We start from the raw sequence: 40,820 nt of genomic DNA on the forward strand, positions 1-40,820 counted from the left end.
CTGTGCAGAGCTACTACGTCAGTCCCGTCGTCGCCGACGATGCCTCGTACTACCGCCCGCCGGACGAGTTCTTCTGGAAGTGGCTGCCGAGGGTGGCGCGCCGCGACCCGAAGACCGGCGAAACCCTTTCCGTGGAGCGCAACGGGCAACTCGACACGGCGTTGCTGATCGGCGACCTGCGCAAACGCCTGAATGCCGCCCCTAACGCCACCGCCGTTGCGTACTTCTCCGAGCACGGCCGAGCACGGCATGTCATGCAAGCCGGTGGAAGCCGTTATCCGATGCGAGTACGCGATGCCGGCCTCGTTCGTATGCCGCCACACCGTCAACAACAAACCGCAGCCACCCGACTATGCGAGACGCTATCCGGGCCAAGTTCTCGTCGTGATCACCTGTCCAACGATAGCGTCGTAAAATCTGCGTCCGCCGGTTCGCAATCGCCGTCGATCTGCCCGTTCAAGGCGTAGTCAGCGCGAAACGGCCAGGCCGCACACCGCGGCCGCGCCGCCGTACTTCACCTGGCCAAGCGCGCCACTTTTGTCGCAGCGTCAGACTTCGAGCCATTCCTTGCGGACGGCGGCGTCGGCGCCGAGCTCGGCGGGCGTGCCTTCGAAGACGATGCGGCCATGGCCCATGACGTACAGCCGCTTTGATATCTTCAGCGCGATCGTCAGTTTCTGCTCGACCAGCAGGATGGAAATGCCGCGGCGGGCGATCTCGTCGAGCAGGCGGGCGACCTGCTCGACCAGCTTGGGCGCCAGGCCTTCGGTCGGCTCGTCGATGATGACCAGGTCGGGGTCGCCCATCAACGTGCGGCACATGGTGAGCATCTGCTGCTCGCCGCCCGACAGGACGCCGGCCTGGTTGTCCTGGCGCTCGCCGAGGTTGGGGAACAGGCGGAACATGTCGTCGAAGGTCCAGCGCCCGAACTTGCCGGCGCGCTTCAAACCGAGCTCGAGATTCTGCTTCACCGTCAGGCCGGCGAAGATCTGGCGATCCTCCGGAACGTAGCCCAGCCCGGCATGGGCGATCTGGTCGGACCGCAACCCGGCGATTGGCCGCCCCTTGAAGCGCACGTCACCCTCCGGCCGGACCAGACCCATGATTGCCTTGCAGGTGGTCGAGCGCCCGACGCCGTTGCGCCCCAGCAGGCTCACGATCTCGCCCTCACCGATCGCGAGGTCGACACCCTGCAGGATGTGGCTCTTGCCGTAGTAGGCGTGCAATCCGCTGACTTCGAGCATCACGCGGCCTCGGTGCCGAGATAGGCTTCCTGGACGGCCTTGTCGCCGCGGATCCTGGCCGGTACGTCGCTGGCGATGACCTCGCCATAGACCAGCACCGTGATGACGTCGGCCAAGCCGAACACGACGCTCATGTCGTGCTCGACGATCAGCAGGGTCTTGCCTTCCGTCACGGCGCGGATCAGCGCCACGGCATATTCGGTCTCGCTGTGGCTCATGCCGGCGGTCGGCTCGTCGAGCAGGATGATCTCGGCGCCGCCGGCCACCGTAATGCCGACCTCGAGCGCACGCTGCTCGGCATAGGACAACAGGCCGGCCGGCACGTTGCGGCGGTCCTCAAGGTTCAGCCGCTCGATCAGCCGGTCGGCCTCCTCGTTGAGCGCGCGCTGGCCGCCCAACAGGTGCCAGAAGGAGTAGCGGTAGCCGCGCGCCCACAGTAGCCCGCAGCGGATATTCTCGAAGACCGTGAGGCGCGGGAAGATCGAGGTGATCTGGAAGCTGCGCGACAGCCCCAGCCGGTTGATCTCGTGCGGCGCCAGCCCGTCGATCGACCGGCCGTTCAGCTCGATCGTGCCGGAGGTCAGGGAAAACCGCCCGCTGATCAGGTTGAACAGCGTGGTCTTGCCGGCGCCGTTGGGCCCGATCATGGCATGGCGCTGGCCATGTGGAATGTCGAGATCGACGCCGCGGATGATCTCGGTGCGGCCGAAGCTCTTGGTCACGCCGCGCAGGGAAATGGCGTTGCTCACAGCATCACCCCCTTGGCCTTTGCGTCCGCCATCAGGGCGTCCCAGCGGGCGCGGAACCCGCGCGCCTCGAGGCGCAGCCACAGGCCACCGCCGATCAGGGCGGCCGCGCCGAGCAGCCAGGGGAAGGCGGTTGCGGGATCGACGGCCTGGGGTCCGATCTTGAAGGCCTTGCCCTGGGCGGCGCCGATCGTGGTGAACGACGCCAGCTCGACCAGCAGGACGAATCCGAAGACGCTGAACGCCCCGGGCAGCAGGATGCGGACATAAGGCACGATGAGCTCGCGCAGCCGCCCGGCGCGCGCGATCGGCGCGTGCTGGGCGATGATGCCGACCAGGCCGCCCGGCGCATACATCACCATGACGATGAACAGCACGCCGACATAGAGCAGCCAGGCGTTGCTCAGCAGGCTGACGCCACTCTGCAGCAGGACGACGACGATGGTGCCCAGGAATGGCCCGAAGAAGCCGCCGGCGCCGCCGATATAGGCCGCCAGCAGCGCGGTAGCCGACTTGGCTGCGGCCACCGTGTCGAAGGTCACGATCTCGTAGACGATGGCGTACAGGCCGCCGCCGATGCCGGCGAAGAAGCCGCTGAGCGCGAACTGGCAGAAGCGGACCATCCGCGGGTCGTAGCCGACGAACTGGGCGCGCTCGAAATTGTCACGCGTGGCGTTGGCCATGCGCCCGAGCGGCGTCTGGGTCTGCAGTCGCATCAGCAGCACGGCGATCGCGGTCCAGGCGACGACCAGGCAATAGACCTGCCACGACGAGCTGTAGGACACGCCGAACAGGCTGATGCCGATCACGCGGTCAGTGCTGATGCCGCCCTCGCCGCCGAAGAAGCCCATGAACATCAGGGCGCAGGCTGCCACCAGCTCGCCCAGCCCCATGGTGATCATGGCGAAGGCGGTGGCGCGCTGCTTGGTGGCGACATAGCCGAACAGCACGCCGAAGAGCAGCCCGCCCAGGCCACCCACCAGCGGCACCAGCTCGACAGGCAGCCACATCGCGCCGGCCTTGACGGCGTTCATGGTGTGCGCCGCGCAGTAGCCGCCCAGCCCGAACAGGATGGCATGACCGAACGACAGGAGGCCCGCCTGCCCCATCTGCATGTTGAAGGAGAGCGCGAAGATCGCCATCAGGCCGATCTCGCTCAGCATGGTGAGGGCGAAGCCGGAATGGCGGTGGGTCGACCAGTCGAAGAACAGCCACGGCAGCAGCAGCGCCGCGACGATCGCCACCAGCCACGGCCAGGCGCGTCGTGCCAGGCCGGCGGACCCTGGCGCGGCGGAGAGCGTACGGCCTTGGGGCGCGCGTTGGGTGGCGTCGGCGCTCATGTGTCGCGTGTCCCCATCAGGCCGCGCGGCCTGAAGACCAGGATGAGGACCAGCAGCACGTAGGGCAGCAGGGCGCCGATGCGCGGCAACGGCACCGTCAGAACCTCATGGAAGGGCGTGGCGCTGGTCACGGTGAAGCCGAACCATTTCAGGAGGTCGGCCACCGAATAGTCGAGCACCACGGCGAAGGTCTGGATCAGCCCCATCAGCAGCGAGGCGATGAAGCAGCCGGTGAGCGAGCCCAGGCCACCGAACACCACGACCACGAACACGATGGGTCCCATGGTGAAGGCCATCGCGGGCTCGGTGACATGGTAGTTGCCGCCGATCACGCCGGCCAGGCCGGCCAGCGCGGTGCCGGCAGCGAAGACGGTGGTGAAGACCCGCGGCACGTTGTGGCCGAGCGCGCCGACCATCTCGGGATGATGCAGCGCCGCCTGGATGACCAGGCCGATGCGCGTACGCGTCAGTCCGAGCCAGATCGCGCCAAACATCAGGGCGGAGATCAGCAGCATGAAGGCGCGGTAGGCCGGGAATTGCGTGCCGTAGACCGTGAACAGCGGGAAGTCGAGGCCGGCCGGGATGCGGTAGGGCACGGGGATCAGGCCCCACGTCATCTGCACCACCTTCTCGATGATAAGGGCGAGGCCGAAGGTGAACAGCAGCTCGGCGATGTGGCCGTTGCGATGGACGCGGCGCAGGCCGTACATCTCGATGGCCGCGCCGATCGTCCCGCACAGCAGCGGCGCCAGCACCAGCGCCGGCCAGAAGCCGATGTACTGGCTGATGGTGAAGGCGAAATAGGCGCCCAGCATGTAGGCGCTGGCATGGGCGAAGTTGAGCACGCCCATCATGCTGAGGATCAGCGTGAGCCCGCTCGCCAGCATGAACAGCAGCATGCCGTAGACCAGGCCGTTCAGCAGCGAGACGAGAAAGACTTCCATGGGTGCGCCCGATCGAGATGCCGGTCCGCCGACGGCCCGTCCGAAATCGGCGGGGCCGGCGGCGGGTGCGGCAGGCCTACTTGGCGGGCCGCGTCATCTTGCAGCTGGTCGGCTGCTCGAGGTCCTTGGCGAGGATGGTGGCCTCGGTCGCCCAGCCCAGCCCGGTCTTTTCCGAATCGTACTTCACGCCCTTCTTGAAGGTGCCGACGAAATACTCGCTGATCAGCTGGTGATCGTCCTTGCGCATCACCGTCTCGTAGCCGAGGAAGTCCTTGTGCTTGAGGCCTTCGAGGGCGAGCGCGATCTTCAACGGATCGGCCGAACCCGCCTTGTTGGTGGCCTCCTGCAGATACTCGAAGATGGTGCGGAAGCCCGCGGCATAGAAGTCGAACGGATACTTGTCGCGGAACGCCTTGGTCCACTCCTCGGCTTCCTTGTTGCCGATCTCCGGCGCGACGTTCTCGTTGAACGACATCACCGAGCGGACCTTGCCGTCGCCGCCCGGTCCGATCGCCACGGCGCCGCCGGCGATGTGGGCGTACAACGTATAGTAGCGCAGGTCGATGCCGGAATCGATGCCGGCCTTGATCAACAGGTTCATGTCCGGACCCCAGTTGCCGGTGATCAGCACCTGTGCGCCGGACGCCTTGATCTTGGTGATGTAGGGCGCGAAGTCCTTGATCTTGCCGAGCGGGATCAGCTCGTCGCCCACCACCTGCACGTCCGGCCTGAGCTTGGCGAGGAAGGCCTTGACGTCGCGCTGCACCGACTGGCCGAACAGGTAGTCCTGGTTCAGCAGGTAGACCTTGGTGACTTCCTTGGGCAGGGCGCGCGCCATGACCTCGGCCTTCATCGCGACATGGGCGTCGAAGCGGAAGTGCCAGAAGCTGCACTTCTCGTTGGTCAGCTCGGTCGCCACCGCGCCGCAGTTGACGTAGATGATGCGGCTCTCGGGGTTGCGGCTGTTGTGCTTGTCGACCGCCTCGATCAGGGCGGCGGCGATGTTCGAGCCACTGCACTGCATGATGAAAGGAATGTTCTGGTCAGTCGCACTCTTGAGCGCGATCAGCGCATCCGACGGCTGCGACTTGTTGTCGAACGGCACCAACTCGAATTTCTTGCCGAGGGCGCCGCCCTTCGAGTTGATGTAGTCGAGGATGTACTGCATCTGCTTCAGGTTGGCGTCGCCCACTTGTGCAAACGGACCCGACAGCGGGTCCGTATAGGCGATCTTGATGGTGCCCTGCGCCGTTGCCGGGCCCGCCAACGCAACGCACGCCAACAACGCAACGCCCGCAGCACGCGCCAGGATTCGCATTGCCATCTTTTCCTCCACCTCTTGCGCCGTCGCGGGCGCGTTCCGGCGGCCACCAGCCGACGGACACTTTCTTGATTTGTGGAAAAGGCTAGCATCGGATCCCTACCGCGCCTAGCCGGCAATGGGATCGCTCGGACTAGCGGGCGACGTCTACCACGACGCGGCCGCGCACCTCGCCTTTGAGGATCCTGGGCGCAAGCGCCATCAGATCGGAAAGGCCGGCTTCGTTCACCATGCTGTCGAGCTTGTCGAGCGGCAGGTCAGTGCCGAGCCGGCGCCACGCCTCCTCGCGCGGCGCCTTGGGCAGCATCACCGAATCGATGCCGTAGACGGAAACGCCGCGCAGGATGAAGGGCAGGATCGAGCCGGGAAATGCCGGCCCACCGGCCAGACCGCACACCGCGGCCGCGCCGCCGTACTTCACCTGGGCCAGCGCCCGCGCGAACATCACGCCGGACACCGTGTCGAGCACACCGGCGAAGCGCTCCGACAGGAGCGGCCGGTCGGGCGCCTCGGTCAGCTCCTTGCGGTCGATGATGGTCGCGGCGCCCAGCGCCTTCAGATAATCGCCCTCCTGCGGCCGGCCGGTGGCGGCGACCACGGTGAAGCCGAGCTTGGCCAGGATCGCGACCGCGACCGAGCCGACCCCGCCCGCCGCACCGGTGACCAGGATCTCGCCCGCCGCCGGCTTGATGCCGTGCTTCTCCAGCGCCATGACGCAGAGCATCGAGGTGTAGCCCGCCGTGCCGATTGCCATGGCGCGCCGGGTCGAGATCGAGGCCGGCAGCTTGACCAGCCAGTCGGCCTTGACCCGGGCTTTGGTGGCGTAGCCGCCCCAATGCAATTCGCCGACCCGCCAGCCGTTCAGCACGACCTTGTCACCCGGCCTGAAGGCTGGTGTATCGGATGTTTCAACAGTCCCGCTGAAGTCGATGCCGCCGACATGGGGCCAAGTCTTCACCAGGCCGCCGCCCGTGGTCAGGACCAGCCCGTCCTTGTAGTTCAGCGTCGAATAGTCGACCGCGACCGTGACGTCACCAGCCGGCAGCCTGTCCACAGGCAGGGTTTCGATGGCGCCGCTCACCTTGCGGTCGGCACCTTGGCTCAGGACGAGCGCGCGCAATGACATGAAAACTCCCAGCGACTGAATCCGGTGGCCCTTCTAGCAAGCCTGCAGGGTTCTCGCGACTGAGTGCAAGCTGTCAACTGCGGCAAGAGGCGGACCAACCTTCCTCATGCACGGTTGCATAGCAGACCCGTAACTCCCTTGAAGACTATCAACAAAAAACTGCCGCACTTTGACAATCAAATTGCAAACGCACGGGGACGGCAGTGGGCATCCCTAACGTAGTAGGCTCTATGTTCCGCGTTTCCAGCCTGCCCATCTTGTCGACGGTCCCCCGCTCGGGGACCTGGTTCCTTCGTTATGCAATCTCCTTCCTTTGCCATCTCGACCGCGGCGGGCGGATCGACGATCGCCTGACCCAGCGGACCTTTGGCGATCCATCGGGCCCGCCCTTCGATTTCGAGAGTTTCCGCGGCGGCCCGCTCTTCAATGTCCACGGCACCCTGCCGGACGACCGTTTGTTCATCGGCCACACGGTATGCCCCGGCTTCACCCCGGCTGATGTAAACTGGTGGGCCAGAACGCCCTTCCATGTGCCGGGCTACGACTACTTCCACGAGGGCATGAACTACCACTACACGCCGATCGACCTCGCGACCCACCGCTATACACCGGTCCACGTGCGCGCCCTCGAGCGTTCCGCCAGTCGCGGTCGCAGCCGGCCGATCGTCCTCGTCTACCGCAATCCGCTCGACCAAGCGGTATCGTACTTCCGCTACAGCCAAAACCACAAGGATGCGACGTACAACTCGGTCAACGGCCGGCCGCTGGCCGCCGTGACGCTGCGCCAGTACCTGCTCGACAGCGCGCTGCCGTCGTACGCCAAGCAGTTCATCTCGTTCCAGGCCCTGGCCGAGCGCTATCCGACGCAGGTGCGGTTGGTGCCCTACGAACGGCTGATGGCCCGGCCGGTCGATGTCCTGGCCCTCATCCTCGACCACCTCTCGGGAGCGCCGCGCATGTGGCCCGCGCTGGCCGATGCGGTGTGGCTGGCGCGGAGCGAGCATATGAAGGCGATCGAAAGGGAGCTCGGCCGCTCGCTCGACGGCACGCGCATCGCTCGCGGCAGCCACATCAGCCAGGTCAGCCCGGGCCGCCCCGACGTTCGCCTCGACGACAGGACCCGCACCGAGGCGATCGCGTTCCTGGACCGGCTGGGGCTCGACATCGGCCTGTTCGAATGGCCGCTCGCCAAGCAAGCCGCCACCGCCGCCTAGCCGACAGTCCTCCTCGTGCACACTGGAAGAGCAGCCCACTTGCCAGTCTCCAATCCCCACCTGCAGGCGCTTGAAGCCGAGGCCATCCATGCCTTGCGCGAGGCGGCCGCGATGTTCGCCAAGCCGGTCATCCTCTATTCGATCGGCAAGGACTCCTCGGTCCTGCTTCATCTCGCGATCAAGGCCTTCCACCCGGCCAAGCCGCCGTTCGCGCTGCTGCATGTCGACACGACCTGGAAGTTCCGCGAGATGATCGCCTTCCGCGATCGGCGCATGACGGAGCTCGGCCTGCCGTTGCTGGTCCACGTCAATCGCGAGGGGATGGCGCGTGGCATCGGCCCGTTCAGCCATGGCGCGGCGGTCCACACCGACATCATGAAGACCGCCGCGCTGAAGCAGGCGCTCGATCTCCATGGCTTCGATGCCGCGATCGGCGGGGCGCGCCGCGACGAGGAGCCGTCGCGCGCCAAGGAGCGGATCTTCTCGCTGCGCAGCGCCAGCCATCGCTGGGATCCCCGCGGCCAACGGCCCGAGCTCTGGCACCTCTACAACGGCCGTCTCAATCCGGGCGAGAGCATCCGCGTCTTTCCCTTGTCGAACTGGACCGAGCTCGACATCTGGACCTATATCGCGCGCGAGAGCATTCCCGTCGTGCCGCTCTATTTCGCGGCCGGCCGCATGGTCGTCCGACGCAACGGCATGCTGATCCTGCGCGACGACGAGCGGCTCACGCTCCAGCCCAAGGAGACGCCCGAGCTGCGCTGGGTGCGCTTCCGCACGCTCGGCTGCTATCCGCTGACCGGCGCCGTCGAATCGCGCGCCGCCACCGTCCCCGCCATCATCGAGGAGCTTGCCCGCTCACGTACCTCCGAGCGCCAGGGGCGCGCCATCGACCACGGCGAGTCCTCGATGGAGCGCAAGAAAGTCGAGGGCTACTTCTGATGGACGGCGGCACCGATCGAGGCCTGCTGCGCTTCATCGCCTGCGGCAGCGTGGACGACGGCAAGAGCACGTTGATCGGCCGGCTGCTGGTCGACGCCGATGTCGTGCCCGACGATCGTCGCGCGGCCGCCGCCGATCTCGCGGGCCTGATCGACGGCCTCCAGGCGGAACGCGAGCAGGGCATCACCATCGACGTCGGCTACCGCTACTTCTCGACGCCGCGGCGCCGCTTCATCGTCGCCGACACGCCGGGCCACGAGCAATACACGCGCAACATGGCGACGGGCGCCTCGACCGCCGATCTCGCGGTCATCCTGGTCGACGCGACGAAGGGCCTGCTACCGCAGACCCTTCGGCACAGCGCCATTGTCGCGCTGATGGGCATCCGCCGCATCGTGCTCGCGGTCAACAAGATGGACCTGGTCGGTTATCGCGAAGACTGCTTTGCCGCGATCGTCGAGGGCTACGCGGCGATGGCGGGCCAGCTCGGCCTCCGCGACGTGACGGCCATCCCGGTCTGTGCGCTGCGCGGCGACAATGTCATAAGGCCGAGCGCGGCGATGCCGTGGTATCGCGGACCGACGCTGCTCGACCATCTCGAGATCGTCCCGGCCGCGCCGGTCGAGGATCAACCATTCCGGCTCGCCGTGCAGTGGATCAACCGCACCGACGGCTTCCGCGGCTATGCCGGCACGGTGCTGGGCGGCAGCGTGCGTCCGGGCGACGAGGTCGTCGTCCTGCCGTCGGGCGTGCGGGCGCGCGTGGCCCGCATCGTCACCTACGAGGGCGACCTCGAGCGCGCGCTGGCGGGCCAGGCCGTCACGCTAACGCTCGAGCCGGAGGTCGATGTCGGCCGCGGCGACGTCATCGCGGCCGCCGGCGCGCCGCCGCATCTCAGCGACCAGTTCGCGGCGCACATCGTGTGGCTCGGCGATGCGCCGATGCTGCCGGGGCGGCCCTATCTGCTGCGGCTCGGCACGGCGACGACGGCGGCGACGGTGAGCGAGCTGAAGCACCGGCTCGACATCGCCAGCGGATCGCAACGCCCGGCCAAGCAGCTCGCGCCGAACGACATCGGCCTCGCCAACCTCTCCCTCGACCGGGCGCTGCCCTTCGACACCTACGACGACAACCGCGAGACCGGCGGCTTCATCCTGATCGACCGGCTGACCAACGCCACCGTCGGCGCCGGCATGATCCGCTTCCCGTTGCGGCGCGCCGCCAACATTGCCTGGCAGGACTTCACCGTCGACAAGAAGGCGCGCACGGCGATCAAGGGCCATCGTCCGGCGATCCTGTGGTTCACCGGCCTCTCCGGCTCGGGCAAATCGACGATCGCCGACGGCGTCGAACGCCGGCTGACGGCGCTCGGCCGCCACACCTACCTGCTGGACGGCGACAATGTCCGCCACGGCCTCAACCGCGACCTGGGCTTCACCGATGCCGACCGGGTCGAGAACGTGCGGCGCGTGATCGAGACTGCCCGCCTGATGGCCGATGCCGGCCTGATCGTGCTGGTGTCGTTCATCTCGCCGTTCCGCGCCGAGCGGCGACTGGCGCGCGAGCGGCTGGCCGACGATGCGTTCCTCGAGATCTTCGTCGACACGCCGATCGCCGAGTGCGAGCGCCGCGATCCCAAGGGCCTCTATCACAAGGCGCGCGTCGGCGAGCTCCGGAACTTCACGGGCATCGACTCGGCCTACGAGGCGCCCGAGGCACCCGACCTCCATCTGCACACCCTCGAGATGACGATCGACGAGGAAGTCGATCGCATCGTCGAAGCGCTGCAGCGGCGCGGCGTATTCGACTGAGCTGCAGCTGCTAGAGCTGGGGCTGCGCCTCGCGCGCCCTGGCTTCGCGCCGCTTGGCGCGTTCGGCCGACACCTGCATGGCTTGCGCCACGTCCCGCAGCTCGGTCAGCTTGCTGGTCGGCAACGGCACAGGATAGCCGCTGGCAAATGCAGCCGAGGCCACGCCGAGCTGTTGCACGGCGCGCGAGATGCGGCCCGCGACCAACGAGCCCAGCAGCAGGCTCACCAGGGCGAGAGCGAGGCCGACGGCCGCCATGGTGAGTGCCGTACGATGCATCGGCGCGTCGACGACGGATGAGGCGACGGCGACCGCGGCGGTCCAGCCGGAGAACGTCGACCGCACGAAGGCATTCTTCACCTCGACCCCGTCACGCGATACGACGTCGAACAGGCCGGCTGACTGGTTGCCGCGCGCGACCTCGATCATGGGCTTCTGTGCAGGGGTGCCGACATAGAGGTCCGGCCGGTCCCGGCGCGCCAGGATGATGCCCTCGCGGTCGACGATGGCCGCCCGCCAGCCGTCGCCCAGGCCGGCCTCGGCCAGGAGGGGCTGCAGGCGTTGCGGCGGCAAGCCACCGCTCAGCACCAGCGTGACCTGGCCATCGACCAGCACGGGCACCGACACAAAGAACAGGCCGGGCTTGTGCTCGGCGGCGTCGACCAGGAGATCCGACACGAAGGGCTTGCGAGTGGCGACCACCTCGGCGACCCCGAGCTCACGGGGCCCAGTCAGGCCGGCGGCGACGCCAGGCGGCGCGACGAAGAGCTGGCGGCCGGTATGATCGTGCACGACGAGCGCGGCGAACCCGTTCGCCTGGGCGGCAGCGATGGCGCTCTCGGCGATACGGGGATCGGACGGATGCAGCGCGATCGAAGTGGCAAGCCCGTTGAGGAAGCCCGTGGTCGCCTGGATTTCGCGGTCCATCAGGTGCTTGAGGTTGTTGGCGGCGTCGAGCCGCTGCGCCTCGATCGTGCGCCGGCCGGCCGTGCCGTAGTCCCAGGCAAGGATGGCGACCAGCACCATCATCGGCACGATGACGGCTGCGATCAGCAGCAGCAGGTAGGAGCGGATCGTGAACAGTCCGGCAGCGAACTTACGGGCTGGTAACGGCCCTGTGTTTAGAAGATTCATTGACGACTTCCGGGGGCGGCGGCGGGGAGCGTCACGCCACTATGCTGCTCGACGGACGATGCGGCAAGGTTGCGACGGTGCGCGGGTGCTTGCCAAGCGGGCGCCGACGACCCAAGTCTTGGGGCAATGAGTATCCGTCAGTTCAGCCTCAGCCCGCATCGCAGCGTGATCGCCATCGGCGGTCCGGACCGTGTCGAGTTCCTGCAGGGCCTGATCTCCAACGACACGACCAAGGTGGCGCCCGGCCGTGCCATCTGGGCGGCGTTGCTGACGCCGCAGGGCCGCTTCCTCAACGACATGTTCGTGGTCGACGGCGGCGGCGACACACTCCTGCTCGAGACCGAGCGCGAGCGTGCCCCGGCTCTCGCCAAGAAGCTTTCGCTCTACAAGCTGCGCTCCAAGGTCACGGTCGAGGATCGCAGCGCGGCGCTCGAGGTCGCTGTCGCCTACGGCCCCGACGCGGTGACGACATTGCCAATCGACGGCGCCATCGCCTTCGTCGATCCGCGGCTTGCCGAGCTCGGCATGCGCGTGATCGCACCTGCGGGAACGGCAGCGACGCTGCTGCAGGCGCGCGGCTTCTCGGCGGCGCCGCTGCAGTCCTATGACGAGCTGCGTCTCAGCCTGGGCGTGCCCGACGGCAGCCGCGACCTCGTGGTCGAGAAGGCGCTGCTGCTGGAGAACGGCTTCGACGAGCTGAACGGCGTCGACTGGCAAAAGGGCTGCTACATGGGCCAGGAGCTGACGGCCCGCACCAAGTACCGCGCCTTGATCAAGAAGCGGCTGTTCCCCGTCAGGATCAAGGGCGCGTTGCCGGCCTCCGGCGCTGCCGTCCTCAAGGATGGCGAGGAGGTCGGCGAGCTGCGTTCCGGAGTCGGACAGCGCGCGTTGGCGATGTTGCAGACCGATGCGGCGCGAAGCGGTGCCAAGCTCGTCGCTGGCGGCGCCGAAGTCATTCCCGAAATCCCCGCCTGGATGCGATTGCCGTAACTTTCCGGCAACGAACGACTGGTTGTAGCCAGGCTCCTTTGCACACTATGATGCGTGCGGGGCGGCGATTGCCGGGGGAGTTTTCTCGTGAAGCGCGCAGCTTATTTTGCGACCGCAATGGCGTTAACGGCAATCCTTGCCGGTCCAGCCTGGGCCCGGATTGGCGTGACCTCCGTTACCGACGGCACGACCTCGGCGGTGCAGGGCACGGACTTGCAGGCCGGCCAGCACATCACGACCGGTCCGGACGGCCGCGCCCACCTGTTGTTCATCGATGGCTCGGCTGTGACGGTCGGCCCCAACAGTGCGCTTCGGATCGACAGCTACAGCTACGACCCTGCGAGCAAGACCGGCGCGATGACGCTCGAGGTCCAGAAGGGAATCATCCGCTTCGTCGGCGGCGCCATCAGCAAGAAGGCCGATGTCCAGATCCGGACACCGTCGAGCATCGTCGGCATTCGCGGCGGCATCGCAGCTGTATCGGTGAGCGAAAGCGGCGCGACCAGCGCAGATTTCCTCCATGGCAGCGCCATGCGCGTGACCGCCGGCGGGCTCACCCAGACGGCGACACGCAGCGGCTCGCAGGTCAACGTTCCGACCGGCCGCCAGCCGGCTTTGCCGACTGTCCTGGCGTCGGGTCAGCTTGCCAATGTGCGGGCACTGGATCGCGCGCCCGCCAATGCCCCACTGACGAACCGCGCCACCGGAGCGGCGGTCGACACAGCGATCGGGAAGGCAGGGTTGGGCTCGCTTGGTCCTACCCTGCCACGGCAACCGTCGGCGGCAGTTGGCAATATGGCGCTTTCGACCCCGGCCCAGCAGGCTCGGCACGACGCCCAATCGAGCCAGATCCGGCTGATCAGGCAGCAATCTGTGACCAGCCCCGTCGCTGCACCGCAAGTCCTGGCAAGCGCACCAGCAATTCGCCAGAGCCCGCCGCCGGCAGCTCCTGTTCCTGCGGGCCCAGTAGCGGGGCCGCCGCGACCTCCGACGCCGCCCGTCCGCGGAGGGACGACGGTCTCGGGTGCAACGTTCTCGATGTCGAGCGGAACGCTCACCCTCAGCGGCACCAACACCTATTCGGGCAGCGGGACCATTAGCGGCACCGGGACGCTTACGAAGTCCGGCACTGACACTGTGACCTTCGTCGGCAAGTAGCGATACGAAACTGCCGAAACAGCTGCCTCTGGTCGGCACGCTTCATCAGGCTTAAGGTCTGCGGCTTCCAGCGTCCTTGGAGGCCGGCCCGTGAAACTCATCAATCCCAATCCGTTCACCACCCGTCCCGAAATCGTCGGCACGTTCGGCGTGGTCGCGTCCACGCACTGGATCGCCACGGCGGTCGGCATGGGCGTCCTCGAGCGCGGCGGCAATGCCTTCGATGCCGCGGTCGCCACGGCCTTCACCCTGCAGGTGGTCGAGCCGCATCTCAATGGCCCGGGCGGCGACGTGCCGCTGATCTTCCACGCGGTGAAGAAGGGCAAGACCGAGGTGATGTGCGGCCAGGGCGTGATGCCGGCCAAGGCCGACATCGCCCACTTCAAGGGCCTGGGGCTCGACCTCATTCCCGGCACCGGGCTGCTGCCCGCTGCCGTGCCCGGCACCTTCGACGCCTACATGCTGATGCTGCGCGACTACGGCACGATGTCGTTGAGCGAGGTGCTGGCGCCGGCTGTCGGCTACTACATGGGCGGCTACCCGATGCTGGAGCGCGCCGCGGCCACCATCGCGACGGTGCAGGAGAACTTCCGCAACAACTGGCCGTCCTCGGCCGCGGTCTACCTGCCGGGCAACAAGGTGCCGAAGCCCGCCACGCTGTTCCGCAACCAGGCTGCCGGCAACACCTATCTCCGCATCATCAAGGAAGCCGAAGCCGGCGGCGGCAATCGCGAAGCCGTGATCGAGCGCGCCCGCAAGGTATGGAGCCAGGGCTTCGTCGCCGAGGCGATCGACCGCTTCTACACCCACGAAGAACTGATGGACGTCTCGGGCCAGCGCAACAAGGGGCTGTTGCGCGGCGACGACATGGCGAAGTGGCAGGCCACCGTCGAGGAGCCGACGACCTATGACTACGGCCGCTACACGGTGTGCAAGGCAGGCCCGTGGGCGCAGAGCCCGGTCACCCTGCAGAAGCTGGCGCTGCTGAAAGGCTTCAACCTCGACGGCGCGGATCCGACCTCGGCCGACTTCATCCACACCGTGGTCGAGGCGAGCAAGCTCGCCTTCGCCGACCGCGAGGCCTTCTACGGCGATCCGAAGTTCGTCGACGTGCCGATGCAGACCCTGCTGTCCGACGCCTACAACGCCGACCGGCGCAAGCTGATCGATGCGGCGAAGGCCTCGCACGACCAGCGGCCGGGCAAGGTCGAGGGCTATGGCGGCGTCATCCGGCTACGCAAGGCGGACGGCATGCGCGCCGCAGTGGCGGCGAGCGGCGCCGGCGAACCGACGGTCGGCCGCATGGGCCAGATGAGCGGCGACACCGTGCATTTCGACATCGTCGACAAGGAGGGCAACATGGTCTCGGCGACGCCCTCCGGCGGCTGGCTGCACGGCTCGCCGGTCGTGCCCGAGCTCGGCTTCCCGGTCGGCACGCGCGGCCAGATCATGTGGCTCGAGGAAGGCCAGCCCTCCTCGCTGGCGCCCGGCAAGCGGCCGCGCACGACGCTCACTCCTACGCTCGCCCATCGCGACGGCGAGCCGTACATGGTGTGGGGCTCGCCCGGCGGCGACCAGCAGGAACAGTGGATCACCCAGATGTTCCTGCGCCATGTCCATTGCGGCATGAACCTGCAGGAGGCGATCGACGCGCCGGCCTGGCACAGCGAGCACTTCCCCTCCTCCTTCTGGCCGCGCACCGCCCGGCCGGGCGTGCTGGTGCTGGAAGGTCGCATCCCCGCCGAAACGGTCCAGGAATTGCGTAATCGCGGCCATGAGGTCGAGATGAACGACGACTGGTCCGAAGGCCGCCTGACCGCCGCCAGCCGCGAGGATCCCTGGCGCAAGGCCGCCGCCAACCCACGCGGCATGCAGGGCTACGCGGCGGGGCGGTGAGGGAGATGGGTCATTGCTGGGAGCGCGGGCCTCTGGCCCTCATCATGATCATGAGCGGGCCGGAGGCCCGCGCTGCCGTATGACCTGGTCGATCATCTTTCACGAAAAAAGCAGCGGCCGTATCGCCATCGCCGTCGCCACCAAGTTCTTTGCGGTCGGCGCGCGAGTGCCCCATATCGAGCCGAAGAGGGGCGCGATCTGCACCCAGGCGCTGATGAACCCGCTCTACGGCCCGCACGGGCTGCGCCTGATCCGTGAAGGCGTCGGCGCTGCCGACCTCGTGCGCATCCTGACCACGCCCGACGCCGGCCGCGAGCACCGCCAACTCCATGTCATGGGCGCCGACGGCAAGTTCGCCGCTCACACCGGCGCTGAATGCGTGCCGTGGTGCGGTCACTGGATCGGCGAGGACATGTCGGTCGCGGGCAACATGCTGGCAGGCCCGCAGGTCGTTTCCGAGACGGTGCGCTTCTTCCGCGAGAACGCCTCCACGCCCCTGCCGCGCCGCCTGATCGGCGCCATGAAGGCGGGCGAGAAAGTCGGCGGCGACAAGCGCGGCAAGCAGTCGGCGGCGCTGGTGATCTACGGCAACCAGGACTATTCCGAGCTCGACCTGCGCGTCGATGACCATATCGAGCCCCTGCTCGAGCTGGCGCGGCTGGAAGCCGTGAGCCGCGAGCGCTGGACGCATTTTCGCGATTTCATCCCGACGCGCGAGAATCCAGCCGGTGTCTTCGATCGCGCCGCGATCGACGCCGGCATCGAAAGGAGCCTGGCGGCGGAGCCTCAATGAGCGTTCTGCTGGAACTTCGCCAGCTCGCCGTTTCCTTCGCCACTGACGACGGCACGGTGCGCGCCGTCGACGGCATCGACCTGTCACTCGAGCGCGGCCGCACCTTGGGACTGGTGGGCGAGTCAGGCTGCGGCAAGAGCGTGACGTCGCTTGCCGTCATGGGCCTGCTGCCGCCGGAGAATTCCATGGTGAAGGGCGAGGTCCGCTTCGAGGGCCGCGACCTGCTGACGCTGGGCGCCGACACCCTGCGCGACATGCGCGGCGCGCGTCTTGCCATGATCTTCCAGGAGCCGATGACCTCGCTCAATCCCGCCTACACGGTGGGCGACCAGATCATCGAGGCGATCCAGCGCCATCAGGGCCTGTCGGCCGCCGACGCGCGCGCGCGCGCCATCGAAATGCTGCGCACGGTGCGCATCTCCTCGCCCGAGAAGCGCATCGACGATTATCCGCACAAGCTGTCGGGTGGCATGCGCCAGCGCGCCATGATCGCCATGGCGCTGGCCTGCGGCCCGGAGCTGCTGATCGCCGACGAGCCGACCACAGCGCTCGACGTCACCATCCAGGCGCAGATCCTCGACCTGATGCGCGGGCTGCGTCGCGACACCGGCACCGCCATCATCCTGATCACCCACGATCTCGGTGTGGTCGCCGAGATGGCCGACGACGTCGCGGTCATGTATGCCGGCCAGATCGTCGAGCGCGCGCCAGTGCGCGCGCTCTTCGCCCGGCCTGAGCACCCCTACACGGTGGGGCTTTTGGGCTCGATCCCGCGTCTCGACGAGAAGCGCGAGCGCCTGCCCTCGATCGAGGGCCGCGTGCCCGACATGAGCCGCCCGCCCGATGGCTGCCGCTTCGCCGCCCGCTGCCCGTTCGTCGAGCTGGCCTGCCGCGCCGAGACGCCGCCGCTCGTGGAAGTGGCGCCGGGCCATCTGACGCGCTGCCGCCGCGCCCCGCTGGCACAGGTGCTTCCGTGAGCGCGCTGCTCGAAGTCGCCGGTCTCGCCAAGCACTTCCCGGTGCGGCGCGGCGCCTTCGGGCTGGTGTCGGGCCACGTCCGCGCCGTCGATGGCGTCGACTTCGAGCTTCGCGCCGGCGAGACGCTGGCCATCGTGGGCGAATCGGGCTGCGGCAAGTCGACGGTCGGCCGCCTGGTGCTGCGCCTGATCGAGCCGTCGGCCGGCCAGGTGCGCTTCGAAGGCGAGGACCTGTTGGCGCTCTCCGACGGCGCCATGCGCGCGCGCCGCCAGCGCATGCAAGTGATTTTCCAGGACCCCTATGCCTCGCTCAATCCGCGCATGACCGTGGGCGCCATGCTGGGCGAGCCGCTGATGCTGCATGGGCTGGCGAAGAACGAAGCCGCGCGCAAGGCCCGTGTCGGCGAGCTTCTCGATCTCGTCGGCCTCAGACCCGATCACGCGCGGCGCTATCCGCACGAATTCTCCGGCGGCCAGCGCCAGCGCCTGGCGATCGCCCGCGCGCTCGCCGTCGAGCCCAAGCTGATCGTGGCCGACGAGCCGGTGTCGGCGCTCGACGTGTCGATCCAGGCGCAGGTCATCAACCTGATGCGCTCGCTGCAGCAGCGCTTCGGGCTCGCCTACATCTTCATCAGCCACGATCTCGCAGTCGTGAAACACATCGCCGATCGCATCGCCGTAATGTACCTCGGCAAGATCGTGGAGACGGCGACGACCGACGAGCTCTTCCGCAATCCGCGCCATCCCTACACGCGCGCCCTGCTGGCCGCCGTGCCGCTGCCCGACCCGACGGCGGCGCGCGAGCGTACGCTGCTCGAGGGCGACATCCCGAGCGCGATGAACCCGCCCTCGGGCTGCCGCTTCCACACGCGCTGCACCTTCGCCCGCGAGGCCTGCAAACGCGACGAGCCGGCGCTGGCCGACGACGGCCAGGCGCACGCCACGGCCTGCCCCTACTGGCCGGAATTCCCGCCGCCTGCCGTGCTCGCCGAGGCGGCCAACCGCGACGCCGATCGCATCCGACTGACCCGCCTGCAGGCGGCGTTCGTCAATAATCAACAAAGGGAGGCTTCATGAAAAACACGTTGAGGCGCATCGCGCTGTCGCTGGCGTTCGCCGCCGTCGCGGGCGGCAGCGCCGTGGCCCAGTCGCACCTGCGCGTCGGGCTCGCCGAGGATCCCGACGTGCTTGATCCTTCATTGGCCCGCACCTATGTCGGCCGCATCGTGTTCTCGTCGATCTGCGACAAGCTGTTCGACATCGACGAGAAGCTGAACGTGGTGCCGCAGCTCGCCACGAGCCACGAGACTTCGCCCGATGGCCTGACCGTCACCATCAAGCTGCGCCCGGGCGTGAAGTTCCATGACGGCGAGGTCTTCGACGCGGCCGCCGCCAAGTACAGCCTCGAGCGTCACCTCAATATGAAGGGCTCGTTCCGCAAGCCCGAGATCGCGTCGATCAATTCCATCGAGATCGTCGATCCCTCGACCATCAAGCTCATCCTCAAGACGCCGTTTTCGCCGCTGCTCGCCCAGCTCACCGACCGGGCCGGCATGATGGTCTCGCCCAAGGCCGCCGAGGCGGCGGGCGACAAGTTCGGTCTGAAGCCGGTTTGCGCCGGCCCCTACAAGTTCGTCGAACGCGTCCAGCAAGACCGCATTGTGGTCGAGAAGTTCGCCGACTACTGGAACAAGGACCAGGTCTTCATCGACAAGATCACCTACCTGCCAATCGTCGATTCGACGGTGCGGCTGGCCAACCTGCGGTCGGGCGGGCTCGACATGATCGAGCGGCTGCTGGCGACCGACATCAAGACAGTGCGCGACAATCCCAAGCTCAAGCTGATCAGCGCCGTCGAGCTCGGCTACCAGGGCCTCACCATCAACCTGTCGAACGGCCCCAAGGCCGCCTCGCCGCTCGCCAAGGACGCGCGCGTGCGCCAGGCCTTCGAGCTCTCGATCGACCGCGACGCGCTGAACCAGGTCGTGTTCAACGGCGAGTTCGTGGTCGGCAACCAGTGGATCAATCCGACCAATCCCTACTACCAGCAGTCCCTGCCGGTGCCCAAGCGCGACCTCGCCAAGGCCAAGGCGCTCCTGAAGGAGGCCGGCGTGAGCGGCCGGATGTCGCTCGACATGATGGTGCCCAACAGTCCCGAGACGCGTCAGGTTGCCGAGGTGCTGCAGTCGATGGTGGCCGAGGCCGGCTTCGACCTGAAGATCAGGGTCACCGAGTTCGCGACCTCGCTGAAGGCGGCCGAAGATGGCGACTACGAGCTGTACCTGATCGGCTGGTCGGGCCGCAGCGATCCCGACGGCAACTCCTTTTCCTTCCAGGCCTGCGGCTCGCCGCAGAACAACTCGGGCTACTGCGACAAGGACGTCGACGAGTGGCACAAGCAGGCGCGCATCAAGAGCGATCCCGCCGAGCGCAAGAAGATCTACGAGAACATCGCCAAGAAGTACCTGGCGGACGGCTCGATCAAGTACCTCTACCATCGCCGCGTGCTGATGGCGCTGAGCGACAAGATCGACGGCTACAAGCAGATGCCCGACGGCCTGATCCGCGTCGTCGGCGTCAAGCTGAAGTAGACCGCCTTGCTCGCCTTCCTCACCCAGCGGCTGCTGCAGATCATCCCGACACTGATCCTGGTGTCGATGCTGATCTTCGGCCTGCAGCAACTGCTGCCCGGCGACCCGGCGCTGATCATGGCGGGCGAGGAACGCGATCCTGCGGTGCTGGAGGAGATCCGCCAGCAGTACCGCCTGAACGATCCGATCCCCATCCAGTACTTCTACTGGATCAAGGGGGTGCTCTCGGGGAACCTGGGCGAATCGATGCGGCTCAAGGCATCGGTCGCCTCGCTGGTGGCTGAGAAGCTGCCGGTGACCCTGCAGCTCGCCGCCATGGCGATCATCGTGGCGCTGGGCATCGGCATCCCCGCCGGCATCATCTCGGCGGTGAAGAAGGACACCGCCTGGGACTACGGCGCCAACATCTTCGCCCTGTGGGGCATCAGCACGCCCAACTTCTGGCTGGGCATCCTGATGATCTTCCTGTTCTCGGTGACGCTCGCCTGGCTGCCCGCCTCGGGCTACGTGCGGCTGGGCGAAGACTGGCGCGCCAGCCTCGCCACCACGGTGATGCCGGCCTTCGTGCTGGGCAACGCCATCGCCGCCGTCCTGATGCGCCATACGCGCAGCGCCATGCTGCAGGCGATGGGTGCCGACTATGTGCGCACCGCGCGGGCCAAGGGCCTCTACGAGCGCCGGGTGGTCCTGAAGCACGCGCTGCGCAACGCCATGACGCCGGTGATCACGCTGGGCGCGCTGGAGTTCGGCACGCTGCTGTCGGGCGCGGTGCTGACCGAGCAGATCTTCACCATCCCGGGCTTCGGCAAGCTGATCGTCGATGCCGTGTTCAACCGCGACTATGCCGTCGTGCAGGGCGTCGTACTGGTGACGGCCACGACCTATATCGTGCTGAACCTGCTGGCCGACGTGGCCTACGTGCTGGTCAATCCGAGGCTGCGCGGATGACCGCCACCGCCCTGCCCGACGTCGCCGTCCGCGACGCCAGCGAGGAGAACCCCTGGGCGCGCGCCTGGCGACGCCTGAAGCGCCGCAAGGGCGCGATGGTGGGCCTCGCCGTCGTGGTGCTGTTCGTGTTGGTGGCGATCCTCGCCCCCTGGGTGGCCCCCTACGACCCGATCGCGACAAGCTGGAGCCTCGTGCGCAAGCCCCCGTCATGGGCCCATTGGCTGGGCACCGACGAGGTCGGCCGCGACATCCTCTCCCGCGTCATCTGGGGCGCACGCGCCTCGCTCAGCGCCGGCCTGGTCTCGGTCGGCATTGCGCTCGGTATCGGCGTGCCGCTCGGGCTGCTGGCGGGCTATGCCGGCGGCTGGATCGACTCCGTGCTGTCGCGCATCGTCGATGCCATGCTGGCGGTGCCGTTCCTGATCCTGGCCATCGCGCTGGCCGCCTTCCTCGGCCCCAGCCTCAGCAACGCCATGATCGCCATCGGCGTCACCGCCACGCCGATCTTTGTGCGCCTGACTCGCGGCCAGACGCTCGCCGCCAAGGTCGAGGACTATGTCGAGGCCGCCCGCGCCGTCGGCAATCCGCACTGGCGCATTGCGCTGCGCCACGTGCTGCCCAACATCGTGCCGCCGCTGCTGGTGCAGGCTTCGCTCGCCATCGCCGGCGCGATCATCGCCGAGGCGGCGCTGTCGTTCCTCGGGCTCGGCCAGCAGCCACCGTCGCCGTCGTGGGGCAGCATGCTGAACTCCGCCCAGCGCTTCATCGCCCAGGCGCCATGGATGGCCTTCTGGCCGGGCTTCGCGATCTTCTTCGCCGTGCTGTCGTTCAACCTTCTAGGCGACGGCCTGCGCGACGCGCTGGATCCGCGGCATAAATAGGCTGGGGGCGCGCCACTCCAGTGGCGCGTCATGATCTTCCGGACCGCCGGCCTCCGGCCGGCATCATGCTCATGAGCCGGCGAGAGGCCGGCGGTCCAGAAGAGCATGAGAAGACGCGCCACTGGAGTGGCGCGCCCCCGGCACTAGTTCGGCAAACTCGTATCGACGTGCTCGAACGCGGCGACACCCGAGGTGACCGTCGTCGCGCGCTCCTCGACCAGGAGCTGGGTCACGGCGAGGAAGTGGACCAGTTCGCTGTCGCCCAGGCGCTCAGCCTGTTCGATCAGCTCGCGCACGCCGTGCCACACGCGGAACAGCGCCGCCGCCTTCTTCTTCCCGGACAACGGTTCGCGGCCGCGCCGCCGCCGAACATTGGGTTCAAGGACGATGTCGACCAACTCAATCCCCCCTGTTTACGCCACCGCACCCGTCCGCGGCCTTTGCCGGCGGACGGGTGGGCGCGAAAGGCGTCGCGTCACCCCAACTGGACCGCCGGCCGGCCGTTCTCCCCCGAGTAACGGCATGACAGTCCGGCGATCCTACACGACACCCACAGGAAGTGTCCCCTAGCCTTTAGGAGGCGGTAGAATCTTGCTCGCCCTAGGCACATTCCGCCCGGCCGTCGCCGGTCAGGCGGATTGCGGTCCGGCTCAGTTGGACGCGGTCCCCAGCGGCAGGCCCGAGGCGTCGAGCTGGCCTTCGCGGCGCAACGCGACCGATTCCGGCGCCTCGACCTCGGGCAGCGGCTTGCTGGGATCGACCGCCCGCACGACGGCCACGATGCGCTTGTCGCCCGAGCTCGCCTCCTCGGCGACCAGCCGGCGCCAGCCCTGCTTCTCCCAGTACTTGATGTCGGTCGGCAGGACCTGGGCGTAGAGCATGTTGCAGCCGCGGCTCTCGGCCAGCTTGCGGGCACGTTCGAGCAGGAGCTGTCCGATATTGTGGCCGCGGAAGCGCTGGATGACGGCCAGCCGCTCGGGCATGGCGAACGACTGGAACCAGCGCACACGCAGCGTGCCCACCGGCTCCTCGCCGACATAGGCGATGATGTGGGTGGCGCCGAAGTCGTGACCGTCGAACTCCTCCGAGTACGGCACGTCGAGCTCGCCGATGAAGCAGGCGGCGCGAACCGCGAAGGCCTGCAGCGAGTCTTCCATCCTCATGGCGAGCTTGGTCGTGACCGTCTCGCCGCCAATCGATAATGCCATAGCGCTCATCTCTTTCCCCCTTTAATTCGCGCGACGCTCGGTCCATTCCGCATGCGGATTGGACGCCCCTCGATCCATCGAGTCTTCCAGGATACCCGGCATGTCCAGGCGATCCTCCGGCCGGTTCAACACCATCGGATCGGTGGACACGGTCGGCATCGTTCGCTCGTCGATCTCCAGGTCGCAGTAGAACGCGCCATATTCGTGGTCCGAGAAATGGAAGATCTTGTCGTCGACGCGCTTGAAGCCCATGCGCTCGAAGATCGGCCACAGCCGGTGCTGGGCATGCAGGTAGGCCTTGCTGTAGCCCTTCTTGCGGCAGAAATCGCGCGCCCAGTTCACGAACGGGATGAACAGGCCGTACGAGCGATAGCGCTTCAGGATGATGGCGCGCTCGAGCTTGGCGAAAGACGCGAACCAGCGCACCCGCATCGACGCCGCGGGCTCGCCGTCGACGTAGAGCATCAAGTGGCTCGCGGTGTAGTCGTTGCCGTCGAACTCTTCCCAATACGGGCAGTGCTGCTCGCCCATGAATACGGCTGCCCGCAACATGTAGCACTGCATCAGCTCGTCCGATGTCGTCGCGAGCTTGATCGTCACGACAGGACGATCGGAGATCGCCGTCGTCATAGCTTCGGTCATGCTAGGCCCCCTCTGTGAGTACTCCGTTGTCGTTCCGGAAGCGGCGACCCCCAGCCGTCACCACCGGAAGATTCTGCGAAATCTGTGAAAGCACGTCGGTCACGACCGGCGAGGTCATGCCCTTGGCGCCGCGCCGGATCGCCGTCGCCGACACCTTGTCGCGGCGCAGGATGCACCAGGGATAGATCCAGCCGCATTCGTCGCTGATCTGGCGAACCAGCATGCCGCCAAAGTCCGTACCATGCAGGGTGTGAAGCCGCATGCCGGGATTTCGGCGCTTGATCTCGCCGATCACGCCCTGGAAGCCCTTCGTGTTGTAGGTCTCGGGATAGAACGCCACTTCGACCCGGTTGCCCAACCCCGCCTCGGCAAGCGCCAGCTCGATCAGTGCCTTGCGCGTCTCGGGCGGCAGGAAAATGTTGCCGGTCGGGAAGTAGTCGACGTTGGAATCGGCCTTGTCGGTCTTTTCGTAGACCTGGAAGCCGTCCTCCCTCACCCGGCCAACGCGGATCTCGCCCTTGCGGAAGGCATCGGCGTGCAGACGCGGGATGAGCGTCGGATGGATGATGATCCTGTCGAGGCCCCGTTCGTCGAGCGCGCGCCGAACCATCATGAGATGTGAATTGTGGAACGGATTGAAGGTTCCGAGGAACAACCCGACGCCGCCCTTGGGCGCCAGCACCGACCGCAGATCCGAGACCAGCCCGATACCGAAGAACAGGACGCCCAGCACGAAACCCAGCACCAGGAAGGCTTCCCGCGCCCCCGGCACGCCGGCCGTGCCCAATCCCGCCAGGACCATGTTGAACACGATGCTGACGATGGTGTTGCGATTGGCATCGCCGATCCCGCGCGCCACCAGGTAGCCGCCGAGATACTGCGTGCCCTGGGAGGCGAGCGTGGTCAGGAGCGCCGCACCGGCCCAACCGCCGACCGACGCAATACCCGCCAAGTTGAAGGCACCCCCCACAAAGCACAGCCAGATCACCGCAAGATTGAAGGCCAATTGCGGGAGAAACCGTCCGAGCTTACCGGCCGTTACGAAACCGAATTGGTTGTTAGCCCACAGTTCGGCTTTATTGCTGAGCTTGGAATAGCTCGGCAGGAACACCCCGGCGAAGACTGACACGCCGATCAGCGCCGGGTTAGCCCAACTGCCATGCGCGTACGCATAGCTAAGGTACATCATTAGGCCGCCAAAGGCCGCGATGCGCGTCGACGGACTGCGCACATAACGGAGGAATTTGCCAGCGTATGCCGACAATCCCATCATCTTGCCGTCAGAGCCGGTCGCGGCCACAGCACAGATCCCCCCATCAAACGTCAATCGGTAACAACTAGGGATTGATTGACTAACGAATAGGAGGACTAGATACGCACAGGTTTTATCTACGTTGCCGCTGAAAGAAACCCGCTAATCGCCTACAAACGACACAGAAAACGACATTTGCCCGTTAATGATGTAAGATAAACCACGTTGCCATAGTCAAAGTAAACTTAACGCCGCCAACCTTATTGTATCGATTGTTACGATGGTCACGACTCCCCCGAGAAAGAATAAGGTCCCAAACATTCTTGGCGATTGGGACGACGTACGTTTTTTCCTCGCCGTTGCAAAAACCGGAAGCTTCAGCGCTGCCGCCACGCAGCTGAATACCAAGCAAACGACGGTCGGCCGCCGTATCCAGGCGCTCGAGCGCCGGCTGGGCGCCAAGCTGTTCGACCGCCATCGCCACGGCATGGAAGTGACGCCCGCGGCGCGCGGCGTGCTGGTCCAGGCCGAATCGATGATGTCCAACGCCACCTCGATCGAGCGGCACCTAGCCGGCCTCGACCGCGAGATGGCGGGCATCGTGCGCATTGCCGCCACCGAGGGCATCGCCGCCCACTGGCTGGTGCCGCGGCTGGGGCAGCTCCGGACGACCCACCCCGACATCATCGTCCAGGTGATCGCGTCCGATCAGGTGCTCGACCTCGCGACCCGCCAGGCCGACCTCGCCATCCGCTTCTTCCGCCCGACATCGAACCAACTCGTGGCGGCGCGCGTCGGCCAGGTGAACTTCTCGATCTTCGCCGCGCCGTCCTATATCGAGCGCTACGGCCTACCGCAGAGGCTCGACGATCTGCGCGAGCACCACATCGTCGACCACACCACGCTGCACAGCCTCGCCGCCATGAAGCCGTGGAGCGAGGTGGTCGAGCGCAGCCCGTCGGTCGTGCTGCGCACCAACTCGTCCTATGCCGCGGTCGAGGCGGTGCAGGTCGGTTATGGAATCTCGGTGTTCCCGGACTACGTCACCAAGTCGTCCAACCTCGTGCCGGCGCCGATCGACCTCAAGATCGTCCGCGACATCTGGCTGGTGAGCCACGAGGAGACCAACAAGGGCGCCCGCATCCGCACGGTCATCGACTACGTGCGCGAGCAGTTCCGCCAGGACGAGCGCGAGTGGTTCTCGACCACGATCCGCGCGCCGATGGCCGCGGCTTAACGGTCATCCTCATGCTCTTCCGGACCGCCGGCCTCTGGCCGGCATCATGATCATGAGCCGGCCGGAGGCCGGCGGTCCGGAAGACTAAAGAACGGCCTTCAGCCGCTTGTAGATCGCTTCGATCTCGGCCTTGTCGCCGGGCTTATATTCCCAGTTGAGCGCGACGCCGTCGTTGGGTTGGCGCGGCATGATGTGGATGTGCAGATGCGGCACGCTCTGGCCAGCGCCAGGACCGTTGGCCTGCAGCAGGTTGACGCCGTTGGGCTTCAGCTCGCTCATCACCGCCTTGGCGACCTTCTGGGCGGTCGCCGCGACGGCGCCCAGCACATCAGCTGGAATCGTGTCGACCATCGGCCAATGGCCCCTGGCGACGGAAAGCGAATGGCCCGGGTTCACCGGGTTGATGTCCATGAAGGCGATGGTCTTGTCGTCTTCCAGGAGCTTGAAGCTCGGGATCTGGCCCGCGACGATCTTGCAGAAGATGCAGTTGGCGTCGGTCGGATGGCTCATCGTTTCTCTCCCCTCATCTTTTCGCAAGCATCGCACCGAGCTCGCGCAGTCGCAGGAAGGGCTGAGCGCCGGCCGGCAGGCTGAGATCGAAGCCGAGACGGCCGAGCCTGGCAATGCCCTCGCGGCCGAAACGGTCGCGCAACGACTCGGCGATCCAACCCTCGCTCTGGCGATGACGCGCCACGAGCAGCCGATTGTCAGCTGACAGATGCACCCGATGCGCTTCGAGGGCATCCACGAGCTTGCCCATGCCTTCGCCATTGCGCGAAGAGACCGCGAGAGTCCTGACCGGCCATTCGTCGCCGGCCGCGGCCAGTGACAGGGCTCCTGCCACGTCGGCACGCGCCCGCTCGGCGGCGCCACCCAAGTCCGCCTTGGTCACGACGATCAGATGGGGGATCTCGACGATGCCTGCCTTCATGAACTGCAGGGAATCGCCCGAGCCCGGCTGGACGCAGAACACCACGGTGTCGGCGACGCCCGCCACGTCGGTCTCCGACTGGCCGACGCCCACGGTCTCGATCAGCACGCGGTCGAACAGGGCGCGCATCAGCACCATGGCGGCCAGCGTCTGGTCGGCGAGCCCGCCCAGCCGGTCGCGCGCCGCCATGGAGCGCACGAAGCTGCCCTCGTCGGTGCTGTCATGGACGATGCGCACGCGATCGCCCAGCAAGGCACCGCCGCTCGATTTCGAGGAAGGATCGACCGCGATCACACCCACGGTCCTGCCGGACTTGCGCCAGGCCGCGACCAGCGCCGCGCACAGAGAGGACTTGCCGACGCCCGGCGGCCCGGTGACCCCCACGACATGAGCCTTGGGCTCGCGCCAGGCGGCGTCGAGCAGTGCCTGCGCCTTCTCGCCTTCGGGATTGCGCTCCAAGTCGGCAAGCGCAGCCGCCAGGGCCCGCTTGCCGCCGTCACGAAGCGCCAGAAGCGTCATTCCGTCTTGAGCGGGCCGCCCAGGGCCGCCTGGGCCGCCGCCAGCCGGGCGATCGGCACACGGAACGGCGAGCACGAGACGTAGTCGAGACCCGCCTTGTGGCAGAAGAACACCGAGGCCGGGTCGCCACCGTGCTCGCCGCAGATGCCGAGCTTCAGGCCGTTGCGCACCTTGCGGCCGCGCTCGCAGGCGATCTCGATCAACTCGCCCACGCCCTCGATGTCGAGCGAAGCGAACGGATCGTGCTCGAGGATGCCGCGCTGCTGGTACTTCTCGAGGAACGAGGCCGAATCGTCACGGCTGAGGCCGAAGGTCGTCTGCGTCAGGTCGTTGGTGCCGAAGCTGAAGAAGTCGGCCGATTCGGCGATCTCGCCGGCGCGCAAAGCGGCGCGCGGCAGCTCGATCATGGTGCCGACCAGGTAGTCGAGCTTCTGACCCGAGAGCTGGCTCACCTCGGCCGCGACCTGGTCGACCACGACCTTCATGAGATCGAGCTCCTTACGGGTGGCGACCAGCGGGATCATGATCTCCGGGATCACCGACTTGCCGTTCTTCTTCTGGACCTCGGCCACGGCCTCGAAGATGGCGCGAGCCTGCATCTCGTAAATCTCCGGATAGGAGATGCCGAGCCGCACGCCGCGATGGCCGAGCATGGGATTGAACTCGTGCAGCTTGTGCGCACGCGCCTCGATCTCGGCGACGTCGACGCCGAGATCCTTGGCAACGACCTCCATGTCGGCGTGGGTCTTGGGCAGGAACTCGTGCAGCGGCGGATCGAGCAGCCGGATGGTCACTGGAAGGCCGGCCATGATCTCGAACAGTTCTACGAAATCCTCGCGCTGCATGGGCTGGATCTTGGCCAGCGCCGTGCGCCGGGTCTTCTCGTCGTCGGCCAGGATCATCTGGCGCACGGCGACGATGCGGTCGCCCTCGAAGAACATGTGCTCGGTGCGGCAGAGACCGATGCCTTCGGCGCCGAACTTGCGCGCCGTGGCGGCGTCGGTCGGCGTCTCGGCGTTGGCGCGCACGCCCAACCGCCGGACCTCGTCGGCCCACACCATCAGCTCGGCGAAATCGCCCGACAGCTCGGGCTGCACGGTGGGCACGACGCCCAGCATGATCTCGCCGGTGCCGCCGTCGAGGGTGATGAACTCGCCCGTCTTCACCGTCGTGCCACGCACGGTGAGCGTGCCGGCGCGGCCGTCGATGCGCACGTCGCCGGCGCCCGCCACGCAGGGCTTGCCCATGCCGCGCGCCACCACGGCGGCGTGGCTGGTCATGCCGCCGGTCGAGGTCAGGATGCCCTCGGCGGCGTGCATGCCATGGATGTCCTCGGGGCTGGTTTCGCGGCGCACCAGGATCACCTTCTCGCCGGCGCGGGCCTGCCTCTCGGCGGCGTCAGCCGTGAACACAACCTTGCCTGAGGCCGCACCCGGCGAGGCCGGCAGGCCCTTGGCGATCACCTTGCGATCGGCCTTGGGATCGAGCGTGGGATGCAGGAGCTGGTCGAGCGACGACGGCACGATGCGCGCCACCGCTTCCTTCTTGTCGATCAAGCCTTCGCGCACCATGTCGACGGCGATCTTGAGCGCGGCCTTGGCGGTGCGCTTGCCGTTGCGAGTCTGCAGCATGTAGAGCTTGCCGCGCTGCACGGTGAACTCGATGTCCTGCATGTCGCTGTAGTGCGTCTCGAGCTTGCGGCGCACCGCGTCGAGCTGCTTGAAGACCTCGGGCATCACCTCTTCCATGGCCGGCGCGTCTGACTTCTGCGCCTCCTTGCCCTGCACGGTGAGATGCTGCGGCGTGCGGATGCCCGCCACCACGTCCTCGCCCTGGGCGTTCACCAGGTACTCGCCGTAGAAGAGATTGGCGCCGGTCGAGGGATCGCGCGTGAAGGCGACCCCCGTCGCACAATCCTCGCCCATGTTGCCGAACACCATGGCCTGCACGTTGACCGCGGTGCCCCAGCTCTCGGGGATCGAGTGCAGGCGGCGATAGGTGATGGCGCGCTGGTTCATCCACGAGCCGAACACCGCGCCGATCGCACCCCACAGCTGCTCGCGCGGCTCCTGCGGGAAGGGCTTGCCGGTGCGCTTCTCGACGATCTTCTTGTACTCGCCCACGATCGAGCGCCAGTCATCAGACTTGAGGTCGGTGTCCATGGTGACGCCGAGATCCTCCTTCTTGAGCTCCAGCGCCTCCTCGAAATAGTGATGCCCGACATCGAGCACGACGTTGGAGTACATCTGGATGAAGCGGCGGTAGCTGTCCCAGGCGAAGCGCTCGTCGCCCGACGATTGGCCGAGGCCCAGCACGGTGCGGTCGTTCAGGCCGAGATTGAGCACGGTGTCCATCATGCCCGGCATCGAGGCGCGCGCGCCGGAGCGCACCGAGACCAGCAATGGATTGTTGGCGTCACCGAAGCCCGCGCCAACGGTCTTCTCGACCGCCGCCAGCGCCTTCTCGACCTCGTCCTTCAGCTCGCCGGGATAGGCGTTGCCGTTGGCGTAGTACCAGGTGCAGACCTCGGTGGTGATGGTGAAGCCCGGCGGCACGGGCAGCCCGAGGCTCGACATCTCCGCGAGGTTGGCGCCTTTGCCACCCAGCAGATTGCGCATCTCGGCGCGGCCCTCGGCCTTGCCATCACCAAAACTGTAGACCCACTTGGCCATTCTCAGCCCTCGATCCTGGAGAAATCCGCCACCGAATCCATGGTGGCGCGTATCTGATTGAGCAATTTCAGCCTGTTCAGCCGTAAATCGGGTTTCTCAGCGACATTGACTGTGACCTTTTCGAAGAAAGAATCGATGGGCGCACGCAAGCCCGCGAAAGCTTCCATCGCGCCCGCGAAGTCCTCACGCTGCAACGCGGGCCTCACAAGACGCTCGATGTCGGCCAAGGCAGCAGCAACGGTTTTCTCTTCCGCTTGTTCCATGCGTGCGGCGTCAGGCGCACCGGCGATTTTCGCAGCCAGTGTCTTGTCCTTCTTCTCTTCGGCACGAACGATGTTTGCCGCGCGGCCATAGCCGGTCAGCAGATTCTTGCCCGCTTCCGTGGCCAGGAACGACTGCACCGCTTCGACCCGCGCCAACAGGCGCACGAGATCGTCCTCGCCGCCCAGGGCGAACACCGCGTCGACGACGTCGTGGCGCACACCCTTCTCGCGCATCTGCACCTTCAGGCGATCGGCGAAGAAGGCCATCAGGTCGTCGGCGTCGAAGAACTTCTTGAGCGGCAGACGGATGCCGTTCTCGACGACGATGCGGATGATGCCGAGCGCGGCGCGGCGCAAGGCGAACGGATCGCGCGAGCCGGTCGGCTTCTCGCCGATCGCCCAGAAGCTGGTGAGCGTATCGAGCTTGTCGGCCAGCGCGACCACGACAGAAATCGGCGCGCTCGGGCAACGGTCGGCGGGACCGGCCGGTGCATAGTGATCACCAATGGCGTCGGCGACCGCGGCCGGAAGCTTCTCTTCCAGCGCGTAGTAGCGGCCCATGACGCCCTGCAACTCGGGGAACTCGCCCACCATGCCGCTGCGCAGATCGGCCTTGCAGAGGTGCGCGGCCAGGATCGCGTGGGCAGAGTCCGCGCCCGCGACGTATGAGGCGAGCTTGTCGGCCAATATCTCGATGCGGGCGACGCGATCGGCCTGGGTGCCGAGCTTGGCGTGGAAGACCATGTCCTTCAGGGCCGGCAGCCGCTCCTCCAGCCGGACCTTGCGATCCTGGTTCCAGAAGAACTTGGCGTCGGATAGCCGCGAGCGCAGCACACGCTCGTTGCCGTCGACGATCGTCTTGCCGCCGTCGCGCGCCACATTGTTAGCAACGACGACGAAGCGGTTGGCGAGCGAGCCGCTCCTGTTGTTGGTGACGAAGTAACGCTGATGCGTCCGCATGGAGACGGTCAGCACTTCGGGCGGCACGTCCATGAACTGCGAATCGATGGTGCCCAGCATCGGCACGGGCCATTCGACCAAGCCCGCCACCTCTTCGAGCAGGCCCTCGTCGGTCTTGAGCGCGACCTGCGCCTCGGCGCAGAGCTTCTCGGCGCCTTCCAGCACGATCTTCTTGCGCTCGGCCGGGTCCAGCACCACGTGCGCGGCACGGAGCTTGGCGACATAGTCGGCGAAGCCCGCGACCTTGATGTCGCCTTTGCTGAGGAATCGATGGCCGCGCGTGGTGTCGCCAAACCTGATCGGCGCCATCTCGCCACCCGGCGCGACCTCGCCTGCCAGCACCTTGCCGTCGAACAGCGCCACGATGGACTGCAGCGGGCGCACCCAGGTCATGGTGCCGCTGCCCCACTTCATCGATTTGGGCCAGGGCAGCGCTTTCATCGCGGCATCGATGATGCCAGGCAGCGCTTCGGCGGTCGGGCCGCCCTTCTTGGCGATCACGGCGAACCAGAACTCGCCCTTTCCGGTGTCGCGCTTCTCCGCCTGGTCGAGCGAGGCAAGGCCGGTGGCTTTCAGGAAGCCCTGCACGGCTTGCTCGGGCGCGCCGACACGCGGTCCGCGCCGTTCTTCGCTGACGTCGGCCCGTGCGGCCGGCAGGCCGTCGACCACCAGCGTCAGCCGCCGCGACGTCGCGAAGGCGCGTGCGTCCTTGAATTCCAGACCGGCGGCCTTCAAGCCGTCGCTCACCAGACGCTTGAGATCGTCGGCCGCGCGCGTCTGCATGCGCGCCGGAATCTCTTCGCTCAGAAGTTCGAGAAGCAGCTCAGCCATCACGCCGCTTCCTTCTTCTGAGTGACGAGCCATGCCTCGCAGCACGCCTTGGCAAGGTCGCGGACGCGCAGGATGTAGCTCTGTCGCTCGGTGACGCTGATAACGCCGCGCGCGTCCAGCAGGTTGAAGCAATGCGAAGCCTTGATGCACTGCTCGTAGGCCGGCAGCGGCAGCTTGCGCTCGATCAACCGGCCGCACTCCTTCTCGGCATCGGCGAAGTGGCGGAACAGCATGTCGGTGTCGGCGTGCTCGAAATTGTAGGCCGACTGCTCGCGTTCGTTCTGCAGGAAGACGTCGCCGTATGTCAGCGGCACTTCCGAATCCGTGCGATTGAACGGCAGGTCGTAGATCGACTTCTTGTCGAACAGGTACATGGCCAGCCGTTCCAGGCCGTAGGTGATCTCGCCCGACACCAGGTCGACGTCGATGCCGCCGACCTGCTGGAAATAGGTGAACTGGCTGATCTCCGAGCCATCGCACCACACTTCCCAGCCCAGCCCCCAGGCGCCCAATGTCGGGCTCTCCCAGTCGTCCTCGACAAAGCGGATGTCGTGCAGGGTGGTGTCGATGCCGATCGCCTCGAGAGAGCCGAGATAGCGCTCGAGGATGTCGGGCGGCGACGGCTTCAGGATGGCCTGGAACTGATAGTAGTGCTGCAGGCGCATGGGATTGTCGCCGTAGCGCCCATCGGTCGGCCGCCGCGACGGCTGCACGTAGGCGGCGTACCAGGGCTTCGGCCCCAGAGCGCGCAGGGTCGTGGCGGTGTGGAAGGTGCCCGCGCCCATTTCCATATCGAACGGCTGCAGGATCAGGCAGCCTTGGCGCGCCCAATAATCCTGCAGGGTCAGAATGAGTTCCTGGAAGCACGTCGGCTTAAGGCGTGCTGAGGGTTCGGACACAGGTATACCCCGAAGCTCAGAAGGCCTTTTGTTTCTACGACTTAAGGCCGTTGTTGCGGTGCGGCAAAATAAGTGCCACCCCCAGGCCGGTCAACTAGGCCGGTCGGGTCAATTCGGACGTGGCTGGGGACGGCCGCACTGGCCGCATTTTTCGGCACCGGCGGGATTATAGGCGCCGCAGCCGGCGCACTGGATGGTCTCCTGGATCGCGACCTTGCGGGCCGCCAGGGGCTCCGACGGCGGTGGGGGCGGCGGCGGCGCGGGGCGTGCAGGTTCCTCGGGCTTGCCGACAAAGCGGTCGAACAGGCCCTTCCAGCGGGAAAAAGTCTTCCACACCGCGTAAACGGCGACGCCGAACAGGATGATCTTGAGCAAAAGGCCCATGCGGCCATTTGAGGTCCCTGCATCTTGCGGTCAAGCGCGCTATATCCTGCAGCCATGAATGGAAGTGGAGAGGCGCCGCTCGACCTGTTCGTAGTGGGCGGCGGGATCAACGGCGCGGGCATTGCCTGCGACGCGACGGGGCGGGCACTCAAGGTCGGGCTGTGCGAGATGCACGACTTCGCCAGCCACACCTCCTCGGCGTCGACCAAGTTGATCCATGGCGGCCTGCGCTATCTCGAGCATTACGAGTTCCGGCTGGTGCGCGAGGCCCTGCAGGAGCGCGAGGTGCTTTTGGCCAAGGCGCCGCACCTCTCCTTTCCCCTGCGCTTCGTGCTGCCGCACGAGCAGCATCTCAGGCCGCGCTGGATGCTGCGGTTGGGCCTGTTCCTTTACGACCATCTCGACTGGCACATGACCCTGCCCAAGTCGATTTCGGTCGACCTGCCGAGTTCGAAGTTCGGCGCCGGGCTGAAGCCGTCCTTCAAGAACGGCTTCGTCTATTCCGACGCCTGGGTCGACGACGCCCGGCTGGTGATCGCCAACCTCATGTCGGCGCGCGGGATGGGGGCGCGCATCTTCGCCCGCCATCGCTGCGTGTCGGCGCGGCGCACCGCGGACGGCAAGCTGTGGGACATCGAGCTCAGCGCGCCCGACGGCAGCGCGGTGAAGCTTCAGGCGCGCGGCCTGGTCAATGCGACCGGCCCCTGGGTGAAGCATTTCCTCGACGAGCAGACGTCCATCAGGACCAACAAGCGCGTGCGCCTGATCAAGGGCAGCCACATCGTCGTGCCGCGGCTGTACGACGGCGATCACGCCTTCATCCTGCAGAACAAGGACGGGCGCATCGTCTTCATCATCCCCTACGAACGCTCCTTCTCGGTGATCGGCACCACCGACATTCCCGTCGACTCGAGCGACAAGAAGCCCGTCTGCACCCAGGAGGAGATCGACTATCTCTGCGAGATCGCCAGCTACTACATGACAAAGCCGGTGCGGCCGGCCGACGTGGTGTGGACCTATTCCGGCGTGCGCCCCTTGTTCGACGACGGCGACGACAATCCCTCGGCAGTGACGCGCGACTATCACCTCGAAATCGACGGCGCGGTTGGCACGGCCCCGCTGCTATCGGTGTTCGGCGGCAAGATCACGACCTACCGGCGGCTGGCGGAGCACGCCTTGCGCGATCTGGCGCCGTACTATCCGCACATGGGGGTAGAATGGACGGCGGGCAGGGCGCTGGCGGGCGGCGAGCTCGCCGATGCGCCGACCTTCGAGCAGGCGTTCGACAACTTCGTGAACTCGGCGGCCGTCGTGAAGCCCGGTTTGCCGAAGGAGCTGCTGCGCGTGTTGATCCGGCGTCACGGGGTGGCCATCGACGACCTTCTGGAAGAGGTCAAGACCGTGGCCGATCTCGGCCAGCATTTCGGCGGCCATCTCTATGAGGTCGAGGTGCGCTACCTGGTGCGCGACGAATGGGCGGTCGAGGCCGAGGACGTGCTGTGGCGGCGGACCAAGGAAGGCCTGCACATGACCCAGGCCGAGCGCGAGCATTTCGCGCGCTGGCTTGCCGAACTCCGACCAAACTTTGCATAACTGACTGGAGCCTTGCCGACGATCCTCAACCCTCCAGGGAGACGGGAGCCGATCGAATGAATATCTCCACTTTGCAAATGCTGGCCCTCATGGCGGGCGGCGTGGCAATCATCGTCGGCCTTGCGATTGCAACGACCAGCAAGTCACGCTTGATCAAGGCGGGTGGCTACACCTTAACCGCCGCATTGATCGTCGCCGTCGCTGTAGCAGTGTTCACGACACCAACCGAGGACCCGGAAACTGCCCGAGCCGAGAGCATAGTCAGCCTCCTGCTTCTCGTTGCCGCCGGTTGGGTGGGACTGCACGCCAGCCGCGCCTATAGACGCAAATGACAGCGCCGCTTTTCGCCCAAACTTTACATAACTTAACACATCACCAGGGCACGCCGGGCGCGGCCGCAGCGTATCATCGCTACAGCCCGCGTAATTCGGTGAGGTTCCACGATGTCGTTCCGCCGCCCCCTCCTTCTGGCCGCTCCTGTCGCCCTGATGGCCGGCCTCGTCCTGGCGATGCCCGCTTCGGCGGCCGTCGGCAGCGTTCTAGACGATGACCTGCTCGAGCTGGCCCAGGCCACGCCGCCGGCGCCCCCTGCCGCCGGTCCCGAACGCCGTGATCGGATGGCCAGCTTCAATCCCAAGGCGTTCTGCCTCGACCGCGTCGCCCGGCGCGCCGGCAACCGCACCTATCTCAAGATCAAGCTCGACCTGAAGGCCGACCAGGTGTCCGCCTGGGATGCCTTCGCCAAAGCGTCCGACGACGCCGACGTCAAGGACACCGCACGCTGCAACGCGCTGCCGTCGGAGATGAAGGAGCGGCCGAACTACGTCGATCGGCTCAGCATGGAAGAGGCCTACATGAAGGCCCGCGTCGAGCGCATCGAGGCAGTGAAGCCGAGCCTGACCGCGCTCTACAACACGCTGTCGCCCGAGCAGAAGGCGTCGCTCGACCGCCCGCGCCCGATGGGCGGCATGATGGGCCACCATCGCGGCGGTCCCGGCCCGCGCTAAACATCTTGCCGGACCGCGGGCCTCCAGGCCCGCTCATGGTCTTCTCGGGAGCGCGGACCTCCGGTCCGCTCATGATCATGATGCGGACCAGAGGTCCGCGCTCCCATGATGAGCGGGCCTGGAGGCCCGCGGTCCAGCAAGATTACTCAACGTCCTCGAAATCCTGGGCGCGATCGCCCAGCAGGAAGCGCGGTCCGGCCCCTGCCCGGGCCGCGCGGTCGTTCGGGTTGTAGAGGTGGCACTTGGCGAGCGACAGGCAGCCGCAACCGATGCAGCCGTCGAGCAGGTCGCGCGTCTTCTCCAGCATGGCGATCCGCGCCTGCAGCGCGCCACGGATGCGCACGCTGATCGCCTGCCAGTCCTGAGGGTTGGGCGCGCGCCCCTGCGGCAGCAGCGACAGCTCGGCTTCGATCTCGCTCAAGGTCAGGCCGAGCTGTTGCGCGATCAGGGCAAAAGACAGGCGCCGGATGTCCGCCCGCATGAACCGGCGCTGGTTTCCCGACGTCCGCACCGCCCTCACCAGGCCGCGCGACTCATAGAAGCGAATCGCCGACACCGACATGCCAGTGCGCCGGGCCAGCTCGCCGATCGTCAGATGTGCCGATTGAGGCAGGAAAATCTCCATCGAAAGCTTGACCTAAAGTTAACTTGAGGTCGTAGCCTCCGCAAGTCGAAGGAGGTCCTGTCATGTCTACGCCCCGCATCGAGCATGTGAACGTCACCGTCTCGAACCCCGAACGCGCCGCCAGGCTGATGGAGGAGCTGTTCGACTGGCAGGTGCGCTGGAAGGGCCCGGCGCGCGACGGCGGCCGCACCATCCATATCGGATCGAAGGAGCATTACATCGCGCTCTATACCGGCCGCGACGTCGCCTACACCGCCGAGGACTTCGCCAAGGGCCGGCCGCTCAACCACATCGGCATCGAGGTCGACGACATCGACGCCACCGAAACGCGCGTCGTCGCCGCCGGGCTGAAACCCTTCAACCACGACAATTACGATCCGGGCCGGCGCTTCTACTTCCTGGATCCCGACGGCATCGAATACGAGATCATCAGCTACCGGTGACGCTTACCAGTCGCTGGCGCGCACGATCTTCATCAGGTCGTCGGCCATGGTGAGCGCGGTCAGCACGCCGGTCTTGGGATTATCCGGCATGGCCAACCCCAGCCGCTCCATCTTGAGCTCGCCCGAATCGCTCACGACCTCAAGGCGGCTGGCGTTGGTGCCGGCCGGCAGGGTCGGATCGGCCACCAGCTCGATATCGGTGTGCTGCAGGCCCGCGCCGCACAGCGCCACGGTGACCGCGAGATTGGCATTCTTCGGGTAAAGCCGGCCGGCGTCGGCGGGCTTGCCGCGGAAGATCACCGTCGGCTCCTTGATCGACGGCAGGTCGAACTCGGTCTCGGCCGGCGTGCCGCTCCAGGCATGCGGCGGCTTGATCGACACGTACTTCACGCGCTCGAGCTTGCCGAGCCGCATGGCCAGAAGCCCGTCCAGACCGGCGATGGCGCCCGACGGCAGCCGCAGCCTGGCCCCGCTCTTCTCGGCGGCCTTGATGTGCTTCTTGTAGAGCTTGGGATCACCATAGGCGCCGGTGGCGATCACCATGAAGTCGATGCCCCTCTCCAGGATGGTCTCGCCCCAGTCGCGCACTGCCTGCTGGCTCGCCGCCTCGACCACGACGTCAGGCTTGAGCTTCAGGAGCGCCTTCAGAGTCTCGACCACGGCGACCTTGCGGCCGACCTTCGTCTGCGTCTCCTTGGCGCGGCCCGGGCGGACCAGCACGCCGACGATGTCGATGTCGGGCTTCTTTTCGCGAAACAGGTCGAACAGCGTCTGGCTGATGGCGCCGTAGCCGATCAAGGCGATCTTGAGCCGCTTCTTCCTGGCCATGCAGTTCCCCCGCGAATTCCCGAAAAGCGCCGCACTATAGCGAGGGCCCACGGGCCTTGCGACCATGAGGGGGCACGGTTATAACCCCGCCTCCCGAGCGGGGTGCCTCCGTTTCTGACGGAGTGTAGCTCAGCCTGGTAGAGCACTAGCTTCGGGAGCTAGGGGCCGGAGGTTCGAATCCTCTCACTCCGACCAATCGGGACAAACGGCGCGCAGCAATGCGCGCCGTTTTGCTTTGCAGCCTAGAACGCCGGCGCGCCGCCAGGACGAGGGACCGGCCGGCCGACCGGATCGCCCGGCGTGATGACGTAGGCCGGCGTCCCTGGTGGGTTCGCATACAGCGCCGACGGCGGCAGGCCACCCACGACCGGGCCCTGCGGAACGACGGACGCGCTCGGCGCGGCGTCGGGATCGGCGGGCTGCACGACGGTCGCTGTCGAGGCGGGCGCTGTGGAAGCGGGCGCTGCCGGCGCGGGCGGCGGTGGATTGGGTTCTGCACAGGCAGCGGCCAGAACGCCGACGGCGATAACGCTGAACCAGGTGCGTGTCACATCTGCCTCCCCTGCCGATCGAGTGCGGTGCGCTTCACGCAGGATACTCAAGCCGGCTGGGAACTGCAAAACCGCCTGACGTTTGCGCACCGCGGTGCTCGCCCTGCGTTGACCTTTACCGGGAATGTCGGCACGCTGTTTTGCACCGCGCACCAGTAGGTTTGTCCCGTGGGCGACCGAATTTTCCAGCGCGAGCCCGTGAGGAGGCAGCCTATCGAGTAAGCGTTTCAATCACATAGCCAACTTCGGCCCAAACAATCCGATCTGGGAGGCGGCGTCATGACCGACGAAGCGAACAAGAAGGGTCCCGAAAGTACAAGGCGTGAGTTCCTTACCGCGACGACGGCGCTCGCCGGCGCTGCAATCGCGGGTGGTGTGCCCGGCACTGCCAGGGCCGGTCGCAAGCGCAATCCAAAGCGCGGCGGCACGGTGCGTTTCGGCACCAGAGACGACTCGGCCGGTCTCGATACCCATCGCAACTTCATCTACTACGTCTCCCAACCGATGGCCGGCACCACCGGCGGCCTGCTCGACTTCGATGCGGGCATGAACATCGTTGCCGGCATCGCCCAGGAATGGGAGCCGTCCAAGGACCTCAAGACCTGGACTTTCAAGCTTCGGCAGGGAGCCGAGTTCCACAACGGCGAGACGATCGACGCCCAGGCCGTGAAGTGGAACCTCGAGCGCATCCTCGATCCCAAGATCGGCCATTCCTTCACCCGGTCGGCGCTGATCGACGTCGAACGCGTCACGGTCGACGACAAGTGGATCGTGCAGGTCCATCTCAAGGAGGCGAGTGCCGCCTTCGATTCCAATCTCATCTACTACCCGGTGAACCTCATCGCGCCGGGTGCCGCCGACAAGGCCGACACCGCGCCAGCAGGTTGCGGGCCGTTCCAGTTCAAGGCGTGGAAACGCTTCGACGTCTGCGAACTCGTGCGCTTCGAGAACTTCTGGGAGACCGATTCGGAGGGCAACACCCTGCCCTATCTCGACGGCCTGATCGGTCGGCCGAAGAAGGAGGATCGTGTGCGTCTGACGGCGCTGCGCGCCGGCGAGCTCGACCTGATCGACAACGTCGCCTATGCCGACGCACCCTCCTTCCTCAAGGACTACAGCAAGGTCTACGAAACCTACCCGGTGCCGCAGGTCGGCACCGCCATGGTCACCTTCAACCTGCGCAGCGGGCCGTTCTCCGCCAAGGACAATCCGGACGCCCACATGCTGCGCACGGCGGCGGCGCATGCCATCGACCATGAGGGCATCCACGAGGCTGTGTTCAACAAGCAGGGCGAGATCGCCAAGGGCTTCTACAGCAAGTCGAGCCCCTGGTACGGCAAGGACATCAAGCCATGGCCGGCTTTCGATCCCGACAAGGCCAAGGCGCTGCGCAAGAAGGCCAAGGACGGCGACGCCAAGCTCCTGATCATCGCCAACGACAGCTTCCCGTACATGCAGCAGTCGGGCGAGTTGGTGCACGCCATGCTGAAGGACGCGGGCTTCAACGTGACCTTCGAGATCCATCCCACGCCGGTGATCCAGGACAAGTACAACAAGGCGGCGTTCGATATCGATTCGACGGCCAACAGCTACCGCATCGATCCCGACGGCTGGTACTCGCGCAACATCCTGTCCACGGCGCCCGAGACCAAGCGGCGCATCGGCTACGTCAACGAGAAAGTCGACCAGCTGATCATGGCCGCGGCCGTCGAGCGCGACAAGGACAAGCGCCGACAGATGTATGCCGACGTCGATTCGATCGTGAACCAGGACCTGCCGCTTCTCTACACGCACTTCGTGTCGATCCTGCAGGCCGGGACCAAGAAGCTGAAAGGCTACAAGCCCGCCTTCACCGGCCCGTTCCAGTATGCCGCCGGCGGCATGCGGACGGCGTGGATGGAAGGTTAGCCCTCTTCCGGACC

Annotated in this window: 39 protein-coding genes, 1 tRNA gene and 1 pseudogene; 21 read left to right on the plus strand and 20 right to left on the minus strand. The window is 66.5% G+C overall.

The features are described from left to right. Positions 1–467: hypothetical protein (locus tag RSO01_RS47260; RefSeq protein ID WP_170303086.1), on the plus strand; the 467-nt coding region annotated here is incomplete at its 5' end. A gap of 81 nt (positions 468–548) precedes the next feature. Here RSO01_RS47260 and RSO01_RS15435 read toward each other — a convergent pair. From RSO01_RS15435 to RSO01_RS15460, 6 genes are all read right to left on the minus strand, one after another. Further along, positions 549–1,244 (minus strand): ABC transporter ATP-binding protein, encoded by a 696-nt coding sequence (locus RSO01_RS15435; protein WP_147150009.1) that lies wholly within the window; start codon positions 1,242–1,244, stop codon positions 549–551. Continuing rightward, entirely contained in the window at positions 1,244–1,993 is a 750-nt protein-coding gene (locus tag RSO01_RS15440) for an ABC transporter ATP-binding protein (RefSeq protein WP_147150010.1), read from the minus strand. Before RSO01_RS15440 ends, RSO01_RS15435 begins: the two co-directional genes overlap by 1 nt. Continuing rightward, positions 1,990–3,330, minus strand: a complete 1,341-nt coding sequence (locus RSO01_RS15445) for a branched-chain amino acid ABC transporter permease (protein WP_147150011.1) — start codon at positions 3,328–3,330, stop codon at positions 1,990–1,992. Before RSO01_RS15445 ends, RSO01_RS15440 begins: the two co-directional genes overlap by 4 nt. Then, positions 3,327–4,274 carry a branched-chain amino acid ABC transporter permease gene (locus tag RSO01_RS15450; RefSeq protein WP_147150012.1) on the minus strand — a complete coding sequence of 316 codons (948 nt, stop codon included), beginning with the start codon at positions 4,272–4,274 and terminating at the stop codon, positions 3,327–3,329. The genes RSO01_RS15445 and RSO01_RS15450 overlap by 4 nt, the downstream gene beginning before the upstream one ends. 76 nt (positions 4,275–4,350) lie before the next feature. Beyond that, a complete protein-coding gene (locus RSO01_RS15455) occupies positions 4,351–5,598 on the minus strand; it encodes a branched-chain amino acid ABC transporter substrate-binding protein (RefSeq protein ID WP_147150013.1) in 1,248 nt (415 codons plus the stop codon). 130 nt (positions 5,599–5,728) lie between these two features. Then, entirely contained in the window at positions 5,729–6,721 is a 993-nt protein-coding gene (locus RSO01_RS15460) for an MDR family oxidoreductase (protein WP_147150014.1), read from the minus strand. Between the two features lie 257 nt (positions 6,722–6,978). On the opposite strand from RSO01_RS15460, the gene RSO01_RS15465 reads away from it, so the two are divergent. From RSO01_RS15465 to cysC, 3 genes are read left to right on the plus strand one after another with little or no spacing between them, the layout of a single operon-like run. After that, the gene (locus RSO01_RS15465) at positions 6,979–7,935 is read left to right on the plus strand and encodes a sulfotransferase domain-containing protein (RefSeq protein ID WP_170303087.1); all 957 of its coding nucleotides are present in this window, start codon (positions 6,979–6,981) and stop codon (positions 7,933–7,935) included. A 15-nt stretch (positions 7,936–7,950) separates the two neighbouring features. After that, a complete protein-coding gene (cysD, locus tag RSO01_RS15470; protein ID WP_147150016.1) occupies positions 7,951–8,877 on the plus strand; it encodes a sulfate adenylyltransferase subunit CysD in 927 nt (308 codons plus the stop codon). Beyond that, complete coding sequence (cysC, locus tag RSO01_RS15475; protein ID WP_147150017.1) at positions 8,877–10,688, plus strand: adenylyl-sulfate kinase; 1,812 nt, start codon at positions 8,877–8,879, stop codon at positions 10,686–10,688. Before cysD ends, cysC begins: the two co-directional genes overlap by 1 nt. A 10-nt stretch (positions 10,689–10,698) precedes the next feature. On the opposite strand, the gene RSO01_RS15480 is transcribed toward cysC, so the two are convergent. Continuing rightward, on the minus strand, positions 10,699–11,820 hold the full coding sequence (locus tag RSO01_RS15480) for a cache domain-containing protein (RefSeq protein WP_147150018.1): 1,122 nt from the start codon (positions 11,818–11,820) through the stop codon (positions 10,699–10,701). Positions 11,821–11,946: 126 nt separating this feature from the next. Here RSO01_RS15480 and ygfZ point away from each other — a divergent pair, with 126 nt between their 5' ends. The 9 genes from ygfZ (at position 11,947) to RSO01_RS15525 (ending at position 22,053) form a co-directional block, all read left to right on the plus strand. Beyond that, positions 11,947–12,810: a CAF17-like 4Fe-4S cluster assembly/insertion protein YgfZ gene (gene ygfZ / locus RSO01_RS15485; protein ID WP_147150019.1), complete on the plus strand. Its 864-nt coding sequence runs from the start codon at positions 11,947–11,949 to the stop codon at positions 12,808–12,810. Between the two features lie 54 nt (positions 12,811–12,864). After that, the gene (locus RSO01_RS15490; protein ID WP_147150020.1) at positions 12,865–13,968 is read left to right on the plus strand and encodes a FecR domain-containing protein; all 1,104 of its coding nucleotides are present in this window, start codon (positions 12,865–12,867) and stop codon (positions 13,966–13,968) included. Positions 13,969–14,058: 90 nt separating this feature from the next. Further along, a complete protein-coding gene (locus RSO01_RS15495) occupies positions 14,059–15,864 on the plus strand; it encodes a gamma-glutamyltransferase family protein (RefSeq protein ID WP_147150021.1) in 1,806 nt (601 codons plus the stop codon). Positions 15,865–15,943: 79 nt separating this feature from the next. Further along, entirely contained in the window at positions 15,944–16,657 is a 714-nt protein-coding gene (locus tag RSO01_RS15500; RefSeq protein ID WP_147150022.1) for a DUF1028 domain-containing protein, read from the plus strand. Next, on the plus strand, positions 16,654–17,634 hold the full coding sequence (locus tag RSO01_RS15505; protein WP_147150023.1) for an ABC transporter ATP-binding protein: 981 nt from the start codon (positions 16,654–16,656) through the stop codon (positions 17,632–17,634). Before RSO01_RS15500 ends, RSO01_RS15505 begins: the two co-directional genes overlap by 4 nt. Beyond that, positions 17,631–18,710, plus strand: coding sequence for an ABC transporter ATP-binding protein (locus RSO01_RS15510; RefSeq protein WP_147150024.1), 1,080 nt, complete (start codon positions 17,631–17,633; stop codon positions 18,708–18,710). Before RSO01_RS15505 ends, RSO01_RS15510 begins: the two co-directional genes overlap by 4 nt. Beyond that, positions 18,707–20,224: an ABC transporter substrate-binding protein gene (locus RSO01_RS15515; protein ID WP_147150025.1), complete on the plus strand. Its 1,518-nt coding sequence runs from the start codon at positions 18,707–18,709 to the stop codon at positions 20,222–20,224. Before RSO01_RS15510 ends, RSO01_RS15515 begins: the two co-directional genes overlap by 4 nt. Before the next feature lie 6 nt (positions 20,225–20,230). Continuing rightward, on the plus strand, positions 20,231–21,172 hold the full coding sequence (locus RSO01_RS15520; protein ID WP_147150026.1) for an ABC transporter permease: 942 nt from the start codon (positions 20,231–20,233) through the stop codon (positions 21,170–21,172). Continuing rightward, complete coding sequence (locus tag RSO01_RS15525) at positions 21,169–22,053, plus strand: ABC transporter permease (RefSeq protein ID WP_147150027.1); 885 nt, start codon at positions 21,169–21,171, stop codon at positions 22,051–22,053. Before RSO01_RS15520 ends, RSO01_RS15525 begins: the two co-directional genes overlap by 4 nt. 143 nt (positions 22,054–22,196) lie before the next feature. Here RSO01_RS15525 and RSO01_RS15530 read toward each other — a convergent pair whose 3' ends face one another. The 4 genes from RSO01_RS15530 to RSO01_RS15545 all read right to left on the minus strand — a co-directional run bounded on the left by RSO01_RS15530 (position 22,197) and on the right by RSO01_RS15545 (position 25,032). Then, on the minus strand, positions 22,197–22,451 hold the full coding sequence (locus RSO01_RS15530; protein WP_147150028.1) for a hypothetical protein: 255 nt from the start codon (positions 22,449–22,451) through the stop codon (positions 22,197–22,199). 252 nt (positions 22,452–22,703) lie between these two features. After that, complete coding sequence (locus tag RSO01_RS15535) at positions 22,704–23,261, minus strand: GNAT family N-acetyltransferase (protein WP_170303088.1); 558 nt, start codon at positions 23,259–23,261, stop codon at positions 22,704–22,706. Positions 23,262–23,282: 21 nt separating this feature from the next. Beyond that, positions 23,283–23,903: a GNAT family N-acetyltransferase gene (locus RSO01_RS15540; protein ID WP_147150030.1), complete on the minus strand. Its 621-nt coding sequence runs from the start codon at positions 23,901–23,903 to the stop codon at positions 23,283–23,285. Between the two features lies 1 nt (position 23,904). Next, the gene (locus RSO01_RS15545; protein ID WP_170303089.1) at positions 23,905–25,032 is read right to left on the minus strand and encodes a nucleotidyl transferase family protein; all 1,128 of its coding nucleotides are present in this window, start codon (positions 25,030–25,032) and stop codon (positions 23,905–23,907) included. Positions 25,033–25,435: 403 nt separating this feature from the next. Between RSO01_RS15545 and RSO01_RS49875 the strand changes: the two are divergent. After that, a pseudogene (locus RSO01_RS49875) lies at positions 25,436–25,606 on the plus strand (LysR family transcriptional regulator); the annotation flags it as partial. 36 nt (positions 25,607–25,642) lie between these two features. Next, positions 25,643–26,392 (plus strand): LysR substrate-binding domain-containing protein, encoded by a 750-nt coding sequence (locus RSO01_RS15550; protein WP_246158446.1) that lies wholly within the window; start codon positions 25,643–25,645, stop codon positions 26,390–26,392. 84 nt (positions 26,393–26,476) lie between these two features. Here the strand turns inward: RSO01_RS15550 and RSO01_RS15555 are convergent, their stop codons facing one another. From RSO01_RS15555 to RSO01_RS15580, 6 genes are all read right to left on the minus strand, one after another. Next, positions 26,477–26,902 (minus strand): HIT family protein, encoded by a 426-nt coding sequence (locus RSO01_RS15555; protein ID WP_147150033.1) that lies wholly within the window; start codon positions 26,900–26,902, stop codon positions 26,477–26,479. Positions 26,903–26,915: 13 nt separating this feature from the next. Next, positions 26,916–27,842, minus strand: coding sequence for an ArgK/MeaB family GTPase (locus RSO01_RS15560; RefSeq protein ID WP_147150034.1), 927 nt, complete (start codon positions 27,840–27,842; stop codon positions 26,916–26,918). Further along, a complete protein-coding gene (ppdK, locus tag RSO01_RS15565) occupies positions 27,839–30,514 on the minus strand; it encodes a pyruvate, phosphate dikinase (RefSeq protein WP_147150035.1) in 2,676 nt (891 codons plus the stop codon). Before ppdK ends, RSO01_RS15560 begins: the two co-directional genes overlap by 4 nt. A 2-nt stretch (positions 30,515–30,516) precedes the next feature. Next, positions 30,517–32,568 carry a glycine--tRNA ligase subunit beta gene (glyS, locus tag RSO01_RS15570; RefSeq protein WP_147150036.1) on the minus strand — a complete coding sequence of 684 codons (2,052 nt, stop codon included), beginning with the start codon at positions 32,566–32,568 and terminating at the stop codon, positions 30,517–30,519. Then, the gene (locus RSO01_RS15575; RefSeq protein WP_147150037.1) at positions 32,568–33,467 is read right to left on the minus strand and encodes a glycine--tRNA ligase subunit alpha; all 900 of its coding nucleotides are present in this window, start codon (positions 33,465–33,467) and stop codon (positions 32,568–32,570) included. Before RSO01_RS15575 ends, glyS begins: the two co-directional genes overlap by 1 nt. A 108-nt stretch (positions 33,468–33,575) precedes the next feature. Then, positions 33,576–33,851: a hypothetical protein gene (locus RSO01_RS15580; RefSeq protein WP_147150038.1), complete on the minus strand. Its 276-nt coding sequence runs from the start codon at positions 33,849–33,851 to the stop codon at positions 33,576–33,578. 54 nt (positions 33,852–33,905) lie between these two features. On the opposite strand from RSO01_RS15580, the gene glpD reads away from it, so the two are divergent. The 3 genes from glpD to RSO01_RS15595 all read left to right on the plus strand — a co-directional run bounded on the left by glpD (position 33,906) and on the right by RSO01_RS15595 (position 36,451). Continuing rightward, a complete protein-coding gene (glpD, locus tag RSO01_RS15585; RefSeq protein ID WP_147150039.1) occupies positions 33,906–35,444 on the plus strand; it encodes a glycerol-3-phosphate dehydrogenase in 1,539 nt (512 codons plus the stop codon). Between the two features lie 56 nt (positions 35,445–35,500). After that, on the plus strand, positions 35,501–35,776 hold the full coding sequence (locus RSO01_RS15590) for a hypothetical protein (RefSeq protein ID WP_147150040.1): 276 nt from the start codon (positions 35,501–35,503) through the stop codon (positions 35,774–35,776). Positions 35,777–35,887: 111 nt separating this feature from the next. Further along, complete coding sequence (locus tag RSO01_RS15595) at positions 35,888–36,451, plus strand: Spy/CpxP family protein refolding chaperone (RefSeq protein ID WP_147150041.1); 564 nt, start codon at positions 35,888–35,890, stop codon at positions 36,449–36,451. Between the two features lie 142 nt (positions 36,452–36,593). Here RSO01_RS15595 and soxR read toward each other — a convergent pair whose 3' ends face one another. Then, complete coding sequence (soxR, locus tag RSO01_RS15600; RefSeq protein ID WP_147150042.1) at positions 36,594–37,076, minus strand: redox-sensitive transcriptional activator SoxR; 483 nt, start codon at positions 37,074–37,076, stop codon at positions 36,594–36,596. A gap of 62 nt (positions 37,077–37,138) precedes the next feature. Between soxR and RSO01_RS15605 the strand changes: the two genes are divergently transcribed. Further along, on the plus strand, positions 37,139–37,519 hold the full coding sequence (locus RSO01_RS15605) for a VOC family protein (protein ID WP_147150043.1): 381 nt from the start codon (positions 37,139–37,141) through the stop codon (positions 37,517–37,519). A gap of 3 nt (positions 37,520–37,522) precedes the next feature. Here the strand turns inward: RSO01_RS15605 and RSO01_RS15610 are convergent, their stop codons facing one another. Then, positions 37,523–38,347: an aspartate dehydrogenase gene (locus tag RSO01_RS15610; protein WP_170303090.1), complete on the minus strand. Its 825-nt coding sequence runs from the start codon at positions 38,345–38,347 to the stop codon at positions 37,523–37,525. 118 nt (positions 38,348–38,465) lie between these two features. On the opposite strand from RSO01_RS15610, the gene RSO01_RS15615 reads away from it, so the two are divergent. Continuing rightward, positions 38,466–38,542 (plus strand) — tRNA-Pro (locus tag RSO01_RS15615). A gap of 47 nt (positions 38,543–38,589) precedes the next feature. Here the strand turns inward: RSO01_RS15615 and RSO01_RS15620 are convergent. Next, positions 38,590–38,898 (minus strand): hypothetical protein, encoded by a 309-nt coding sequence (locus RSO01_RS15620; RefSeq protein WP_147150045.1) that lies wholly within the window; start codon positions 38,896–38,898, stop codon positions 38,590–38,592. Between the two features lie 279 nt (positions 38,899–39,177). Here RSO01_RS15620 and RSO01_RS15625 point away from each other — a divergent pair, with 279 nt between their 5' ends. Beyond that, positions 39,178–40,806, plus strand: a complete 1,629-nt coding sequence (locus RSO01_RS15625) for an ABC transporter substrate-binding protein (RefSeq protein WP_147150046.1) — start codon at positions 39,178–39,180, stop codon at positions 40,804–40,806. Positions 40,807–40,820 lie beyond the last annotated feature (14 nt).

The organism is Reyranella soli (genome assembly GCF_007992495.1).
Classification (GTDB): Bacteria; Pseudomonadota; Alphaproteobacteria; order Reyranellales; family Reyranellaceae; genus Reyranella; species Reyranella soli.

What these genes read in the sequence shown, in the direction of transcription:
- RSO01_RS15460 (WP_147150014.1), bottom strand. Translation starts at nt 6,721, where the DNA reads ATGTCATTGCGCGCGCTCGTCCTGAGCCAAGGTGCCGACCGCAAGGTG.
- RSO01_RS15515 (WP_147150025.1), top strand. Translation starts at nt 18,707, where the DNA reads ATGAAAAACACGTTGAGGCGCATCGCGCTGTCGCTGGCGTTCGCCGCC.
- RSO01_RS15605 (WP_147150043.1), top strand. Translation starts at nt 37,139, where the DNA reads ATGTCTACGCCCCGCATCGAGCATGTGAACGTCACCGTCTCGAACCCC.
- RSO01_RS15450 (WP_147150012.1), bottom strand. Translation starts at nt 4,274, where the DNA reads ATGGAAGTCTTTCTCGTCTCGCTGCTGAACGGCCTGGTCTACGGCATG.
- RSO01_RS15455 (WP_147150013.1), bottom strand. Translation starts at nt 5,598, where the DNA reads ATGGCAATGCGAATCCTGGCGCGTGCTGCGGGCGTTGCGTTGTTGGCG.
- ygfZ (WP_147150019.1), top strand. Translation starts at nt 11,947, where the DNA reads ATGAGTATCCGTCAGTTCAGCCTCAGCCCGCATCGCAGCGTGATCGCC.
- soxR (WP_147150042.1), bottom strand. Translation starts at nt 37,076, where the DNA reads ATGGAGATTTTCCTGCCTCAATCGGCACATCTGACGATCGGCGAGCTG.
- RSO01_RS15525 (WP_147150027.1), top strand. Translation starts at nt 21,169, where the DNA reads ATGACCGCCACCGCCCTGCCCGACGTCGCCGTCCGCGACGCCAGCGAG.
- ppdK (WP_147150035.1), bottom strand. Translation starts at nt 30,514, where the DNA reads ATGGCCAAGTGGGTCTACAGTTTTGGTGATGGCAAGGCCGAGGGCCGC.
- RSO01_RS15595 (WP_147150041.1), top strand. Translation starts at nt 35,888, where the DNA reads ATGTCGTTCCGCCGCCCCCTCCTTCTGGCCGCTCCTGTCGCCCTGATG.
- RSO01_RS15550 (WP_246158446.1), top strand. Translation starts at nt 25,643, where the DNA reads ATGGAAGTGACGCCCGCGGCGCGCGGCGTGCTGGTCCAGGCCGAATCG.
- RSO01_RS15610 (WP_170303090.1), bottom strand. Translation starts at nt 38,347, where the DNA reads ATGGCCAGGAAGAAGCGGCTCAAGATCGCCTTGATCGGCTACGGCGCC.
- RSO01_RS15560 (WP_147150034.1), bottom strand. Translation starts at nt 27,842, where the DNA reads ATGACGCTTCTGGCGCTTCGTGACGGCGGCAAGCGGGCCCTGGCGGCT.
- RSO01_RS15435 (WP_147150009.1), bottom strand. Translation starts at nt 1,244, where the DNA reads ATGCTCGAAGTCAGCGGATTGCACGCCTACTACGGCAAGAGCCACATC.
- RSO01_RS15500 (WP_147150022.1), top strand. Translation starts at nt 15,944, where the DNA reads ATGACCTGGTCGATCATCTTTCACGAAAAAAGCAGCGGCCGTATCGCC.
- glyS (WP_147150036.1), bottom strand. Translation starts at nt 32,568, where the DNA reads ATGGCTGAGCTGCTTCTCGAACTTCTGAGCGAAGAGATTCCGGCGCGC.
- RSO01_RS15540 (WP_147150030.1), bottom strand. Translation starts at nt 23,903, where the DNA reads ATGACCGAAGCTATGACGACGGCGATCTCCGATCGTCCTGTCGTGACG.
- RSO01_RS15505 (WP_147150023.1), top strand. Translation starts at nt 16,654, where the DNA reads ATGAGCGTTCTGCTGGAACTTCGCCAGCTCGCCGTTTCCTTCGCCACT.
- RSO01_RS15580 (WP_147150038.1), bottom strand. Translation starts at nt 33,851, where the DNA reads ATGGGCCTTTTGCTCAAGATCATCCTGTTCGGCGTCGCCGTTTACGCG.
- RSO01_RS15590 (WP_147150040.1), top strand. Translation starts at nt 35,501, where the DNA reads ATGAATATCTCCACTTTGCAAATGCTGGCCCTCATGGCGGGCGGCGTG.
- glpD (WP_147150039.1), top strand. Translation starts at nt 33,906, where the DNA reads ATGAATGGAAGTGGAGAGGCGCCGCTCGACCTGTTCGTAGTGGGCGGC.
- RSO01_RS15625 (WP_147150046.1), top strand. Translation starts at nt 39,178, where the DNA reads ATGACCGACGAAGCGAACAAGAAGGGTCCCGAAAGTACAAGGCGTGAG.
- RSO01_RS15480 (WP_147150018.1), bottom strand. Translation starts at nt 11,820, where the DNA reads ATGAATCTTCTAAACACAGGGCCGTTACCAGCCCGTAAGTTCGCTGCC.
- RSO01_RS15555 (WP_147150033.1), bottom strand. Translation starts at nt 26,902, where the DNA reads ATGAGCCATCCGACCGACGCCAACTGCATCTTCTGCAAGATCGTCGCG.
- RSO01_RS15535 (WP_170303088.1), bottom strand. Translation starts at nt 23,261, where the DNA reads ATGGCATTATCGATTGGCGGCGAGACGGTCACGACCAAGCTCGCCATG.
- RSO01_RS15445 (WP_147150011.1), bottom strand. Translation starts at nt 3,330, where the DNA reads ATGAGCGCCGACGCCACCCAACGCGCGCCCCAAGGCCGTACGCTCTCC.
- cysC (WP_147150017.1), top strand. Translation starts at nt 8,877, where the DNA reads ATGGACGGCGGCACCGATCGAGGCCTGCTGCGCTTCATCGCCTGCGGC.